Annotated in this window: 44 protein-coding genes (2 of these 44 running past the window's edge); 25 read left to right on the top strand and 19 right to left on the bottom strand. The window is 63.7% G+C overall.

Translation table 11 applies throughout. The features are described 5' to 3' along the window. Both EL191_RS03905 and EL191_RS03900 read left to right on the top strand, forming a co-directional pair. Nucleotides 1-874: the 3' portion of an Hsp70 family protein gene (locus tag EL191_RS03905; RefSeq protein WP_041976634.1), read on the top strand. Its footprint begins 392 nt before the window's first position; the window shows 874 of its 1,266 coding nt (coding positions 393-1,266); its start codon lies off the left edge, out of view; its stop codon occupies nucleotides 872-874. 176 nt (nucleotides 875-1,050) lie between these two features. Further along, nucleotides 1,051-1,584, top strand: a complete 534-nt coding sequence (locus EL191_RS03900; protein ID WP_013713908.1) for a hypothetical protein — start codon at nucleotides 1,051-1,053, stop codon at nucleotides 1,582-1,584. 135 nt (nucleotides 1,585-1,719) lie between these two features. Here EL191_RS03900 and EL191_RS03895 read toward each other — a convergent pair whose 3' ends face one another. From EL191_RS03895 to EL191_RS03860, 8 genes are all read right to left on the bottom strand, one after another. Further along, nucleotides 1,720-2,889 carry an iron-containing alcohol dehydrogenase gene (locus tag EL191_RS03895; RefSeq protein ID WP_041976631.1) on the bottom strand — a complete coding sequence of 390 codons (1,170 nt, stop codon included), beginning with the start codon at nucleotides 2,887-2,889 and terminating at the stop codon, nucleotides 1,720-1,722. 10 nt (nucleotides 2,890-2,899) lie between these two features. After that, nucleotides 2,900-4,288 carry an aldehyde dehydrogenase family protein gene (locus EL191_RS03890; protein WP_041976629.1) on the bottom strand — a complete coding sequence of 463 codons (1,389 nt, stop codon included), beginning with the start codon at nucleotides 4,286-4,288 and terminating at the stop codon, nucleotides 2,900-2,902. Nucleotides 4,289-4,383: 95 nt separating this feature from the next. After that, on the bottom strand, nucleotides 4,384-5,757 hold the full coding sequence (locus EL191_RS03885; RefSeq protein WP_041976627.1) for a glutamine synthetase family protein: 1,374 nt from the start codon (nucleotides 5,755-5,757) through the stop codon (nucleotides 4,384-4,386). 257 nt (nucleotides 5,758-6,014) lie between these two features. Then, nucleotides 6,015-7,052, bottom strand: coding sequence for a TRAP transporter substrate-binding protein (locus tag EL191_RS03880; RefSeq protein WP_013713904.1), 1,038 nt, complete (start codon nucleotides 7,050-7,052; stop codon nucleotides 6,015-6,017). A 134-nt stretch (nucleotides 7,053-7,186) separates the two neighbouring features. Continuing rightward, nucleotides 7,187-8,512, bottom strand: coding sequence for a TRAP transporter large permease (locus tag EL191_RS03875; RefSeq protein WP_041976625.1), 1,326 nt, complete (start codon nucleotides 8,510-8,512; stop codon nucleotides 7,187-7,189). Beyond that, complete coding sequence (locus tag EL191_RS03870) at nucleotides 8,512-9,018, bottom strand: TRAP transporter small permease subunit (RefSeq protein WP_013713902.1); 507 nt, start codon at nucleotides 9,016-9,018, stop codon at nucleotides 8,512-8,514. Before EL191_RS03870 ends, EL191_RS03875 begins: the two co-directional genes overlap by 1 nt. Nucleotides 9,019-9,176: 158 nt before the next feature. Continuing rightward, on the bottom strand, nucleotides 9,177-10,124 hold the full coding sequence (locus EL191_RS03865) for an alpha/beta fold hydrolase (RefSeq protein ID WP_041976623.1): 948 nt from the start codon (nucleotides 10,122-10,124) through the stop codon (nucleotides 9,177-9,179). A 92-nt stretch (nucleotides 10,125-10,216) separates the two neighbouring features. Further along, nucleotides 10,217-11,116 (bottom strand): AEC family transporter, encoded by a 900-nt coding sequence (locus EL191_RS03860; protein WP_041976621.1) that lies wholly within the window; start codon nucleotides 11,114-11,116, stop codon nucleotides 10,217-10,219. 273 nt (nucleotides 11,117-11,389) lie between these two features. Between EL191_RS03860 and EL191_RS03855 the strand changes: the two genes are divergently transcribed. Next, the gene (locus tag EL191_RS03855) at nucleotides 11,390-11,821 is read left to right on the top strand and encodes a hypothetical protein (RefSeq protein ID WP_041976619.1); all 432 of its coding nucleotides are present in this window, start codon (nucleotides 11,390-11,392) and stop codon (nucleotides 11,819-11,821) included. Nucleotides 11,822-11,894: 73 nt separating this feature from the next. On the opposite strand, the gene EL191_RS03850 is transcribed toward EL191_RS03855, so the two are convergent. After that, a complete protein-coding gene (locus EL191_RS03850; protein WP_041976617.1) occupies nucleotides 11,895-12,977 on the bottom strand; it encodes a fatty acid desaturase family protein in 1,083 nt (360 codons plus the stop codon). After that, complete coding sequence (locus EL191_RS03845) at nucleotides 12,974-14,059, bottom strand: ferredoxin reductase (protein ID WP_041976615.1); 1,086 nt, start codon at nucleotides 14,057-14,059, stop codon at nucleotides 12,974-12,976. The genes EL191_RS03850 and EL191_RS03845 overlap by 4 nt, the downstream gene beginning before the upstream one ends. A gap of 148 nt (nucleotides 14,060-14,207) precedes the next feature. Between EL191_RS03845 and EL191_RS03840 the strand changes: the two genes are divergently transcribed. The 7 genes from EL191_RS03840 (at nucleotide 14,208) to EL191_RS03810 (ending at nucleotide 19,689) form a co-directional block, all read left to right on the top strand. Beyond that, entirely contained in the window at nucleotides 14,208-14,843 is a 636-nt protein-coding gene (locus EL191_RS03840) for a TetR family transcriptional regulator (protein WP_013713896.1), read from the top strand. Nucleotides 14,844-15,006: 163 nt separating this feature from the next. Continuing rightward, nucleotides 15,007-15,507: an urease accessory protein UreE gene (gene ureE / locus EL191_RS03835; protein ID WP_017360653.1), complete on the top strand. Its 501-nt coding sequence runs from the start codon at nucleotides 15,007-15,009 to the stop codon at nucleotides 15,505-15,507. Nucleotides 15,508-15,541: 34 nt separating this feature from the next. Beyond that, the gene (locus EL191_RS03830; RefSeq protein WP_013713894.1) at nucleotides 15,542-16,216 is read left to right on the top strand and encodes an urease accessory protein UreF; all 675 of its coding nucleotides are present in this window, start codon (nucleotides 15,542-15,544) and stop codon (nucleotides 16,214-16,216) included. 16 nt (nucleotides 16,217-16,232) lie between these two features. Next, nucleotides 16,233-16,847: an urease accessory protein UreG gene (gene ureG / locus EL191_RS03825; RefSeq protein WP_013713893.1), complete on the top strand. Its 615-nt coding sequence runs from the start codon at nucleotides 16,233-16,235 to the stop codon at nucleotides 16,845-16,847. 20 nt (nucleotides 16,848-16,867) lie between these two features. Next, complete coding sequence (locus tag EL191_RS03820; RefSeq protein WP_017360652.1) at nucleotides 16,868-17,440, top strand: HupE/UreJ family protein; 573 nt, start codon at nucleotides 16,868-16,870, stop codon at nucleotides 17,438-17,440. 194 nt (nucleotides 17,441-17,634) lie between these two features. Then, nucleotides 17,635-18,549, top strand: coding sequence for a glycerophosphodiester phosphodiesterase (locus tag EL191_RS03815; RefSeq protein WP_041977158.1), 915 nt, complete (start codon nucleotides 17,635-17,637; stop codon nucleotides 18,547-18,549). A 525-nt stretch (nucleotides 18,550-19,074) separates the two neighbouring features. Beyond that, a complete protein-coding gene (locus EL191_RS03810; RefSeq protein ID WP_017360650.1) occupies nucleotides 19,075-19,689 on the top strand; it encodes a LysE family transporter in 615 nt (204 codons plus the stop codon). 85 nt (nucleotides 19,690-19,774) lie between these two features. Here the strand turns inward: EL191_RS03810 and EL191_RS24365 are convergent, their stop codons facing one another. Beyond that, complete coding sequence (locus tag EL191_RS24365; protein ID WP_155294765.1) at nucleotides 19,775-19,915, bottom strand: hypothetical protein; 141 nt, start codon at nucleotides 19,913-19,915, stop codon at nucleotides 19,775-19,777. Nucleotides 19,916-19,926: 11 nt separating this feature from the next. Between EL191_RS24365 and EL191_RS03805 the strand changes: the two genes are divergently transcribed. The 3 genes from EL191_RS03805 (at nucleotide 19,927) to azu (ending at nucleotide 22,354) form a co-directional block, all read left to right on the top strand. Further along, nucleotides 19,927-20,514 (top strand): LOG family protein, encoded by a 588-nt coding sequence (locus EL191_RS03805; RefSeq protein ID WP_041976613.1) that lies wholly within the window; start codon nucleotides 19,927-19,929, stop codon nucleotides 20,512-20,514. Nucleotides 20,515-20,580: 66 nt separating this feature from the next. After that, on the top strand, nucleotides 20,581-21,516 hold the full coding sequence (locus EL191_RS03800) for a DUF808 domain-containing protein (protein ID WP_041976610.1): 936 nt from the start codon (nucleotides 20,581-20,583) through the stop codon (nucleotides 21,514-21,516). A 388-nt stretch (nucleotides 21,517-21,904) separates the two neighbouring features. Then, complete coding sequence (azu, locus tag EL191_RS03795; protein ID WP_036994833.1) at nucleotides 21,905-22,354, top strand: azurin; 450 nt, start codon at nucleotides 21,905-21,907, stop codon at nucleotides 22,352-22,354. Nucleotides 22,355-22,392: 38 nt separating this feature from the next. On the opposite strand, the gene EL191_RS03790 is transcribed toward azu, so the two are convergent. From EL191_RS03790 to EL191_RS03780, 3 genes are all read right to left on the bottom strand, one after another. Next, nucleotides 22,393-23,286 (bottom strand): transglutaminase family protein, encoded by an 894-nt coding sequence (locus EL191_RS03790; RefSeq protein ID WP_041976608.1) that lies wholly within the window; start codon nucleotides 23,284-23,286, stop codon nucleotides 22,393-22,395. Then, the gene (locus tag EL191_RS03785; protein WP_041976606.1) at nucleotides 23,283-25,769 is read right to left on the bottom strand and encodes a circularly permuted type 2 ATP-grasp protein; all 2,487 of its coding nucleotides are present in this window, start codon (nucleotides 25,767-25,769) and stop codon (nucleotides 23,283-23,285) included. The genes EL191_RS03790 and EL191_RS03785 overlap by 4 nt, the downstream gene beginning before the upstream one ends. A 182-nt stretch (nucleotides 25,770-25,951) precedes the next feature. Beyond that, nucleotides 25,952-29,245, bottom strand: coding sequence for a transglutaminase family protein (locus tag EL191_RS03780; protein WP_041976604.1), 3,294 nt, complete (start codon nucleotides 29,243-29,245; stop codon nucleotides 25,952-25,954). A gap of 222 nt (nucleotides 29,246-29,467) precedes the next feature. On the opposite strand from EL191_RS03780, the gene EL191_RS03775 reads away from it, so the two are divergent. From EL191_RS03775 to EL191_RS03730, 10 genes are all read left to right on the top strand, one after another. After that, on the top strand, nucleotides 29,468-30,250 hold the full coding sequence (locus tag EL191_RS03775; protein ID WP_126403454.1) for an efflux RND transporter periplasmic adaptor subunit: 783 nt from the start codon (nucleotides 29,468-29,470) through the stop codon (nucleotides 30,248-30,250). After that, nucleotides 30,247-31,566, top strand: a complete 1,320-nt coding sequence (locus EL191_RS03770; RefSeq protein ID WP_041976600.1) for an efflux RND transporter periplasmic adaptor subunit — start codon at nucleotides 30,247-30,249, stop codon at nucleotides 31,564-31,566. Before EL191_RS03775 ends, EL191_RS03770 begins: the two co-directional genes overlap by 4 nt. Further along, the gene (locus EL191_RS03765) at nucleotides 31,563-33,659 is read left to right on the top strand and encodes an HlyD family efflux transporter periplasmic adaptor subunit (RefSeq protein ID WP_174447344.1); all 2,097 of its coding nucleotides are present in this window, start codon (nucleotides 31,563-31,565) and stop codon (nucleotides 33,657-33,659) included. The genes EL191_RS03770 and EL191_RS03765 overlap by 4 nt, the downstream gene beginning before the upstream one ends. Before the next feature lie 14 nt (nucleotides 33,660-33,673). Then, entirely contained in the window at nucleotides 33,674-34,474 is an 801-nt protein-coding gene (locus EL191_RS03760) for an aspartyl/asparaginyl beta-hydroxylase domain-containing protein (protein ID WP_041976596.1), read from the top strand. Beyond that, a complete protein-coding gene (locus EL191_RS03755) occupies nucleotides 34,462-35,469 on the top strand; it encodes a sulfotransferase family protein (RefSeq protein ID WP_041976594.1) in 1,008 nt (335 codons plus the stop codon). Before EL191_RS03760 ends, EL191_RS03755 begins: the two co-directional genes overlap by 13 nt. A gap of 145 nt (nucleotides 35,470-35,614) precedes the next feature. Continuing rightward, the gene (locus tag EL191_RS03750; protein ID WP_041976592.1) at nucleotides 35,615-36,112 is read left to right on the top strand and encodes a GNAT family N-acetyltransferase; all 498 of its coding nucleotides are present in this window, start codon (nucleotides 35,615-35,617) and stop codon (nucleotides 36,110-36,112) included. Next, a complete protein-coding gene (locus tag EL191_RS03745) occupies nucleotides 36,109-36,438 on the top strand; it encodes a DUF6916 family protein (protein WP_041976590.1) in 330 nt (109 codons plus the stop codon). Before EL191_RS03750 ends, EL191_RS03745 begins: the two co-directional genes overlap by 4 nt. Nucleotides 36,439-36,490: 52 nt before the next feature. Further along, nucleotides 36,491-37,141 carry a phage tail protein gene (locus EL191_RS03740; RefSeq protein ID WP_017360639.1) on the top strand — a complete coding sequence of 217 codons (651 nt, stop codon included), beginning with the start codon at nucleotides 36,491-36,493 and terminating at the stop codon, nucleotides 37,139-37,141. A gap of 176 nt (nucleotides 37,142-37,317) precedes the next feature. Next, complete coding sequence (locus EL191_RS03735) at nucleotides 37,318-46,101, top strand: Ig-like domain-containing protein (protein WP_041976588.1); 8,784 nt, start codon at nucleotides 37,318-37,320, stop codon at nucleotides 46,099-46,101. 58 nt (nucleotides 46,102-46,159) lie between these two features. Continuing rightward, nucleotides 46,160-47,644 (top strand): TolC family protein, encoded by a 1,485-nt coding sequence (locus tag EL191_RS03730; RefSeq protein ID WP_013713874.1) that lies wholly within the window; start codon nucleotides 46,160-46,162, stop codon nucleotides 47,642-47,644. 4 nt (nucleotides 47,645-47,648) lie between these two features. On the opposite strand, the gene EL191_RS03725 is transcribed toward EL191_RS03730, so the two are convergent. Next, nucleotides 47,649-48,758: an SO2930 family diheme c-type cytochrome gene (locus tag EL191_RS03725; RefSeq protein WP_013713873.1), complete on the bottom strand. Its 1,110-nt coding sequence runs from the start codon at nucleotides 48,756-48,758 to the stop codon at nucleotides 47,649-47,651. Then, nucleotides 48,755-50,002 (bottom strand): parallel beta-helix domain-containing protein, encoded by a 1,248-nt coding sequence (locus EL191_RS03720; RefSeq protein ID WP_041976586.1) that lies wholly within the window; start codon nucleotides 50,000-50,002, stop codon nucleotides 48,755-48,757. The genes EL191_RS03725 and EL191_RS03720 overlap by 4 nt, the downstream gene beginning before the upstream one ends. 177 nt (nucleotides 50,003-50,179) lie before the next feature. Here EL191_RS03720 and EL191_RS03715 point away from each other — a divergent pair, with 177 nt between their 5' ends. Then, nucleotides 50,180-50,908, top strand: a complete 729-nt coding sequence (locus tag EL191_RS03715; RefSeq protein ID WP_013713871.1) for a class I SAM-dependent methyltransferase — start codon at nucleotides 50,180-50,182, stop codon at nucleotides 50,906-50,908. A 120-nt stretch (nucleotides 50,909-51,028) separates the two neighbouring features. On the opposite strand, the gene EL191_RS03710 is transcribed toward EL191_RS03715, so the two are convergent. Then, nucleotides 51,029-53,326: a YgiQ family radical SAM protein gene (locus EL191_RS03710; RefSeq protein WP_041976584.1), complete on the bottom strand. Its 2,298-nt coding sequence runs from the start codon at nucleotides 53,324-53,326 to the stop codon at nucleotides 51,029-51,031. 283 nt (nucleotides 53,327-53,609) lie between these two features. Here EL191_RS03710 and EL191_RS03705 point away from each other — a divergent pair, with 283 nt between their 5' ends. Beyond that, entirely contained in the window at nucleotides 53,610-55,517 is a 1,908-nt protein-coding gene (locus EL191_RS03705) for a diguanylate cyclase (protein ID WP_017360634.1), read from the top strand. Here the strand turns inward: EL191_RS03705 and alr are convergent. Continuing rightward, nucleotides 55,514-56,590: an alanine racemase gene (gene alr, locus EL191_RS03700; RefSeq protein ID WP_041976582.1), complete on the bottom strand. Its 1,077-nt coding sequence runs from the start codon at nucleotides 56,588-56,590 to the stop codon at nucleotides 55,514-55,516. The two genes, EL191_RS03705 and alr, sit on opposite strands and share 4 nt — an antisense overlap. A 111-nt stretch (nucleotides 56,591-56,701) precedes the next feature. Further along, on the bottom strand, nucleotides 56,702-57,671 hold the 3' portion of the coding sequence (gene dnaB, locus EL191_RS03695) for a replicative DNA helicase (RefSeq protein ID WP_004423263.1). It continues 425 nt past the right edge of the window; 970 of the gene's 1,395 nt are visible here — the last part of the coding sequence; its start codon lies beyond the right edge, outside the window — the gene reads right to left on this strand; the stop codon is at nucleotides 56,702-56,704.

Here is a 57,671-nt window from a genome sequence, read left to right as displayed (position 1 = left end):
CTTCGTCGACGACGACCCGGTCGCTGACCAGGAGGCGCAGAACACCCTGGTGGCCGTGGCGCACAAACTCGGTTTCAAGGAGGTGTCCTTCCAGTACGAGCCCATCGCCGCAGCCTTCGACTACGAGTCGAGCCTAGATCGCGAGGAGCTGGTGCTGATCGTCGACATCGGCGGCGGTACCTCGGACTTCTCCCTGGTGCGCCTGGCGCCCGAGCGCCACCACCTGGCCGAACGTCAGCAGGACATTCTCGCCACCGGCGGCGTGCACATCGGCGGTACCGACTTCGACAAGCAGCTGTCGCTGTCCGGGGTGATGCCGCTGTTCGGCTACGGCAGCCGGATGAAGAGCGACGCCTTCATGCCCACCAGCTACCACCTCAACCTGGCCACCTGGCACACCATCAATGCGCTGTACGCGCAGAAGACCCAGCTGGCCCTGCAGAACATGCGCTACGACATCGTCGACGCCACCGGCATCGATCGCCTGTTCGGCCTGATCGAGCAACGCGCCGGGCACTGGCTGGCAATGCAGGTCGAGGAGAGCAAGATCGCCCTGAGCGAACAGGATGCACGTCCCATCGACCTGTCACGCATCGAACCGGGCCTGCTCGCAGAACTGACCCGCCCCTTGTTCGAGAACGCCATCGAGCCGCTGCTCGAACGTATCCGCGCCAGCCTCACGCAGTTGCTAGCCGATGCCGACATCGCCGCTGATCAGGTCGATACGCTGTTTTTCACCGGCGGTTCCAGCGGCGTGCCGGCGCTGCGCCAGAGCGTGGCGGCGATGCTGCCCAAAGCGCGTAGCGTGGAAGGCAACACCTTCGGCAGCATTGGTAGTGGCCTGGCCATCGAAGCCAAGAAGCGCTACGGCTAATTTTTTTGTGGGAGGGGCTTTAGCCGCGACGCTGGACTCCCGCACAGACCACTCGCGGCTAAAGCCCCTCCTACAGGAATTGATACAGGCCAGAAGCCCGACCTGTTCTCCCGTGCATCGCACAACAGGCTCTGAGTTATGCTTGCCGCCCAACTGAATGACCGAGGAATAGCGAGATGAAAGCCCAGCTGGAAGAACTGATCGCCAAGATAAGCTCCGGCTGCCTGCCCGAGGACGAGATCGCCCGTATCGCTGACGAGGCCACGCAGGCCTACGCCGACCCGGCCGCGTTCCTCGCCGCCAACCCGGACGTCAACTACGACGACGAATTCCCCATCCCGCTGGGCGAATGGGTGGTGGTCGGCAGCCTGCCGGATACAGTGCTGTTCCAGGCCGACAGCTACGAGGAGCTGTTCCAGCGCATCACCGAATCCTTCGGCCCGCAGGTGCAGTTCGTACTCAAGGCCAAGCAACTGGCCAAGACCGAGCCGCTCAAGGCGCTCAACCGTATCCAGGTGCAGCTCTCGGCACTGTCACCGGAAACCGGCGGCTACGTGCTGGTGGATTTCAGCGAGCCACTGGATGACGAGCTGCAGGCCGTGCTGGTGTACGCCAGCGACCTGCCGCGGGTAATGGAGCTGGCGGTGGAAGTGGGCATCTACGCCGCGCCGGCGCTGGAGGCTTTGCAGGCGGCTCAGGCCGGGGAATAAACCACAGATTTTCCTCTCTCCCCAAGCCCTCTCCCATAAATGGGAGAGGGAGCCATCCGCCGCCAGTATCAGACGCTTGCTGCACTGCTCCCCTCTCCCGCTTGCGGGAGAGCGGGCTGGGGGGAGAGGGTCGGGCTACAATGTCCCGCGCACGGCTTTCTCGAACAATGCGCTGTATTGCACGGCGCTGAAGCCGATGGGGTTGGTACCGGCAGAGGGGTCGACCTCGGCCATGCGCCCGACCTGTTCGATGCGCGCATCGTCGATGCCGATCTCACCCAGGCTGTGGGGGATGCCCACCTCGCTGCGCAGCGCCAGCACCCACTCCAGCACCGCCTCGAAGCCGCCGCCCGGCAGCGCCAGGTAGCGCGCCATCTTCTCCATCTGCGGCTCGATGGCGCCACGGTTAGCCACCAGCACGTACGGCATCAGCACCGCATTGAGCAAGCCATGATGGGCGTCATACAGGGCACCCAGCGGATGCGCCAGCGCATGCATCGCCCCCAGGCCACGCTGGAAGGCGGTGGCACCCATGCTCGAGGCCACCAGCATCTGCAGCCGCGCCTCGACATCACCACCCTGCGCCACTGCACGCGGCAGGTACTGCTGCACCAGACGCATGCCCTCCAGGGCGATGCCCTCGGCCATGGGGTGAAACAGCGGCGAGCAGAAGGCCTCCAGGCTGTGCGACAGCGCGTCCATGCCGGTGGCGGCGGTGATTTTCGCCGGCAGGCCGACGGTCAGCTCGGGGTCGAGAATCACCAGCGCCGGCAGCATCCGCGCGTGGAAGATGATGCGTTTGATATGCGCCGTGTCGTCGGTGATCACCGAGGCGCGACCGACTTCCGAGCCGGTGCCGGCCGTGGTCGGCACCGCCACCACCGGTGCCATACCGGCTACATTGACCCGACTGGCGTTGTCGCCGATGTCCTCGAAATCCCACAACGGCCGATCCTGGCCGACCATCAGGGCGATGGCCTTGCCGGCATCCAGCGCCGAGCCGCCGCCGAAGGCGATCACCCCGTCATGTCCGCCTGTCTTAAATGCAGCGACACCGTCCATCACGTTGCTGCCGGTGGGGTTGCCCTTGATCGCCGAGAACAGCCCAGCCTTCAATCCGGCATCGCGGCACTGACGCAACGCCGCGTCGATCATCGGTAACGCAGCCAGGCCGGGATCGGTGCACAGCAGCGGCGCGCGCATACCCAGTTGACTGCAGGCCTCGGCCAACTCGGCAATGCGCCCAACGCCAACGCGCATCGAGGTCGGGTAGTTCCAGTTCATGCGGTACTGATCGAGAATCATGGCGCGCGCCTCACAGCTGAGTCTTGAAGTGGAAGGATTTCGGCCGGGTCAGTTGCTCGTAGCCGACCCTTGAGAGGGTGCAGCCGCGCCCCGAGTACTTCACCCCGGTCCAGGCCAGGCCGGGATCGAGGTAATCGCAGCGGTTGAGGAACACCGTGCCGGCCTCGACCCGATCAGCCAAAGCCATGGCGGCGTCGACATCGCGACTGAAGATGGCTGCGGTCAGGCCGAACTCGCTGTCGTTCATCAGCGCCAGCGCTTCCTCGTCGTCGGCAACCTTCTGAATGCCCACCACGGGGCCGAAGGATTCCTCGGTCATCACGCGCATTTCATGGTTGACGTTGGTCAGCACCTGCGGCGCCAGGTAGGGCGTGCCTGGCGCGTCTAATGGAAACTCGGCCGGGTCGATATGCGCTCTGGCGCCCTGCGCGACCGCCTCGGCGATCTGTGCGCGGACGAAGTCGGCGGCGTCGCTGCGCACCAGCGGGCCGAGGGTGGTCTGCGGGTCGTCCGAACGCCCCAGTTTGTATTGGCGCACCAACGCCACCGCGCGCTCGACGAACTCATCGAACAATGACTCGTGCACGTAGATACGCTCGACGCCGCAGCAGGATTGCCCGGAATTGAAAAAGGCGCCGTCGATGGCGGTTTCCACCGCGTGCTGCAGATCGGCATCGGCGCGGACGTAAGCCGGGTCCTTGCCGCCCAGCTCCAGCCCGACGCTGATGAAACGCCCGGCCGCCGCACGCTCGACCATGGCGCCACCGGGCACCGAACCGGTAAAAGCGACATGGTCGATGCTTGGTGAGCGAATCAAGGCTTCGGTCTCGCCATGGCTCAGGTGCAGGTACTGGAATACGCCTTCGGGCAGACCAGCTTCGGCGAAGGCCCCGACCATGCGTTCGGCGCACAGCGGCGTCTGCGCCGAGTGCTTGAGCAACACCACATTGCCCGCCAACAGCGCCGGCATCACCGCATTGACGGCGGTCAGATAGGGGTAGTTCCAGGGTGCGATGATCAACGCCAGGCCCAATGGCTCACGGCGAATGAAACGGGTGAAGCCGGCCTTTTCCGGCAGGCGGATGTCGGCCAGCGAGCCCTCGGCGATATCGGCCATATGGCTGGCACGCTCGACGAAGCCACGGATCTCGCCAGCGGCGTAACGGATTGGCCGGCCCATCATCCAGCACAGCTCTTCGGCCAGTTGCGCCTCACGTGCAGCGAAGGCTTCGATGGCGCGCCGGCCGATGGCGATACGTTCGCGCAGCGGCGTCTGCTTCCAGGCCTGCTGCGCCAGCTCGGCCTTGGCCAGCGCCACCAGTACTTCAGGATTGGAAGCCAGATGACGCTCGACGTAGACCGAGCCGTCGATGGGGGAAATGCATTGCAGTTTGCTCATAAGGTGCTCCAGAAATCTTGCCCGCGTAGCCCGAATGCGATCCGGGGCACTCGACGAAACCGCCCCGGATTGCATCCGGGCTACGGACGGTGGAATCAGATGATTTCGAAGTAGCGATCCAGCTCCCAATCGCTGACATGGCGGCGGTACTCACGCTCTTCCCACTCGCGGCTGGCGGCGAAGTGCTCGACGAAGGCATCGCCGAACAGCTCGCGCGCTGCCAGCGAATCCTTGAGGCGCTGCGCGGCGTCCCACAGCGTACGCGGCAGCGCCAACTCCTCGGGGTGCTTGACCGCATAGGCGTTGCCACTGACCGGCTCGGTCGGCTCCCACTCCTGCATGATCCCGTACAGCCCCGAGCCGATAGCTACCGACAGGGCCAGAAAGGGATTACCGTCGGCAGCGCCAAGGCGGTATTCCTGGCGCTGCGACTTGTCGCTGCCGGGAATCACCCGCAGCGCTGCGGTGCGGTTCTCCACCCCCCAGGTGGCGTCGGTAGGCGCCCAGAAGCCGGGGATCAAGCGCCGGTAGCTATTCAGAGTCGGCGCCACCATGCACAGGAACTGCGGCATCAGACGCTGCTGCCCGGCGAGAAAATGCCGCTGCAGCTTGCTCATGTTGTGCGCCTGGCTGGGGTCGTAGAACGCAGACTTGTCCGTCTTGCGATCACGCAACGACACATGGATGTGGCCGCTCTGTCCTGGGTACTTGCCCGACCACTTGGCCATGAAGGTGGCCATCAGCCCGTTGCGCTGAGCCAGTACCTTCATGAAGGTCTTGAACAACGCGCCCTTGTCCGCCGCCGCCTCGGCATGGTCGTAGGCGATGGCTGCCTCGAGCACGCCCGGGCCGGTCTCGGTGTGCAGGCCTTCGATGGGAAAGTCCATCGCCTCGCCCATTTCGAGAATCTGGTGATAGAGCTCGGCATGCACCGAGTTGCGGATCATCGAATAACCGAACCAGTCCGGGGTGAACGGCTTGAGATCGCGAAAGCCTTTGGCCCGCGCAGAGTCCGGGGTTTCATCGAACATGAAGAACTCGTACTCCAGCGCCGCATAGGGCTCGAAGCCCATGTCCTGGCAGCGCTGGATCACCCGGCGCAGCGTGCCGCGCGGGCACACCGCCTCGGCCTGCTGGTCGAACTCGGCGAGAAACAGCAACATGCCGTTCTCGAAGGGAATCTCGCGGCAGGTGTGCGGCAGGATACGCACCGGCGCGTCCGGGTAGCCGCTATGCCAGCCGGTGTATTGGGTATTGTCGTAGAGCTGATCCTTGACGTCCCAACCGAGCACCACATCGCAGAAGGCGAAGCCGTGCTCGAGAGCGGAGAAGAACTTGCTGCGGCTCATGTACTTGCCGCGCATCACCCCATCGTTATCGAACAGACCGACTTTCACGTGGCTAAGGCCACGCTCCTCGACGATGCGCCGCGCATCGTCCAGGGTCTTTACATCCCGTGGTTTGAACATGCTAACCCCTGTGTCTTGTTGTTATGGCAAGCGGGTCAAGCGCAGGGCTGGGCATCGATGAGCGGCCAGGCAAGGCCGATAACGCACGAGCGCAGCACGACGCTTGGTATAGCGTCCGTTTCAGGCTCATAGAGTGTGGTACAGGATTGCCGGGATGGCAGGCACACGCAGGGAAAAATCTGACTGGAGCGATGCCGCGCTGGATGGAACCGCGCCCGTACCGCTCGGTACGGGCGCTCTGGCTCACTCAAATGACATCAACCGCGATAGGGCGAACCGGCCTTGGCCATCAGCGCGTTGTACTTCTTGAAGATGTCCACCACCTTGGCGCAGCGCGGGCTGGTCTTGGCGATTTCGTCCCAGAATTTCTGCGCCTCGGCTTCAACCGTGGCCCACTCTTCGGCGGGAATGGAGGTCAGCTCCAGCTTGCCGCCCTCGACACGCAGCTGCGCCTCGCCGCCCCAGTACCAGTGCTGGCGGTAGTAGTTGGAGCTGTCCATGCACAGCTTGAACAGGGTCTTGAGATGCTCCGGCACCTCGGCCCATTTTTCCGAGTTGGCGAAGTAGGAGCCGCACCAGGCACCGGAGATGTTGTTGGTCAGGAAATACTTGGTGACGTTGGCCCAGCCGACGGTGTAGTCCTCGGTAATGCCAGACCAGGCGATACCGTCCAGCTCGCCGGTCTGGATCGCCACCTCGACGTCTTCCCAGGGCAGGGTCACCGGAATCACGCCGAAGCGCGAAAGGAACTTGCCGGCGGTAGGGAAAGTGAAGATGCGTTTGCCCTTGAGGTCATCGAGCTTTCTGATTGGCTGCACGGTGGCGAAGTGGCAAGGGTCCCAGGCACCGGCGCCGAGCCAGGTCACACCCTTGACCTCGCCATAGGCCTCGGCCCAGATCTCGTTGAGCCCGTACTGTTCGAACAGGACCGGCACGTCGAGACTGTAACGGGTGGCGAAGGGGAAGTAGCCACCGAACACCGAGACGTCCACCGGTGCGGCAATCGAGTCGTCGTCGCTCTGCACCGCGTCGATGGTGCCACGCTGCATGGCACGAAACAGCTCGCCGGTGGGCACCAGTTGATCGGCGAAGTACAGCTTGATCTCCATCTGGCCGTTGGCCGCCTTGTTGAAGGCGTCGATCGAGGGTTTGATCACGTGCTCGGCCAGCGCCGCGCCGGCGTAGGTCTGCAGGCGCCAGGTAATCTTCTTCGGTTCGGCAGCATAGATATGCGCCGAGCCGAGGGCGGCGGTGCCGACCGCGGCGGTTTTCAGGAAATCGCGTCTAGTACTCATGCTGGTCTCTCCGATAGTGTCGATGCAGATGCAATACAACCGCTTGTTGCCGCCGCGGCATCGCGACAGCCTTGCCAGTGACCGGCAGGCGCCGGCTCGACTGCTGGCGCGCAGGGCGCGCCGATTTCCATTGATCAGCCGCCGTAGTGCAGTTGCGGCAACCACAGCGCCAGCTGCGGGAAGACCATGACCAGGGTCAGCGCCAGGACCATGATGATGACGAAGGGGACGACCGAGACGTAGATATCGCGCAGGGACACCTCATGCGGTGCCATGGCCCGCATGAGGAACAGGTTGTAGCCGAACGGCGGGGTCATGTAGGCGATCTGGCAGGTGATGGTGTAGAGCACGCCGTACCAGACCAGATCGAAGCCCAGGGCGCCGACCAACGGGATGTAGAGCGGCGCGACGATCACCAGCATGGCGGTGTCATCAAGGAACATGCCCATCACGATGAACGAGATCTGCATCAGGATGAGGATCTGCCAGGGGCCCAGATGCAAACTGTCGACGAAGAAGTTCTCGATGGCGCGGACCGCGCCGAGACCGTCGAACACCGCACCGAAGCACAGGGCTGCAAGGATGATCCACATGAACATGCAGCTGATGGCGAGCGTCTTACGCAGTGTCTCCTCCATCACCTTGCCACTCAGGCGCCCCTTGAACAGCGCCGCCAGGGTCGCGGCGGCTGCACCGACCGCCGAGCTTTCCACCAGGCTGGTGTAGCCCATCAGGAACAGCCCGGTCATCGACAGGAAGATGAACACCGGTACCAGCCCGGCGCTGAGCAGGCGCAGCTTCTCCTGCATGCTGATCTGCTCGCGCTCGGCCTTTGAGAGGGCCGGGCCGAGCTGCGGCTGCAGGCGGCAGCGAATGGCGATGTAGAGCATGAACATGCCGGCCATCATCAGGCCCGGAATCGCCCCGGCCAGCCACAGCTGGCCCACCGGCTGGCGCGCGATCATGCCGTAGAGCACCAGTACCACGCTGGGCGGGATCAGAATACCGAGCGAACTCCCGGCCTGGATCACCCCGGTAATCATGATCTTGTCGTAGCCACGCCTGAGCAGTTCGGGCAAGGCGATGCTGGCGCCAATGGCCATGCCCGCCACGCTCAGGCCGTTCATCGCCGAGATCGCCACCATGAGGAAGATGGTGCCGATGGCCAGACCGCCCGGCAGTGGCCCCATCCAGACGTGGAACATCTTGTAGAGGTCTTCGGCAATACCCGACTCGGAGAGCATGTACCCCATAAACACGAACATCGGCAGGGTCAGCAGCGGGTACCACTTCATCAGCTTCATGGCTGCACTGAAGGCCATCTCCGAACCGCCGTCGCCCCATAGCAGCAGGGCGGCAGCCGCCGCGACGAAACCGATGGCACCGAACACCCGCTTGCCGGTGAGCAACAACAACATCATCGAGGAGAACATCAGCAACGCGATCAGCTCATAGCTCATCACAGCGTCTCCCCACGGGCGGCGTAAACATCCTTGAAGAAGGTGGCGATGGCCTGCAACAGCATCAGCGCGATGCCGAAGCACATGATGACCTTGATCGGCGCCATGTAGGGCGACCAGGCCGAGTAGCTGGTTTCCTTGTATTCGATGGCGTAGTCGGTGGAGGAAATGCCGCCGATCAGCAGCATCACCAGGTAGAAGATCAGCATGAACACGGTGATCGCATCGACCAGCGCCCGGGTGCGCGGCGACCAGTTGCTGTAGGCCAGGTCCATGCGCACATGGGCGTCGAGCTGCATCGAGTAGGCACCGCCGAGCAGGAAATAGGCGACCATGAGGAACTGGGCGCTTTCCAGGGTCCAGATCGATGGCGTGAAGAAGGTCTTGCTGATCGAGGAATACAACAGCACCGCCAGCATGGCGAAGATCAGGTACATGGCGAAACGCCCGACCCTCAGGTTGAATGCGTCCACGACCCGGACGAAAGCTCTAATGCCCTTGCGCATGCAGTTTCCTGCTGTTTTTGTTCGTTATCCCGTCAGCCTAGACGAAGATTCGCCAAAGCCAACTGCCCCGCCGAGCCATAGCAGGAAACGCGCCAGCCATTAACGGCAAGCCTTTCATCGAACAAAATCAAGCACTTGGAAAGCGCCGTGCTAGAGCCTCAGCGCAGCAGAAAGGCAACCAGCACTGCAACGGTGCGCTGTGCGTCCTCTTCTTGGGGCACATGGCCAAGGTCATCGAACAGCACCAGTTGGCTGCCCTCGATGTCAGCGGCGAAGCGCTCGGCATTGTCCGGTGGAATCAGCCGGTCACGCGCGCCCCAGATGATCAACGTAGGCAATTGCAGTTCGCCGATACGCTCGTGCAGCTCGCCGCTGAGGGCCTGAGCGAAGCGCTGGCGCAAGGCCTGGCGGTTCCCCTCGCGCAACGTCAGTTGGTAGTAGCGCTCGACCAGTTCATCGTCGACTTTGTCCGGATCGCCATAAACGTTGCGCACGCTCGACTCGATCATGCTCCGCGGCAACAAGCGGCTCATCAGCGGCGCCAAGGCCGGGATGCCTGCCAGGCGAAAGCCTATCGGTACAGACTCGGCGTTGCGCGGATAGCCGGCCGCGTCCACCAGCACCAGACGTGCGCTACGTTCGGGATGGGCCAGAGCAAAGCGCCAGGCCAACTGACCACCGAAACTGTTGCCGACCAGCACGACACGGTTCATCCGTAGATGATCGAGCAGGGCGAGGAGAAACGCCGTGTAGTACTCGACGTGGTAATCGCCATCGGCGAATGGCCCGGTGAGGCCGAAGCCGGGCAGATCCACGCTGATCACCCGGCGCCGTGGGGCCAGTTCCTTCACCCAGCCTTCCCAGGTGTGCAGGCTGGCCGACGTGCCGTGCAGCAGCAGGATCGGCTCGGGGTCATCGCGTCGCCCCTGATCACGAAGGTGCACCGACATTCCACCGACGTCGACGAACTGCGACGGCGGTGGCGCCCAGCGGGCCTTGAGCTCGTCCAGAGGACGGTCCGGCGCCCAGTTGAGGGCGACGAAAGCGGCGAGAGTCAGCCCGGATACCAGCAACAGGCCGAGCATCACATGGGCGAGGCGTTTCATCTGGGCAGTCCTGAACAGAGCGGAAGCGCGATGCTAGCTGGCCACTGCGAACACGCCTATCGCCCGGAAGAGGGAATCGCCGGGCAGGCCAGTCAGAACCCTACGAGCAGCATCCACAACGGCAGGGAAATCGCCGCCAATAGCGTGGACAGGGAAATCGCCGCGCTGACGCTACGGCTGTCTTCGGCCGTGCGGGCAAACGCCATCACGTTGACCCCGCTGGGGCAGGCAGCGAGCAACACCAGCACGCTACGCGCGGTCTCGTTGAGACCGGGAAGCTGGCCGCTGAGCCACCAGACCAGTGCCGGGAACAGCAGCAGTTTGGCCAACGCCACACCCCAGGCTTCACCGGTAGGACGCAAACGATAGCGCGACAGGCTGGCGCCGAGCACGATCAGCGCGCAGGGCAACGCAGCCTGGCCCAGCCAGGTGACTGCCCGCCACAGGCTTTCCGGCACCTGCAGTCCGGACAGGTTGAGCAGCGCCCCCAATCCCAGACCGATGATCATCGGGTTGGCCAGGTTCTTCAGAAGTGCACGGCCGTCGACGCGCTCCTGGCTGCCAAAGGCGGCGTAAAAGCTGTGCAGGGAAAATAGCGTGAGGCTGTGAAACACCAGAATGGCGAAGACATAGAGCAGGCCGTCATTACCCATCAGGCTGGCGATCAGCGGGATGCCGACCAGTACGTTGTTGGAGAACGCCGCCACCAGCCCCAGCGGCGTCGCCGTACCACGGCGCCAGTGCGCAAGCGCATTGACCAGCGCGAACACCAGCAGTACGGGCAGGTAGTACGCCAGCAGCAACACAGGCGACAGGCCATCGGCAAGCGATGCCTTGGCGATACCGGCGAACAGCAGCGTCGGCATGAACAGCTTGAAGGTGATGTTGGCCAGACCGGCCGCCGACTCGGTGGTGAGCCACTGGCGCCAGCCGAGCAGATAGCCGAGAACGATCAGAGCGAAGATCGGCAAAATGGCCTGTGCGGCGAGCATGGCTGAAGCGGCCTCCTGGGACTGCTGAAGAGGACGGATCGAGCTCGACCCGCGAGGGCCGCCAAGCATACGCGTGCCGAACGCTCAGCGCGACGCCTTGCGAAACATCCGCCGCCAGGCTTGACACTCAGCCAGAAGTACCGAGATAGAGCGCCCCGATCAAGTATTGAGGGGATCGATGTTCACTATCAGGTCAGTCAAGTTCTTATCTTCGCTCATGTCCTCAAGAATTGGCTCCGAAGCCACTTATTACTCCCCAACGGAGAGAACGACATGAAAACTCAACTTAGCCTTGCAGCCCTGGCCCTGAGCCTGATGACCACCAGTGTATTCGCCGCCCCTAGCAGCGCCCCCTTCCCTCTGGTGGGTGAAACCAAGGACAGCCAGGTCCAACAGCAACCCGTCGCCCCGCTGGCCGAAGACGGCCACGACCGCACCCCCGGTGCCCAGCGCATTCAGCTGGTAGAAGGTGGTTATGAGCGTACGCCGGGTGCACAGCGCGTTCAGCTGGCTGAAGGCGGCTATGAGCGCACTCCGGGTGCCCAGCGTGTTCAACTGGCCGAAGGCGGCTACGAACGTACCCCCGGTGCTCAGCGCGTGCAGTTGGCCGAAGGTGGCTATGAGCGCACCCCGGGTGCCCAACGTGTTCAGTTGGTCGAAGGCGGCTCCGATCGTCTGATCGAGCAGCGCGGCCGTACGGTTTGAGTGCTGTTGCAACACCCACAAGCCCGGCCCAAGCCGGGCTTTTTCATGCCCGTGGCTGGCTCAACCGACTCACTCACGCCACCCCGGCAGTGGGCAAACGGTAGATCCAGATGCGCCGCAGAACGGTCGCGAACTGCCCCCACAGGGTCCCGCTGTTGTAGTGCTGGCCGTAACGTTCGGCGATCAGGCACACCTCCCGCGCCAGCTCGGCATAGCGCCGCGCAGGCAGATCCGGGAACAGGTGATGCTCGATCTGATGGCTGAGGTTGCCGGTGAGGATATGTAGCAACGGCCCGCCGGACAGGTTGCTCGAGCCACGCAACTGGCGCAGGTACCAGTGCCCGCGTGTCTCCCCTTCCAGTACTTCCGGCACGAACACCGCTGCCTTCTCGGTGAAGTGGCCGCAGAAGATCACTAGGAACGTCCACAGGTTGCGCAGCAGATTGGCCACCAGGTTGCCGGAAAGTACAGCCAACGCATTGGCACCGAGCAGCAAGGCCAGCAGCGGAAACGCCAGATAATCCTTGGCCCACTGCCGCGCCAGCTTGGCGCTGAACTGACGGGCCAGCGGCTTCACTTCGTCCTTGCTGATACGCCCCTTGACCAGCTTGTCCAGGCGCAGGTGCTGGATGGCCACGGCGTACTGGAACAAAAGCGCCTGGATCGTCACCCACAGCGGCTGCCAGCGATAGAACGGCTTCCAGCGCTGCTCGGGGAACAGGCGCACCACACCGTAGCCGACGTCATCATCCATGCCCAGCACGTTGGTGTAGGTGTGATGCACGTGGTTATGCGTATGCCGCCAGAAATCGGCCGGCCCGACGATGTCCCACTCGTACTGACGCCCGGCAAACTCCGGGTCGTTCATCCAGTCGTACTGGCCGTGCATGACGTTGTGGCCCAGTTCCATGTTCTCGAGGATCTTGCCCAGGCCCAGCAAGAATGTGCCGAGCAGCCAGGTCGGCGGGAACCAACCGAACATCAGCAGCGCGCGGCCGCTCCAACAACAGAAACGTACGGCACTGCGTACCCGACGGATATAGCGGGCATCGCTTTCGCCTAGGTCGGCCAGCGTGCGCTGGCGCAAGGCATCCAGCTCTTGGCCGAACGCCTCGAGTTCGGCGGGACTCAGTTCTCGATCAAGGCGGGCAGTCACAGGTCGATCTCCACATCCCCATGCGGGGCACTGACACACAAGCGAATGGGTTGATTGGGTTCGGCGAACAGCTCACCGCTGCGCAGATCGCGCACCGAGCCGGCCAGCAGCAAACAGGTACAACTGGTGCAGATGCCCTGGCGACAGCCATGAGCCGGACGCAGCCCGGCAGCTTCGGCCTGCTCCAGCAGACTTGCATTGCTGCTGCCGGAAACCCGCTGCCGACTCCGGGCGAAGCTCAAGCGGACTTCGCCAGCCGCCGTTTCGGCCAGCATCGGAAGCGGACTGAAGCTTTCCGATTGCAGGCTGCTCCCGCGTCCGGCGTCATGCCACCAGCCACATGCCTGCTCGACGAAACCACGCGGACCACAGACCCGCAGATGATCGCCCGGCAACGCAGCCAGCCGTTCGGCGGACAGGCGATCACCCTCGCCACTGAAAAGCCAGTGCACCTGGAAGTTGGCATGACGTGCCGCCAATGCCTGCAGCTCTTCGGCAAAGGCCTGTTGCCCCTGACGGCGCACCTGATGCAGCAGTGTCACCGGTGCAGTGAAGCCACGCGCCAGAGCGTCACGCAGCAGGCCGAACAATGGCGTGATGCCGCTGCCTGCTGCCATGAGCAGCACAGCCCCTTGCTCCTGCGGCCAGGTGAATTCGCCGAATGCCTGGCCCAGTTCGATCACCTGACCGACCGCGAGGTGGTCGAGCAGCAGATTGGACAGGCGCCCATCCGGCTGGCGTTTGATCGCGATCTCGATGCGCCCGTCGGCTGCCACCGACGTCAGGCTGTAACTGCGTCCGTGGCGAACCCCGTTCTGCTCCAGATACAGCTGGACATGCTGCCCGGCCCGCCAGTTCTGCGCATTGCCATTGCAACGCAACTCCAGCGCCAGCATGTCTTCAGCCACCCAACGACGCGCCTCGACCTGCGCGAACACACGATTGAGGCGCAGCGTCGGGTGCAACTGGCGCAGGCATAGATCGACATCCGCCTCACGCAGCCAACCACCGTCACAAAGCCTACGTAGCGGCCGCAGACAACCTGCAACCCAGCGCGCCCCAGAAAGGGAAAGTAAAGCCATTCAATAAATCCAGTGAACACTTGTGCACAAGACTGACAGAAAGCACGATTTTCAGTCAACAGTTGTTCACCGAACGATGTCGGCTCGGTTCGACGCTGGCGCCGCGCATTTGTTAGAGTGCGGCATCGCTCAACGACCACGATCTCGCATGACGCCACGTGCCGAACAAAAGCAGCAGACCCGCCAAGCCCTGATGGCTGCCGCCCTCACGCTGATGGAAAGCGGCCGCGGTTTTGGCAGCCTGAGTTTGCGTGAGGTGACGCGTGTCGCCGGCATCGTGCCCACCGGTTTCTATCGCCATTTCGCCGACATGGACGAACTCGGCCTGGCGCTGGTGGCGGAAGTCGGCGAGACCTTCCGCGCGGCGATCCGCCAGGTGCGCCGCCACGAGTTCGAAATGCGCGGCATGATTGACGCATCGGTGCGCATCTTTCTTGCCGAAGTGGCCGCCAACCACGGTCAGTTCCTCTTCCTCGCACGCGAGCAATACGGCGGCTCGCGCCCCGTGCGCCAGGCCATTGCGGCCCTGCGCGAGCGCATCACCAGCGACCTGGCCGCCGACCTCAAGCTGATGAACCGCATGCCGCACCTCGACGATGCAGCGCTCGACGTGGTCTCGGACCTGGTGGTCAAGACCGTGTTCGCTACCCTGCCCGAGCTGATCGACCCACCCGCAGAGACCCTCCCCGCCCATCTGACCGCAGAAGCCAAGGTCATCCAGCAACTACGCTTCATCATGGTCGGCGGCAAGCACTGGTTGGGCCTGGGCAAGCCTTCAGACTAGCGCGCACCAAAAACGCACACCTTAAACGAAAACGCACCAAATCAATCCTGACCGCCTCGCCAAGTTATCCACAACAGGCTTGAACGCCCCGCCTTGCGCCACTCTTCAGCCTTGGCAAGCCACTTGCACTATTTCCGGGCACATTGCCCCGGAATAGATACGCATGCTGGTGATCCACTCCCGAATCGCGCCGCAGAGCGCCTGCCACGCCGAACTGGAACTAACCTTCGAAGCTCGCAGCAAGAGCCGTCTGCGCTGCTTTACCACTAACGGTGAAGAAGTAGGCCTGTTCCTCGAACGCGGCCAACCGGCACTGGCCGATGGTGAGTGCCTGCTGGCCAAGGACGGGCGCATCGTCAAGATACGGGCCAAGGCCGAACCGCTGCTGCACGTGACCTGCGCCAGCCCCTTCGAGCTGATGCGCGCCGCCTACCACCTGGGCAACCGTCATGTCGCCCTGCAACTGGGTAACGGCTGGCTGCGCCTGCCTGACGACTACGTGCTCAAGGCCATGCTCGAACAGCTCGGTGCCACGGTCGAAGCCGTCGAAGCCCCCTATCAGCCCGAGCAGGGCGCCTACGGCGGCGGCCATCACCATTCCCATCACGGCGACGAGGAGTTCAACTACGGCCCGCGCCTGCACCAGTTCGGGGTACGCAAGTGACGCTGCCCCCATCGAACCTGGCAAAGGCAACGCCATGAAACCGGCCTGGGCATTGTTGCGCCTGGCCAGTCCGCAGTTGCCGATTGGCGGCTACAGCTACTCGCAAGGCCTGGAATGGGCCATCGACAGCGGCCTGATCACGGATGCCGCAAGCGCCGAGCGCTGGCTGGCCGATCAACTGACGCTCAACCTCGCCCGCTTCGAAGCGCCGCTGCTGCTGGCTCACTGCCGCGCCGCAGACGAGGGCGACTGGCCGCGCCTGCAGCAACTGGCCGAACAACACCGCGCCAGCCGCGAAACCCGCGAGCTGGCCCTGGAGAGCCGGCAGATGGGTTATTCGCTGCGGCAACTGCTCGAAGGCCTGCCCGAACTGGACGAGGCAGCGCGTGAAGCACTTGCAGCCCAGGACGAGCCCGGCCTGGCACTGGCCTGGGCACTGGCCGCACGCGCCTGGCAGATCACCCCGGATGACGCTCTGGCTGCCTGGCTCTGGGGCTGGCTGGAAAACCAGCTCGCCGTGCTGATGAAGGTGTTGCCGCTGGGCCAGCAGGCTGCCCAGCGCCTGACCAGCCGCCTGCTGCCGCAGCTCGATGACGCGCAGCGCCAGGCCGCCTGTCTTTCCCCCGAACACTGGGGCAGCGCCGCTTTTGGCCTGGCCCTGACGAGCATGGCGCACGAGCGCCAGTACTCGCGTCTCTTCCGCTCCTGACGAGGAACAACAACCCATGAACAGCCAACCCCTGCGTGTCGGCATCGGCGGCCCGGTCGGTTCCGGCAAGACTGCCCTCACCCTGGCCCTGTGCCGCGCCCTGCGCGAGCGCTACAACATCGCCGTGGTCACCAACGACATCTACACCCAGGAAGACGCCCAGTTCCTGGTGCGCAACGAGGCCCTGGAGCCCGAGCGCATCATCGGCGTGGAAACCGGCGGCTGCCCGCATACCGCGATTCGCGAGGACGCCTCGATCAACCTGGAGGCCGTGGAGCAGCTCAACCGGCGCTTTCCGGGACTGGATCTGATCATCGTCGAATCCGGTGGCGACAACCTGTCCGCGACCTTCAGCCCGGAGCTGTCCGACCTGACCCTGTACGTGATCGACGTTTCGGCCGGCGACAAGCTGCCACGCAAGGGCGGCCCGGGCATCTGCAAATCCGACCTGCTGGTGATCAACAAGGTCGACCTCGCGCCCATGGTCGGCGCCTCGCTGGAGGTGATGGAGCGCGACACTCTGAAGATGCGCGGCGACAAACCCTTCGTCTTCAGCAACCAGAAAGTCGGCCAGGGTCTCGACGAGATCATCGCCTTCATCGAACGCCAGGGCATGCTTACGGCGGCCTGATTCCACTCAAGGAGAACCTCATGAATCTGCGCAAAACTTTCTACGCCATCGCCCTGTTCTGCACCCCGGCACTGGCCTTCGCTCACCCAGGCCATGGCGACTCCGGACTGGTGGCCGGCCTGGCCCACCCGGTATTCGGCCTGGATCATCTGCTGGCGATGTTCGCCGTCGGCCTGTGGGCCGCGCAACAGAGCGGCGCGGCGCGCTGGGCGCTGCCAGTGACCTTCGTCGGCACCATGTTGATTGGCGGCCTTCTCGGCTTCGCCGGCGTGGAAATCCCGCTGATGGAAACCGGTATCGCCGGCTCGGTTCTGGCCTTCGGCCTGCTGGTGGCCGTGGCAGCACGCCTGCCGGTAGCGGTGTCCATGGCGCTGACCGCCCTCTTCGCCCTGACCCACGGTGTCGCACACGGCCTGGAGTTGCCTGATCTGGCCAGCCCCTTCGGTTATGCCATCGGCTTCGTCGTCGCCACCGCGGCGCTGCACGCCATCGGCTTTGCCCTGGTGCGCTTCCTGCCGCAAGCGGCGGCACCGCTGGTGCGTATCGCCGGTGCAGCCTCGGCAGCGACCGGTGTCTGGTTGCTGGCTAGCTGAAGAGCCGCAGCCGATAGCGGCTGCCGTGGTGCGCGTAGCGCCCTCCCCCCGTAGGGTGCGCCATGCGCACCGACGCCGAAGCGCCCCCGCCAATACTGCGCTGGGCGCGTCGTGCCCTCCCCCTTCAGCCGCAACGCTTGCCAATGCCGCTGGGCTGGGGCACAAAGTCCCGAATCGGTTTCGAGACCCTGCCCATGCTGCGCCTCACCCGATTTCTGCTCGTCCCGCTGCTGCTGACCGGTGTCGTCGCTCTAATACTGGCGCTGACCAGTAAGCCGGCGACTACGCCAGCAGTACTCGAAGACCTGGGCCAGCGCCCGCTGGTCATTGCCCATCGCGGCGGTGCGGGTCTGTGGCCTGAGAACACCCTTTTCGCCTTCGAACGGGCCACCGCCCTCGGCGTCGACATGCTGGAGATGGACCTGCACCTGAGCCGCGACGCCCGGCTGGTGGTCATCCACGATGACACCCTGGAACGGACCACCAATGGCCAGGGCCCGGTCGCGCACTTCAATCTCGCAGAGCTGCAAGCGCTGGATGCCGGTTACAAATGGACCGCCGATGGCGGCCAGAGCTATCCATACCGTGGCCAGGGCACCCGTATTGCCGCACTGGAAGAAGTGCTCGAGCGCTTTCCGCTAATCCCCAAGGCTGTGGAAATCAAGGTTCCGGATGTTGGCATAGAGGCTGTGCTGTGTGAAATGCTTGCGGCCTATGACCAGCTCGATCGCGTCATCGTCGGCAGTTTCCATGAGCGAAGCCTGCAGCGTTTTCGCCAGCTCTGCCCGGAGGTAGCGACGGCCGGCGGCCCGGTGTCGGTACGCCTGCTGCTGGGGCTGAACTGGCTGGGCCTGAGCGACCTACTGTCGCCCTCCTACCCGGTGCTGCAACTGCCGCCGCAGCACAGCGGCCTGACCCTGGCCACGCCACGGCTGATCCGCAATGCTCAGAGCCGTGGCTTGCAGGTGCACCTGTGGACCATCAACGAGCAGCCCGAGATGCGCAGGCTGCTGGAAATGGGCACCAACGGTCTGATCACTGATTACCCGGACCGTGCCTTGCAGCTACTCGGGCGCTCCACCCAGCTAGGCGCGCTGCCCGCTGACTAGACTGACGAAAACTTCGACGCTCGCCTGGCGCCAAGCAGATACGGGCCATCGGACGACTCATCACCAGCTTATCCACAGACCGATCAACAGATTCCGGGGATAACCAATACACGACCCTCTATGGTACGGAGAGGCCCTGGACAAAATGGCGCTCTTCATATCCGGATCGGCCCCCGTCGGCCAGTGATCAGAAAACATACTAAGCGCTGAAATACGCGTAATGCCTGGGTTTAAGCAAGAGGTACAGAAGTTATCAACAACGTCACCCACAACTATCGTGGACAAGCCCAACACCCGCCGATGACACCAGCAGAATATGTCAAGTCCCTGTGCACAAAGGAAAATACCGGCTGCTCAAATCTTCACCAGCACAGTGAAAACAGCATGTTTCAAGTGCTGCAGGCATGAACCACCAGCTTATCCACAACTCTTTCAACAGCCTGCGTGGAAAACTTTATTTTCATCTCCTGGCATGCTGTCTGCTTGTGGGAGTAGCCTTCGTTTCCTGCCTAGTAAGGATGCTTCATGTTCAGTTTCTTCCTCGCCGCCATGCTGCTCGGCTTCGTCTTCAACGCCGCACCGGGAGCGGTGTTCAGTGAAACCCTGCGTCGCGGCCTGCGCGACGGCTACAAGCCGGCACTGCTGGTGCAGATCGGCTCTCTGGTGGGCGATGCCACCTGGGCGGCCCTTGGTCTGACCGGCCTGGCGCTATTGCTCGACAGCGCGCAGATCCGTTACCCACTGACCTTGGCCAGCGCCCTCTATCTGGCCTGGCTCGGCTACCAGTCCTTGCGCGACGCCCACCGCCCGCCGCAACCAAACGACGACGGCCAGGTCGCTGCTGGCAGCGCCTTCGCTGCGGGTGCCGCGTTGTCACTGACCAACCCGCAGAACATCGTCTACTGGGCGGCCATGGGTGGCGCGATGGCGGCCATCGGCGTCGCTCAGCCGACACCGACCCACCTGGCGGTTTTCTTCGCCGGTTTCATGGTCTCATCGCTGCTCTGGTGTTTTATCTGCGCCGGCCTGGTGGACTGGTTCCGCCGCGCCGCATCGTTGATCTGGCACCGCCTGACCTACGCGGCCTGCGGCGTGGTACTGCTCGGTCTGGCCGGCATGAGTGCACTGGAGCTGGTCTGATCGACTCGCAGCTATCGCCACCATCGAAACAATCTAAGGGCATGGCGCCAAAACCGGGACTAGCCTGAACGACATGTCCCCCGCGTCAGGAAGCCGCGCCATGCACCTCAACGACCTGCTCAAGCAACTGCTCGCCAGCTACGCCTGCGCTACCTGCGGCATTGATACGCGGCACTGACACTTGGTAGCTGTGTAGCGACTGGTTACCCTTGGCGTATTCAGCCAAGGAGTTCGTCCATGTCCCTGCGTAGCGTCTGCGTCTTCTGTGGAGCCAGCCCCGGCGCCAGCCCTATCTACCGCGAAGCAGCCGAAGCGCTGGGTCAGCACCTGGCCGAGCGTGGCATTCGCCTGATCTACGGCGGCGGCGCCGTCGGCCTGATGGGTGTGGTCGCCGATGCGGCGCTCAATGCCGGTGGCGAAGTGATCGGCATCATCCCGCAAAGCCTGGAACGCGCCGAAATCGGCCACCGCGGTCTGACCTGCCTGGAAGTGGTGGATGGCATGCACGCACGCAAGGCGCGCATGGCTGAGCTGGCTGACGCCTTCATCGCCCTGCCCGGCGGCCTCGGCACCCTGGAAGAACTGTTCGAGGTGTGGACCTGGGGCCAGCTGGGCTATCACGCCAAACCGCTGGGCCTGCTGGAAGTGAATGGCTTCTACAGCAAGCTCGGCGACTTCCTCGATCACCTGGTTGCCGAGCGTTTCGTCCGTGCGCAGCACCGCGAGATGCTGCAAATTGCCGATAGCCCGCAAAACCTGCTCGACGCCCTGAGCGAATGGCGCCCCAGCGCAGCACCGAAGTGGGTGGATCGCGCGCCCGTCTGAGCCTATACGCAGACATGTAACACAATGCTACGCTCTGCGGCTTCTCTCCCCCACGGAAGCCGCAACATGGCCGGAAGCAGCCTGCTCGCCCTGATCGACGACATCAGCACCGTACTCGACGACGTCGCCACCATGACCAAGATCGCCGCGCGCAAGACCGCTGGCGTACTGGGTGACGACCTCGCGCTCAATGCCCAGCAGGTCACCGGCGTCAAGGCGGATCGCGAACTGCCGGTGGTCTGGGCCGTAGCCAAGGGCTCGCTGGTCAACAAGGCGATCCTGGTGCCGGCCGCGCTGCTGATCAGCGCTATCGCGCCATGGCTGGTAGTGCCGCTACTGATGCTCGGAGGCTTGTTCCTCTGCTATGAGGGCGCCGAAAAACTCGTGCACAAGTTGCTGCACCGCCACGAGGAGGACGACAAACAGGCTCGTCTGGATGCCGTCGCCGACCCCGAGGTCGACCTGGTGGCGTTCGAGCGCGACAAAATTCGCGGCGCCGTGCGCACCGACTTCATCCTCTCGGCGGAAATCATCGCCATTACCCTCGGCACCGTCGCCACCGCCAGTTTCCTCAATCAGGTGCTGGTGCTCAGCGGCATCGCCCTGGTGATGACCGCCGGCGTCTACGGGCTAGTCGCCGGCATCGTCAAACTGGACGATGCCGGGCTCTATCTTAGCCAGCGCGCCAGCGCCTTCGCCCAGGCTTGCGGACGCGGCATCCTGCGTCTGGCGCCCTGGCTGATGAAGGCGCTTTCGGTAATCGGCACCGCAGCCATGTTCATGGTCGGCGGCGGTATCCTCAGCCACGGCCTGCCGCCCGTCGAAGCGGCCGTGCATCATGCGGCGCAGTGGGTGGCGCAGGATGCGGGGCAGCTACTTTCTGCGCTGGTGCCGACGCTGCTCAATGCGCTGCTGGGCGTGGCCGCCGGTTTGCTCAGCCTGCCGCTGGTGAGCCTCGGTACTCGTCTGTGGCAGTTGCTGCGCCCATCCAGGACTCGTTGAGCCGGTCATGTCCTGATCAGCCGGCGGTACGCTTCGACAAATGCGGCCGGCAAGCACTTTCCCCAAGCTTATCCACAGCTTGCTCCACGCTTTCCGGGGATAAGCCATGACAGCCCGATGGAAGCCCGCGGATTTTCTCCACCCGCCGCCAATCAATTCATTACAAAGGATTTTTTGCTCGACAGGTGCGCCCTGAACAAAACCTGACCAGCCACCCAGAAAGGCCGTAGGATCAGGCTCTGGGGCGCCGCTGCAGAGCTTCTCAACAGAGTTACCCACAGATTGTCGGGATAACCTCACGTGGCGTTCGGTCGCACCCACGAGTACTGAAAGCTGTGCGAATCTGTCCATACCTGACCGGAAACTCAGAATCTGGAGGATTCACATGATGTTGCGTAACGCTGCTCTAATCGCTCTGCTCGGCCTGGCCAGCACCCCGCTGCTCGCTGCCGAATGCTCGGTGGATGTCGAATCGACCGACCAGATGACCTTCAATACCCAAGCCATCTCTGTCAGCAAGAGCTGCAAGACCTTTACCGTCAACCTCAAGCACACCGGCTCGCTGCCCAAGACCGCCATGGGCCACAACTGGGTGCTGAGCAAGACCGCCGACATGCCCGGTATCGCCACCGACGGCATTCCCGCCGGCCCGGACGCCAGTTACCTCAAGGCCGGCGACGAGCGCGTGATCGCTCATACCGACCTGATCGGCGGCGGCGAGAGCACCTCGGTGACCTTCGACGTGAGCAAACTGGCCGCTGGTGAGGACTACAGCTTCTTCTGCTCCTTCCCCGGTCACTACTCGATGATGAAAGGCAGCGTGAAGCTGGTCGACTGAGTCATTTCCAGGGCTTCAAGCGAAGCCCTTCATCCCATCTATCCGAGCGGCAGCACCGTGACCTGCACTTCCGGGTCATGGCTGCCGCCCCCCAGGATCACCCCACGCAGCGGCGACACATCGGAGAAATCCCGGCCCCAGGCCAGGGTGATGTGCTCCAGGGCCGGGCGCACATTGTTGGTCGGATCGAAGTCCACCCAGCCCTGACGCGGGCAGTACAACGATATCCAGGCATGCGACGCATCGGCACCGATCAGCCGCGGCTGACCGGGCGGCGGCTGGGTCAGCAGGTAGCCGCTGACATAGCGTGCCGCCAGGCCGCGCGAGCGCAGGCAGGCGAGCATCAGGTGGGCGAAGTCCTGGCACACACCGCGCTTCTCTTCCAGGACTTGCAATAGCGGCGTCGCCACCTGGGTAGCGCCGGCATCGAAGCTGAACTCCTCGAAGATTTTCTGCATCAGCGCCTGACCGGCCTGCAGCAGCGGCCTGCCGGGGATGAAGCAATCATCGGCGTAGTCGGCGAAGACCTGCTTGAGACGCACGTAGGGCGACTCGAAACGGTAGCGCGCCGCCTCCAGCAGCGCTGGTGCCACTGATTTGCCGCTGTAGCTGAGGGCAGCGCAGGCTGCTTCCCAGCTCGGCGAATCATCGAGATCCAGTGGCGCACGTGCCAGCACCTCGATGCGCAAGCGCGCACTAACGCTGAGCTGCTCGTGCGGGCGATCGAACACCAGGCGCGTCAGCGGGTTGCCGAACACATCCAGTCCGTCACGGCGCTGGCAGGGCTGTGGGTCGATGCGCAGTGCCTGTTCATGACAGCGCTGCCACGGGCATTCGCGCGGCCACAGGTGCGCCAGTTGCTGGGCCAGGGAAACCGGCGCCGAGTAACGGTAATGGGTGTCGTGGAGAACCTGATACAGCGCGCTGCTCATGAGGATTGCGTCCGCTGGCTGACATCGACATGGGCGAAGAAACGCAGCCCGAGGTGATCAGAAACAGCACCGGCGGCTTCGCTGATGGCCACCAGCAGGTCGGCCAGGCTTTCGAGCACCGCACGGGTGCTGCCAGGGCCGAACAGCGGGTTTTCCAGACTGGCCAGGCTGAAGGCTGAGAGTTGCTGCTCCAGGTAGACCAGGTAGCGCTCGGCCGGCAACTCGAAGCGCTCGTGAAGCCCCTCAAGCGAGCGCAGCAAAGTGCGCATCTGGAAGATCACGGCATGCGGGTTCTGCTCGTCCAGCAGCAGCAGGTCGAGCACCGGGATCAACTGCGCCGAAGCCAGGTAGCGGGTGCGGTAGGTGATGCTGCTGTTGCCCAGTTCCAGTAGCCACTCCAGCGCCGACTGATCGGTAGCCGAGCCGCTGCGCAGGAAGCCGGCGAAGCTGTCGCAGAGAAACTGCAGGCGTTCGATGTAACGGCCGAGCATGAGAAAACGCCAGCCGTCGTCGCGGGTCATGTCGTCGAGGGCGAAGCCCGACAGCGCCGCCAGCGACATCAGCAGGCGGTTGAGAAAATCCAGCAACTCGCCGAAGTCGGCTGGCTGGCCTTCGAGCAGCTGCGCCTCGCGCTGCAGCTCGACCAGCGCCTGCCAGTTGGCCTGGGACAGCTTGCCGCGCACGCTGCCTGCCGCCCACTGCAGACGCTGCAGGTTGGCCCGCAGGCTGGCCGGCCAGTCGCCGCCAAGCAATGCCTGCAGCAGGCGCGCCTCCAGTTCGCCCTCATCCGGTTCGGCCAGCAGGCCCAAGCTCTGTGCCAGTGCCAGGGCGCTCTGCAGGGCCTGTGGGTCATCGTCATCGTCAACGTAGCGCGCCAGCATGATGCGCAGCAGGCGCGCATTGCCCTCGCAGCGCTCGGCGTAACGGCCGAACCAGTACAGGTTTTCCACCACGCGCGAAGGCAGGAAGGGGTCGCTGCGTACCAGGTCGGCGGTGCCCAGGGTGCGTTGCGTCTGCCAGGGCTCGGCGCCGGTCTGCCGCATGCCGAGCACCCAGGTGTCCTTGCTGGCACCGCCGCGCTGCATCGAGACCACTTCGGCATCGGCCTCGGCGGCGACACGGGTCAGGCCGCCGGGCATTACCCGGTAGCCATCGACACTGGCCACGGCAAACACGCGCATGCCGATGGCGCGCGGCTGCAGACCGCTGCCGTCCCACACCGGCGCCTGCGACAGCTTGGCCCGCGCCTGGGCCACGTAGGCGTAAGGGCGCAGCTTGAGGCGTGCGGCCAGCTTGGCGCGCTGCGCCTCGTCCAGATCACGACCGAACACCGGCGTGAAACTCTGCGAAGGGAATGCCGGGCGCACCAGCAACTGGTCGAGTTTCTCCAGCGCCTCATCCAGTACCGGCGGCTCGCCGCACCACCAACTGGCGATAGACGGCAATAGCAGCTCCTCGCCGAGCAGATGCTCGCTGATCGCCGGCAGGAAACCCGGCAGGCCAGGTGACTCCAGCACGCCGCTGCCCAGGGCATTGGCCACCAGTACACGGCCGCGGCGCACCGCCTCGAGCAGGCCAGGCACGCCAAGGGCCGAATCGGTGCGCAGCTCCAGCGGGTCGCAGTAGTCGTCGTCGAGACGGCGCAACACCGCATGCACGCGGCGCAGGCCGGCCAGGGTCTTGAGGTAGAGCGTGGCGTCGCGCACGGTCAGGTCGCTGCCTTCGACCAGCGGATAGCCGAGCTGGCGCGCCAGGTACAGGTGCTCGAAGTAGCTTTCGTTGAAACGCCCCGGCGTCAGCAGCACCACCAGCGGCGTCTCGCCACCACTGGGCGCCTGGCGCGCCAGGGTGTCCTGCAGGGTGCGGAAGAAACCGGCCAGGTACTGCACGCGCAGGTCGCGGTACAGCTCGGGGAAGGCACGCGAGACGATCTGCCGGTTCTCCAGCGCATAACCGGCGCCGGACGGCGCCTGGGTACGGTCGGCGGTGACCCACCAACGCCCGTCCGGCGCTCGAGCCAGATCCACCGCATACAGGTGCAGCCAGGTGCCGCCCGGCGCCTGCATGCCCTGGCAGGGCCAGAGGAAGTTGTTGTGGCCGAACACCAGCTCGGTCGGCAGCAGACCTTCGGCGATCAGTTTCTGCGGGCCGTAGAGATCGGCCAGCACGCGGTTGAGCAGCGTCGCGCGCTGGGCCACGCCAGCGGCGATCTGCTGCCACTCTTCTGCGGGGATCAGATTGGGCAGCAGATCCAGCTCCCAGGGGCGATCGGCGCCTTCCGGGTCGGCGTAGACGTTGTAGGTAACGCCGTTTTCCTGGATCTGCCGGGCCAGCATAGCCTCGCGCTGCGCCAGATGCTCCGGGCGGCTGCGCGCCAGTTGCTCGAACAGGCGGCGCCAGTGCGGGCGCACGTTGCCCTTGGCGTCGAGCAGTTCGTGGTAGGCCCCGGCAGGGGGCGGGTAATCAGCTAACAGGTCGTGCATGGCAGGCTCGGCAGTGGCAAGGCGGTACGGCTTTACGCTCCCCTCTCCCATTTATGGGAGAGGGGCCGGGGGAGAGGGCTGAAAATACCGCGAAGACACCATTTCCCCCTCTCCCTAACCCTCTCCCCAAAGGGACGAAGGGGCTGGTCGCGGCAGCCGACACTCAAGTGAGCAACATGTCGTCAGACGCGACGCAGATCCAGGGTCATCGGCAGTTCATTATTGTCTATCGGCTGCTGGGCCGGCCGCTTGCCTGGGCTGTGGCCCAAGCGGAAGAAGCGCGCCAGGCGCCGGCTCTCGGCCTCGTAGGCGTTGACCGGCAGGCTGTCGTAGTTGCGACCGCCTGGATGGGCGACATGGTACTGGCAACCGCCCAGCGAGCGCTGCATCCAGGTGTCGATGAGGTCGAACACCAGTGGCGCATGCACACCGATGGTCGGTTGCAGGCAGCTGGCCGGCTGCCAGGCCCGGAAGCGCACGCCGCCGACGAACTCGCCGACCTTGCCGGTCGGCCGCAGCGGTACCGGCACGCCGTTGCAGGTCAGCACGTAGCGATCCGGCGCCATGCCGTTCACCTTCACCTGCATGCGCTCCAGCGACGAGTCGACGTAACGCACCGTGCCGCCGACGGCGCCCTCCTCGCCCAGCACGTGCCAGGGCTCCAGGGCCTGGCGCAGTTCCAGATCGATGCCCTTGACGGCGAAGTCGCCGGCCTTGGGGAAGCGGAACTCCAGGTGCGGGGCGAACCACTCGCTGCGCAGGCGATAGCCGAAGCTGCACAGCTCCTGCAGCACGTCGGCGAAATCCTGCTCGACGAAATGCGGCAGCAAGAAGCGGTCATGCAGCTCAGTGCCCCAGCGCACCAGCTTGGCCGGGCGGTAGGGCTCCTGCCAGAAACGCGCGATCAATGCGCGCAGCAGCAGTTGCTGGGCCAGGCTCATCTGCGCGTGCGGTGGCATCTCGAAGGCACGCAGTTCGAGCAGGCCGAGGCGACCGCTGGCCGAGTCCGGCGAGTACAGCTTGTCGATGCAGAACTCCGCGCGGTGGGTGTTGCCGGTGACATCCACTAGCAGGTTGCGCAGCAGGCGGTCGACCAACCATGGCGGGCAGTCGCGGCCCGGCTCGGGCATCTGCGCGAAGGCGATCTCCAGCTCGTACAGCGCGTCGTTACGCGCCTCGTCCACCCTCGGAGCTTGAGACGTCGGACCGATAAACAAGCCACTGAACAGGTAGGACAGCGACGGGTGGTTGTGCCAGTAGCTGATCAGACTGCGCAGCAGGTCGGGGCGACGCAGGAAAGGCGAGTCGCCCGGTGTCGCACCGCCGAGGACGAAATGGTTGCCGCCGCCGGTGCCGGTGTGACGCCCGTCGATCATGAACTTCTCGCTGGATAGACGCGACTGGCGCGCCGCCTCGTAGAGGAACTCGCAGCGCTCGACCAGCTCGTCCCAGCTGGCAGCCGGGTGAATGTTCACCTCGATCACGCCGGGGTCGGGGGTGACGCGGAAGTACTGCAGGCGCGGGTCTAGCGGAGGTTCATAGCCCTCCATCAGCACCGGGCAACCCAGCTCGGCGGCGACGGACTCGATGGCCGCGACCAGCTCCAGATAGTCCTCCAAGTGCGCCAGCGGCGGCATGAACAGGTACAGCCGGCCCTCGCGCGGCTCGGCGCACAGTGCAGTACGCACGATACCGGCCGCCGACTGCCCGCTGGCCGGGCGCGCACTCTGCACGTTGGCACTGGCGCCGCGCCAGACCCCACGCAACTGCCGCTGGATCTGCGCCGGGCTGGGCAAAGGCGGCAGCGTCTGGCTGGGATCGACCGGGTTGATATAGGGGTAGTCGGCCTGGCTGACCCAGGGCAGCGAATCCAGCGGCAGGCGGTAGCCCAATGGCGAGTCGCCCGGCAGCAGCCGGCAATGCTCGTCGCGCAGGAACCAGCGCCCACTCTGCCAGCCTTCACCGACCACCTGGCGCGCCAGCGGCAGCACGTGACCGACGACGTTATCCAGCCCCTGATCGAACACCTTGCGCAGGCGCTCGCGCTCCAGCGGGTCGCTCAGGCGCGGATCATCGGGGGTGACGTTGTCCGGCAGCTTACGCTCGCGCCACAGGTAATAGAACCAGTCCTCATAAGCGGGGAAGACATTGCCGGCATCGACATCCAAACGCGCCGCAAGAGCCGCGAGGAAGCGCTCGGCGGTCTCGGCGGTGGCGCCGTAACCGCGCGTCTCGTCGGCCAGCAGTTTCGGGTCATGCCACAACGGCTCACCGTCACGGCGCCAGAAGCAATTGAGCGACCAGCGCGGCAACTGCTCGCCCGGGTACCACTTGCCCTGGCCGAAGTGCACCAGCGCGTTGGGCGCATAGTGATCGCGCAAGCGGTAGAACAGATCAGCGGCCAGACGGCGCTTGTTCGGGCCGAGGGCAGCAGTGTTCCATTCGTCGTCATCGGGGTAATCGAGGGCGACGAAGGTCGGCTCGCCGCCCATGGTCAGGCGTACATCATGTTTCTGCAGATCCTCGTCGATCTGCCGGCCCAGCGTCTGGATCGCCCGCCACTGCGCCTCGCTGTACGGCTTGGTGACGCGTGGCGCCTCCCATACGCGCTCGACGCTCATCAGGTGCTCGAACGCCACCTCGCACTCGTCCAGCCCGCCAGTGATCGGCGCCGCCGAGGACGGCTCCGGGCTGCAGGCCAGAGGGATATGACCTTCACCGGCGAACAGGCCCGAGGTGGGATCGAGGCCGATCCAGCCGGCGCCGGGCAGGTACACCTCGCACCAGGCATGCAGGTCGGTGAAGTCCTGCTCGGTGCCGCTCGGGCCGTCGAGGGATTTGACGTCGGCGGTGAGCTGGATCAGGTAGCCGGACACGAAACGCGCCGCCAGCCCCAGGTGGCGCAGCAACTGCACCAGCAGCCAGGCCGAATCACGGCAGGAGCCGGACGCCAACTCCAGCGACTGCTCGGGCGTCTGCACGCCGGGCTCCATGCGGATCAGGTAGCGAATGTCGGTAGACAGGCGCTGGTTCAGCTCCACCAGGAAATCGATGCTGGGTACCGGTTCGCGAGAAATGCTGGCCAGGTACTTGGCGAACAACGGCGTGGCCGGCAGCTTGATCAGATAGGGCGCCAGCTCACGCTGCTCGCCCTCGGTGTAGGCGAAGGGAATGCGCTCGGCGTAGGGCTCGAGGAAGAAGTCGAAGGGGTTGAACACCGCCATCTCGGCGACCAGATCCACCTCAACCTTGAACTCGCGGGTCTTCTCCGGGAACACCAGGCGTGCCAGGTAATTGCCCTGCGGATCCTGCTGCCAGTTGATGAAATGCTGGCCCGGCTCGACCTTCAAGGCGTAGGAGAGGATGCGCGTGCGACTGTGCGGCGCCGGGCGCAGACGCACGACCTGTGGCCCAAGGTTGACCGCACGGTCGTAACGGTACTGGGTGACATGATGCAGCGCGACATGAATCGACACGGCGGCCTCCTGCTAGCCTGGACGATAAGCTGTGCCGCGCAAGACTTATGCCAGAGCCCGGAACACGCAACCTCTAGGCCGGCTACATGCCTTGCGCACCAGAAGCAGGCCACATGCGCACCAAAGCCGACATCATGCACCATAGCAATGCATCATTACGGCCAATTTGCCATGATCAAGTTCTGCCGTAGACTGCGCTGACCTAATGCAAGGACGTATGCCATGCCGCGAAACACCCCCATCCTCCTGCTCTTCGGCCTGGTGTCCTGCACGTTCAGCTCTTCCCCGCTGGCCGACGACTTGTTGCTCGAACCACCGGCGCCCACCGCCACGCAATCCGCCGCACGCCAGGTTCGCGGCGTCCTGCGCGCTCGCAATCAGGCCGTGTTGTCCAGCGAGTTGCCCGGACGCATCATCGAAATGCCCTTCAGCGATGGCCAGGACTTCAACAAAGGCGACGTTCTGGTGCGCTTCGACTGCAGTGCCTATCAGGCGCAACTCAATGCAGCGCAGGCCGCCACCCGTGCTACCCGCGAAGAGCTGAACCACAAGAAACAGCTGGCTGCTCTCAACTCGGTTGGCCGCTTCGAAGTAGCTTTGGCCGAGGCCCGGCAGGCCCAGGCCCAGGCGGAAACCCAGGTATACCAGGTGCAGGTGAAACGCTGCAGCGTCAGCGCACCCTTCAATGGCCGTGTGGTTCTGCGCCGCGCCCAACCGCACGAAAGCGTGGCCAGCGGCACTCCGCTGCTGGATGTCGTAGATAACGGCACACTGGAGATCTACCTGCTGGTGCCGTCCAACTGGCTTAGCCGCCTGCAGGCGGGCCAGACCTTCGATTTCACTCCCGATGAAACCGGCAAACCACTCAAGGCCACGGTTAAACGCCTGGGCGCGCGTATCGACGAGGGCAGCCAGACCCTGCTGCTGATCGGCAGCCTGCCGGACGAGACCAAGGGGCTGCTCGCCGGCATGAGCGGTACTGCGCAACTTCAGGTGACTGAATGAATGCACCACTGCCCGGAACAGCCGAGCGAGTCTTCGCCCTGTTTCTCGGACTTGAGCAGCAAGCCCGCAAGGTTGGTAATACCGAGCAATTGGCCTTCGCCATGGTCAATGATGGCCAGGCACTGTTCGGCTTCCGCCACGCTGCCCTATTGATCGCCGGCAAAGTGCAGGCTCTGACCGGCATCAGCGTGGTGGAAGCGCATGCGCCATTCGTCGCCTTCGTCGAGCGCGCCACCGCGACCTTGCTCAAGCAAGAACGTTTGGACGAGGGTCATAACGTCGACCCCACGCATCTGGACGAACAGGCTCGCGCCGATATGAACGACCTGTCCGCGGCACATGCCTACTGGCTTCCCCTGAAGAATCGCAACGGTGAAACCTTTGGTGGTCTATGGCTGGCTCGTGACCTGCCGTTCAACGAGGCCGAGCAATCACTGCTCAGACAACTGGCTGACACCTATGCTCACGCCTGGCTGGCACTGCAGCCGCGCAAACCCTGGCGCATGCGCTGGCCGCGGCGCAAGTTACTGGCGATTGCCGGCGCACTCTCGCTGCTACTGCTGATCCCGGTGCGCCAGTCGGTGCTGGCGCCTGCCGAAGTCGTTCCGCTGGGCGGTCGGGTGGTGGCCGCGCCGCTCGATGGGGTGATCGCCGAGTTCTTGGTAAAACCCAACCAGAGCGTCGCTGCTGGCGACCTGCTGGTGCGTTTCGACGCCACCAGTCTCAAGGCGCAATCCGATGTAGCCGAGCGCGCTCTGGGCGTTGCCGAGGCCGAACTCAAGGCCAACAGCCAACGCGCCTTCGCCGATGCCGAATCCAGCGCCCGTCTCGACCTGCTGGCCGCGCGCGTTGAGCAGAAGCGCGCCGAACGCGACTATGCCAGGCAATTGCTGGCGCGCAGCGAAGTGCGCGCCGAGCGTGCCGGTATCGCCGTGTTCGCCGATGCCGAACGCCTGACTGGCAAGCCGGTGCAAACCGGTGAGCGGCTGATGCAGATCGCCGATCCCAGCCAGGCCGAACTGCGCATCGAACTGCCCGTAGGCGACGCCATTGCCCTGGAGCCTGGCGCCGAAGTGGCGCTGTTTCTCGACAGCGATCCACTCAATCGTCATGAGGCCCAGCTGGAACGCTCCGCCTACGAAGCACAGACCACCGCAGCCGGACAATTGGCCTACCGCCTGGATGCGCGCTTCGTCGATACCCCACCACGTGTAGGGCTGCGTGGCACCGCCAAGCTGTTCGGTGATCGTGCGCCGCTGGCCTATTACCTGCTGCGCCGGCCCCTGGCCGCGGCCCGCCAGAGCCTGGGTTTCTGATGCTGCCTGCCCTGCGCCCCGATCTGCAGCTTTCACCGGCGGCGCCTGGCCTCGACGGCGCCCCGCAATGGACGCTGGCCGACCCGCTACGCGGTCGTTACTTCAAACTCGGTACCGCCGCCGTGCGCCTGCTGCGCCACTGGACACTGGGCGAGCCGCAGCGCGTATTGGCGGCCGCCAATGCCGAGCCTGGCCTGCCCTTGGGTCAGGCCGAACTCGAGGACATGCTGCGCTTTCTCAGCAGCCATGACCTGATCGCTGCCCTGGACGAAAACCAGCGTGCCAGCTACGCGATGAAAGCCGCAGCCCAGCGCCAAAGCCCGTGGAAGCGGGTACTGCATCAATACCTGTTCTTCCGCATTCCGCTGTGGCGGCCTGACCCCTTCCTCAATCGCGCCTGGCCCGTGCTCGAACGCCACGGCCCCTGGCTGCTGCGCTGGGGCCTGCCACTGGTCTTTGTACTGGGCTTGTTCCTGGTGATGCGCGATTGGCAGCGCTTCCTCGCCACCTTCCCCCATCTGTTCAGCCTCGGAGGCGCATTGGCCTTCGGTATCGCGCTGACCTTAGCCAAGCTCTGCCACGAATTCGGCCATGCCTTCATGGCCAAGCGCGCCGGCTGCCGGGTACAGAGCATGGGCCTGGCCTTCATGGTGTTGCTGCCGATGTTCTACACCGATGTCAGCGATGCCTGGCGTGTGCGCGACCGGCGTTCGCGACTGCTGATCGGTGCAGGCGGTGTGTTCGCCGAACTGCTGCTGGCGGTGCTGGCGCTGCTGGCCTGGTCACTGCTGCCGGACGGCCCCTTGCGCACCTCGGCCTTCATGCTGGCCAGCGCCACCTGGATCACCACACTGGTGATCAACCTCAACCCCTTCATGCGCTTCGATGGTTATTTTCTGATCAGTGACCTGTGGGGTGTCGATAACCTGCAGAGCCGCGCCTTCGCCCTATGCCGCTGGCGCCTGCGCGAAGCCCTGTTCGGCTATGGCGAACCGGCACCGGAACCCTGGACACCCAGCATGACCCGGCGTCTGCTGATCTGGGGCTACGGTTCCTGGATATGGCGCGCAATCCTGTTCCTCGGCATCGCCTTGGCGGTCTATCACCTGTTCTTCAAGGTGCTCGGCATCTTCCTGATGGTGGTTGAACTGCTGTGGTTCATTGGCCTGCCCATCTGGCGCGAGCTGGGCGAATGGTGGCAACGCCGTGAACAGGCCGACTCACGCAAGGTGCTGATCACCGGCCTGAGCCTTGGCGCGCTGCTGCTGGTGCTGATCGTGCCCTGGCGCAGCTCGGTGGAAATCCCTGCGCTGCTCGAAGCCTCACGCACCAGCGCCCTGCATGCGCCGGTGGCCGCGCGCTTGAAAGCCGTACATGTGCAAGACGGGCAGAACGTGGCGGCCGGTGACCTGCTGCTGGAACTGGATTCGCCCGACCTGGATTCGCGCCAGGCCATCGTCCGGCGCGAGACCGAAATTCTTCAGCTGCAGCTGCGCCGCCAGTCCGCACGCAGCGAAACGGCGGCCGATGCGGGCATCCTCGAGCAACGCCTGGCCGAAGCCGTAGCCGAGTACCGCGGCCTGGCCGCCCAGCGCGAACGCCTGCAGCTACGCGCACCGCAGTCCGGCGTGGTACGCGACCTGCAACGCGATCTGAGCGTGGATCGCTGGCTGCACCCGGCCGAGCCACTCGCGCGCATCGTCGAGCCGGGGCTACGCCTGCGCGGCTATCTGGCCGAAGAAAATCTCTGGCGGATCGAAACGGGCAGCGAAGGACGCTTCATCACTGACGACCCGGCACGCCCGGCGGTGAAAGTGCGCCTGGACGAAGTGGACGCCACCGGCGTCGCCTATCTGGAACTGGAAGCGCTCAGTTCGGATCACGGCGGCCCCATCGCCGTGCGCCGTGACGCACAACGCCGCGCGGAACCGGTGCAGGCGCAATACGGCGTACGCCTGACCCTGATGGATGGCGATATCCACCCCGATCATCCCCTGCGCGGCATGGTGATACTGGACGGAGAGCGACAGTCGCTACTCGGCGCTGCCTGGCGGCGGATCGCAGCGCTTGGTGTGCGCGAAAGTGGTTTTTAACACAAGGATGCAACATGAGCCTGGACGCCTTACCACGATGCTCCCGATTGCCACTGGCGCCTCAATTACCCGCACTGCTAGAGGCTCTCGAGCGGGTTCCTGACGACGCCTGGCAGCATCACTTCAATACGGGTTACTACCAAGGTGAGTGGAGCGGCGTCGCACTGATCACTCCGGAAGATGCCCTCCTGCCACTTGCCCCTGGGCAAGGTGCACCAGTGCCTGCCGACTGGTGGCAGGAGGAACAGGCCTGGCACAAGGTGCTCGCACTGTTCCAGACCACGATCCGCAGCGCGCGACTCCTGCGCCTGGGTGCGGGCGCTCGCATTCACGAACACTGCGACCCCGACCTCGGTCAGCCCGGCGGCGACCTGCGCCTACATATTCCACTGCTCAGCCCTGCAGACGTGCAGTTTCTCGTAGACGGCCTGCAAGTGCCCATGAAGGTGGGCGAATGCTGGTTCATCGACCTGTCCAGGCCGCACAGGGTGGATAACCTGGGGCCCGGCGCGCGCGTGCATCTGGTACTGGATTGCCAGGCCAACGCCTGGTTGCTGCAACAGGTAGCAGCCGGGCTGCCGGATACACCTGCACTGCGACCAGGGAGAGCGGAGCTGGCCTTTGCCGCCTTCCGTGCGCATGTGGCGCAGGACACAGCCCTCGCCGCACGCCTACGCGCCCTGGGCGATGCGCGAGAGTTCCAGGCCGAGGCCGTGCGCCTTGCTGCGGCATTGGGGCTGACCTTTTCCGAAGCCGACGTGAAGGCTGCCATGCGCCTTGGCAGACAAGCGTGGAGCGACCAATGGCGAGCGTGAATACCGAACAAGACTTCAGTGGCTGGCTGCCGATCCGCGCCTGGTTGCAGAACGGTGAATGGCGACTGGACTGGTGCTGGTTCGGCGAACAACGACTGGCCCGGCCCTTCTTTCGTGACGACGTCGACCAGGCGTTGCGCCTGCCATTCAATCAGGCCTTCCGCCGGGAGACCGGCCTCCAGGCGCTGCTGGACTGGCAGGCAGAAAGCCCTGGCCTGCCACCTACAGCGCTGATCTTCCACGCCTCGCGCTGTGGTTCGACACTGATGGCGCAGATGCTAGCGACACTGGATGACAACATCGTGCTCTCCGAACCAGCGCCGCTGGACAATCTGCTGCGCGCGCACCGTCTGACTCCTGAGGCGGCGCCTCAGCAACCCGCCTGGCTCTCGGCGCTGCTTTCCGCCTACGGGCAACGACGGCAAGGCAACGAGCAACGGTTGTTCATCAAGCTCGATGCCTGGAACGTGTTCGAAGCTCCCTTGCTGCTGGCGCTTTATCCCGAAGTACCGCGTGTTTTCCTCTACCGCGCCCCACTGGAGATCGTCGTTTCCCAACTGCGCCAACCGGGGATGCACCGCGTGCCAGGGTTGCTGGGCCCATCTGCACTGGATTTACCTGCAGAAGAAGCGCTGCGCATGACTCCCGCCGAGTACACCAGCCGCACGGTCGGCGCCATCCTCCGGCAAGGGCTGGCGCTTTGCCAACGGCATGGCGCGGTAGCGGTGAACTATCAGGAGCTGCCCGATGCCTGCTGGGGTCGGCTGGCATCGGTGTTCGCCGTGCACGACACACATCTGCCTCGGCTGCGCGAAACTGCCGGCTTCGACGCCAAGCAGCCGTCGCAGTCATTCAGTGCCGACAGCCATAGCAAGCGCGAGGCAGCCGATGAGAGCCTCCGCGAAACCGTGGAATGCTGGACGGGCGATGCCTACAGGGCGCTTGAAGAATGGCGCACGGCAGAGAGTAAAAAAGAAAGTTCCAGCAGAAGTTAAATAATGCGTCTACCGTCTATCCGGATAGTAGCGACTGATCACGAACCTCAGCTAATCTCCAACCTGCAAGTCGCATAGTAGCAAAACAACACGAACCGGTTCCGGCACTCGCCGCGGTAGCACGGAAGCAAAGGACACCCACACCATGCGTTCCCCCGAGTCGCATCTTCGGCCTGCCGAGGAAGCCGATCTGAGCTTCCTGCACAGGCTTTATGCGAGTACCCGCGCTCAGGAAATGGCGCTCAGCGGCTGGGATCAACCGGCCATCGATGCCTTTCTCGCACAGCAGTTCGATGCCCAGCACCATTATTACCAGGAGCATTATCAGGGCTCGGACTTCTCCCTGATCTGCCACGGTGAGCAGGCTATCGGCCGTCTCTATATCTTTCGCGGCCCGACCACGATCAATCTCATCGATATTTCGCTGCTCCCCGAATGGCGTGGCCAGGGAATCGGCACCCGTTATCTGGCCGCACTGGTCGATGAAGCGGATGCTGCAGAAAAATCGATGCGCCTGTTCGTTGAGCCCACTAACCCGGCCAAACGCCTGTACGAGCGCTTTGCCTTCAGGATCAGCGGCTCCAACCATATCTACCTGCAGATGCACCGCGAAGCCGTGCCCGCTCTGGCGGTGCCAGCATGAGCCAGGTGCCCAGCCTCGAAGACTTCGAGCGCCACCTCCAGCAACCCTGGCAACTACGCTGGGACGAAGGTGAAGGGGTAACCATTACCCTGGTAGAGGCTTATGAAGGCGTGGCGATGACCGCACGCTACCATTGCTACAGTGCAATTTTCGCGCAGCCCGAGGGGCTCCAGTTACCCCAGCACTGTTATCGACTGCGCAGCCCGGAAGGCGATGAGTGGGAGGTGATGCTCACTCCCGTAGGGCCGGATGAAGAAGGCGACCGGCATCTGTTGCAGGCGCTGTTCCATGTCAAGCGGCCGAAAGCGGCCGAGGCTCCGCTCTAGAACAACACACAACAAGTGCCGCGTGCGCGGCTGCATCAAGGAGAGATAAGCAATGAGCGATCCATTCATGGGCGAGATCCGTATGGTGGGCTTCAACTTCGCCCCCAGGGGCTGGGCGACCTGCCAGGGACAGATCATGGCCATCGCGCAGAACTCGGCACTGTTCGCGTTACTGGGCACCATTTACGGCGGCAATGGCCAGACCACCTTCGGACTGCCGAACTTCTCCGGGCGTAGCCCGGTGGGACAAGGCACCGGGCCTGGCCTGGCACCGGTCACAATCGGAGAAGTCGCAGGCGTAGAGAACGTCACGCTGAATATCACCCAGATGCCGATCCACCAGCCCGTCGCTCAATTCACCGGTCAGCCCAGCGCCGTGAGCCTGACGGGTTCCAGCGTCGACGTTGCGACCGGTACGCCAGGTGCCATGGTGGTACCCACTGCCGGAGCCACGGTGTACCTGTCGAATACCACTGCCAAGTCCGGCCCAAGTAACGTGGCCATCAGCGGCCTGTTCACCTCAACCGCCCCGGATGCCACCAAAGCCAACCTTGGCGGCGTCCACGGGCAAGGCTCGGTCACCCCCCAGGGAACCGTGACCGTCTCGCCTGTCGGTGGCAGCCAGCCGTTCGGCATCCGCAATCCCTATCTGGGCACCAACTTCATCATTGCGCTGGAAGGTATCTTCCCGTCGCGTAACTGAGTGATCGAGCCGACTCGTGCATTCGGGTCGGTAGGCAACTATGAGGGGAAGGCCGATGGAGCCATCCTCTTCTTGTAAGTGGTAGGAGGTGCTCCATGTTTTGGAAGAAGACTGCTCCCGTAAGAACTGCGGCCAAACCCGCAATGTCCGCTCTGGCGATGGCTCTGGAACCACGGATGATGTTCGACGGTGCGGTCGCCGCCACGGCGGCCGAGGTCGCGGACACACAGGCCGCGGACGCCCAGCCAACGGCGGATGCTTCTTCCAGCCATGACACTCTGGCAGCGACGCCTACTGGCACCGTCGATAACCGTCAGGAAATCGTATTCGTCGACGGCCAAGTCCAGGACTATCAACAGCTGTTGGCGGGCATCAAACCGGGCACCGAAGTGGTGGTGCTCGATCCCAAGGGCGATGGTTTGAAGCAAATCAGCGACTACCTGTCAGGACGCTCTGGCATCGATGCCATCCATATCGTCAGTCACGGGCTGCCAGGGCAAGTGACGCTTGGCAGCCTTGCCCTGGATAAAGCTGGCCTGGACGCACGTGCAGCCGACCTGGCACAAATCGGGCAGAGCCTCGATGTCGATGGCGACATTCTCTTCTACGGCTGCGATGTCGGCAGCGGTGCAGCCGGCCAGGCGTTCGTCAACCAGATAGCCCAACTTACCGGTGCAGATGTAGCTGCCTCCAACGATCCGACCGGCTCTGTTTCCCAAGGCGGCGACTGGACACTGGAAGTCACCAGTGGCTCGATCGAGGCAGTCACGCCATTCTCGGCATCGGCCCAACAAGCCTTCAGTGGGCGCTTGTTCGCGGGGACACTCAATTTCAGCGGCCCGGATGCAGTCATCGGCACGACGGTAACGGATGGGGATGCCAATTCCACTGACATTCCCGGTGTAGTAATCGAGATCTACTCAGCGAATTCAGGTAATACGAACAGTAATTCCCCTTGGGAGTACTACAGCGATTTATTCAACAACGGAACACCGGACGCTGAGGGTATAGTCGACGCCTCAGGTGACGGAACGCCGATCGTCATAATTCGCAGCCAGGACGGAACTGATTTCTCCTTCACCGGTATCAAGATCCTCGACTACTTGGGAGCTCATCCGCAGATCACCTTCGAAGCCTTCCGCGATGGCATCTCGCTGGGCAGCGTGACACTGACGACCGATACAAGTGACTACATATCCGACTTCACCCAGTCCAATGGACTAACCGCGTCGATCTTCCAGAACGTGGACGAGATCCGAATCTCGGACCCCGCTTCCGGCGATGGCAACCTGTACGTTGGGATCGACAACATTGGCTTCGCCGATGTGCCCCGCCCAGCCCTGGTGTCGGCAACGTTCTCCGACAACAACCTGAAGATCGGCGAGACCTCCACTGTCACCTTCACTTTCAACATGGCGGTGACTGGCTTCACCACTACCGACCTGACCGTGCCCAACGGCAACATCAGCGGCTTGAGCAGCTCCGATGGCGGCCTGACCTGGACAGGCCTGTTCACGCCCAACGCAAGTGTCACCGATCCCGCCAACGTGATTACCGTCAACCTGGCCGGCGTCAATGCCGTCAGTGGTGGACTGGCGGGTACCGGTACTGCCGACTCCAGCAACTACGCAATCGACACCCTGGCTCCCAGCGTAACGTCGGTGACGTCCAGTACCGCCAACGGCACCTACAAGACAGGGGATGTGATCTCCGTACAGGTGAACTTCGGCGAGACCGTCACCGTTGCCGGCACGCCACAGTTGACGCTGGAGACGGGTAGCACTGACCGGGTGGTGAACTACGCAAGCGGCTCCGGCACCAACAGCCTGACCTTCACCTACACGGTGCAGGCAGGCGACAGCGCCGCCGACCTCGACTACATCAGCACCAATGCTCTGGGGCTCAACGGCGGCACTATTCGTGATGCCGCCGGCAACGACGCGATACTGTCCCTGGCCACCCCGGGCACTGCGGGTTCCCTGGGGGCCAACAAGGACATCGTGATCAACTCGGCGCCGGGTATTTCCAACCTCAATGGCGACAGCATGGCCTGGGCTGGGGCCGGAAACACAGTGGTACTGGATGTGGGCGGGAACGCACTGCTCAGCGACACAGAGTTCGGTGCGCTAAACGGTGGCAACGGCAACTGGGTGGGGGCCAGTCTGACGATCCAGCGCAACGGCACAGCGTTGAGCAGCGACATACTGGGGTTCAACACCGTCGGCGCGCTGTTCACCATCAGCGGCAGCAACCTGCAGTCGAACGGGCAGACCTTCGCCGCCTTCACCAATGTGGGCGGCGTACTGACCATCACGTTCACCAGCAGCGTTACAGCAGCGACCACAGCGCTGGTCAACGATGTGGCACAACGGGTTACCTACCGCAATGACACGCCAGCCGGCGACACCACCATCCGCTACAGCCTGAATGACGGCACCAGCACCGTCACCGCCGATGTCGTGGTCACCAGCGACATCATCTACGTCACCAATACCAACGACACGGCAACCATCGACCTCAGCAACGGAGTGAGCTTCAGCGAAGCCGTCGCCATCGCCGCGTTAGATGCCACCGGTAGCCAGACCATAGTCTTCGCCAGCAGCCTGGCCGGCCAGACACTGAACCTCAACACCGTATCGATCAATGAAAGCCTGACCTTCGACATGGATCAGGCCAGCGGCCTGGTGCTCACCGGCGGCACCATCACCCTGGGCGGTGGCACCACGCAGACCTTCACCCATGGCGCCGGCGATACGGCAGCCATCAACAGCATCGTTGCCGGCAGCGGTGCGCTGACCAAGGCCGGGGCCGGTGAACTGAGCCTGTCCGGTGCTGGCAACACCTTCTCCGGCGGCACCAGCATTTCCGCAGGCACCCTGACGGTCAGCGGCGGCAATGCCCTTTCCGATAGCGGCAGTGTGAGCGTGGCGTCCGGCGCCACGCTGGCGTTGTCCGGCAACGAGGCCGTCGGCAACCTGTCCGGCGCCGGCTCGATCAACCTCGGCAACAGCACCTTGAGCACCAACCAGAGCGCCGACACCTCCTTCTCCGGTACGATCAGCGGCAACGGCGGGCTGACCGTCAGCCAGTCCGTCAGTGCCACCTATGCACTGACGCTGTCGGGCAGCAACAGCTACAGCGGCGCCACCACACTGCTCAACTACGGCTGGCTGAAGCTCAACGGCGAGGCCTCGATATCCAACAGCAGTGCCGTGCAGGTCAATGGCAACAGCGTGCTGACCCTGCTTTCGGATCAGACCATCGGCAGCCTGGCCAGCAGTGCCGCCACCGCCAGCATCCAGCTCGGCAGCTATACCCTGAGTGCCGGAGGCGACAACAGCTCCACCACGGTAGCCGGGGTCATCTCCGGCAACGGCGCGCTGATCAAGCAGGGCACTGGCACCCTGACCCTGGCCGGCAACAATACCTATGCAGGCAGCACCACGGTGTCTGCCGGCACCCTGTCGATCGCCAGCGATGCCAACCTGGGTGCCGGCAGCCTGATTCTGGCTGGCAGCACGCTCGATATTTCCGGCGCCACCACCATCGACAATGCCATTACCCTCACCGGCAACAGCAGCATCGGCAACGCCAGCGCCGTCACCCTCAGCAGCGCAATCAGCGGTGCCTACGACCTGAGCAAAACCGGCAGCGGCACCCTGACCCTGTCCGCCAGCAACAGCTACGGCGCCACCTATGTGAATGCCGGCACCCTGAGTGTGAGCAGCGACGCCAACCTGGGCTCGGGTGCGGTCAATCTGGCCGCAGGCACGACGCTGGCGCTCACCGGTGCCACCACCATCGACAACGCCATCATCCTTGGCGGCAATGCCACCCTTGCGGCCTCGGCCAACGCCACGGTGTCCGGCGTGGTCAGCGGGGCGTTCACCCTGACCAAAACCGGCGCCTCGACCCTCACGCTGTCCGGCGCCAACACCTACGGCGCCACCACCGTCAGTGCCGGCACCCTCAGCGTGGCCAGCGACGGCAACCTCGGCAGCGGCGCGCTGACCTTGGGCGCCGGCACGACCCTGGCGGTGACCAGCGCCGCCACCATCGACAACAACATCGCCCTGAGCGGCAGCGCCACGGTGAACACCGGAGCCAATACCACCCTGTCCGGGGTGATCAGTGGCGGCAACAACCTGACCAAGACCGGCGCCAGTACCCTGACCCTGACCGGCAACAACACCTACAGCGGCAGCACCAGCGTCAACACCGGGACCCTGAGCATCGCCAACGACGCCAACCTGGGCGCTGGCAGCCTCAACCTGGCCAACGGCACCACGCTGCAGATCACCGGCAGCACCACCATCGACAATGCTCTGGCCTTGACCGGCGTGGCCACCATCAATGCAGGTGCTGCCGCGACGCTCTCGGGCGTGATTAGCGGCAGCGGCAGCCTGACCAAGAGCGGTAGCGGCAGCCTGACCCTCTCGGCCAGCAATACCAACCTGGGCAACACCACCGTAGCGGCCGGCACCCTGGTGGTGGACGGCAGCACCAACAACGCCACCACGGTGGCCAGCGGTGCGACCCTGGCCGGTAGCGGCACCCTGGGCGGCGATGTCATCGTACAGAGCGGCGGCACCCTGTCTCCGGGTGGCGCGGGCGTCGCCACGCTGACCGTCAACGGCAACCTGACCCTGAACGCGGGCAGCACCCTGGCGCTGGACATCAACGGCGCCAGCGCCGGCACCGGCTACGACCGGGTCGTGGTGAACGGTACCGTCGACGTCTCCGGCGCCACCCTGGCGGTGAGCCACGGCTACGCGGCCGGTAGCGGCGAGAGCTACACGGTGATCGTCAACGACGCGGCCGATGCCGTGACCGGCACCTTCAGCGGCGTCAGCGAGGGCGGCAAGTTCAACGCCGCCGGCAACGGTACCGAGCTGACCACCAGCTACATCGGCGGCAGCGGCAACGACCTGACCCTGACCGCGCCCATCGCCCCGACCGTCACCAGCGTCTCCTCCAGCACGCCCAACGGCACCTACAAGATCGGCGATGTCATCACCGTCACCGTGCGCTTCGATTCGGCGGTAAACGTGACCGGCACCCCGACCCTAACCCTGGAGACCGGCGCCACCGACCGGGTGCTCAACTACGTGTCCGGCTCGGGTACCGACACCCTGAGCTTCAGCTACACTGTGCAGGCCGGGGACAGCTCCGCCGACCTCGACTACACGTCCAGCTCGGCGCTGAGCCTCAATGGCGGCACCATCAAGGACGGCGCCAACCAGAACGCCATCCTCACCCTGGCGGCCCCCGGTGCGGCAGGCTCTTTGGGCGCCAACAAGGCCCTGGTGGTGGACGGCGTGCGCCCGGCGGCCACCAGCATCACCCTCAGCGACTCCAACCTGCGGATCGGCGAGACCGCCACCGTCACCGTGACCTTCAACGAGCGGGTCTCCGGCCTGGATACTGCCGACTTCAGCGTGGCCAACGGCACCCTCAGCGGCCTCAGCAGCAGCGATGGCGGCCTGACATGGACGGCGACCTTCACCCCCAGCGCCAACATCAGCGATGCCACCAACCTGATCATCCTCGACAACACCGGCGTGATGGACCAGGCGGGCAACATCGGCAGCGGCACTACCGATTCGGTCAACTACGCCATCGACACCCAGCGTCCGACGGCCACCATCGTGGTCACCGACAGCGTGCTCAAGGCCGGGCAGACCACCACCGTCACCATCACCTTCAGCGAAGCGGTGACCGGGCTGGGCATCGGCGACTTCCTGGTCGAAAACGGCACCCTCAGTGGGCTCAGCAGCAACGACGGCGGCATCACCTGGACGGCGACCCTGACGCCGAGCGCCAACGTCACCGACACCACCAACCTGATCACCCTGGACAACACCGGCTACACCGATGTCGCCGGAAACGCCGGGACCGGCAGCACCGACTCCAACAACTACGCCATCGACACCCAGCGCCCGACGGCCACCATCGTGGTCACCGACACCGCGCTGAAGGCCGGGCAGGGCACCACCGTCACCATCACCTTCAGCGAGGCGGTGAGCGGGCTGACCACGGCGGACTTCAGCGTGGCCAACGGCAGCCTGAGCGGGCTCAGCTCCGCTGACGGCGGCATCACCTGGACGGCGACCCTGACGCCCAGCGCCAACGTTACCGACCCGACCAACCTAGTCACCCTGGACAACACCGGCTACACCGATGCCGCCGGCAACACCGGCACCGGCACCACCGATTCCAACAACTACGCCATCGACAGCCAGCGCCCAACAGCGAGCATAGCGGTGGGCAACACATCTCTATCCATTGGCGATAGCACGACAGTGACTATCACCTTCAGTGAGGCCGTGACTGGACTGACCATCGCCGACTTCACTGTTGCGAACGGTGCCCTAAGCAACCTGAGCTCGAATGATGGTGGCGTAACCTGGACCGCTACACTGACTCCAAGTGCCGATGTTGCCTCCCCTACCAACCAGATCACTCTGGCTAACACTGGCTACACAGACACGGCAGGCAATACTGGCAGCACCCCCACTGACTCCAATAACTACTCAGTCGATACTCAACGCCCAACCGCGACTATCGTAGTGAACGACACGATACTGGCAGCCGGCAAGACGACGACGGTTACCATTACCTTCAATGAAGCCGTATCCGGCCTGGCTCTCGCTAATTTCGCAGTAGCCAACGGCGTCCTGAGCAACCTAAGCACCTCGGACAACATCACCTGGACAGCGACTCTAACGCCGAACGCCGATACCTCTGACGCCACCAACCTGATCACTCTGAACAACAGCGGTGTGCAAGATCAGGCAGGCAACACTGGCGTCGGCACCACCGACTCCAATAACTACGCCATCGATACTCAGCGCCCAACGGCCACATCCGTGCTTGTTACCGATACGGAGCTGAAAGCTGGCCAAAGCACCACCGTCACCATCACCTTCAGTGAAGCTGTGAGCGGGCTGACCACCACGGACTTCAGCGTGGCCAACGGCATGCTGAGCAACCTCAGCAGCAGCGATGGTGGCTTGACCTGGACGGCGACCCTGACACCTGATGCCAACGTCACCGATGCCACCAACCTCATCACCCTGGACAATACCGGCTACGCCGATGCCGCCGGCAATACCGGCACCGGCATCACCACCTCGAACAACTACACTATCGACACCCAACGGCCGACCGCGACCATCGTGGTGAACGACACCGCGCTGGCAGTTGGTGAAACTACCGCCGTGACCATCACCTTCAACGAAGCCGTGACGGGCCTGAACCTGGCCGACTTCAGCGTGGCCAACGGCACTCTGAGCAATCTGAGCACAACGGACAACATCACCTACACAGCAATCCTGACGCCTAGCGGCAACATTGCCGACAGCAGCAACGTGATCACGCTGAACAATGCCGGCGTGCAGGATGCCGCAGGCAACATCGGTAGCGGCAGCACCAATTCGAACAACTACACCATCGACACCCAGCGCCCGACCGCAACCATCCAGTTGAGCGACGCCGCTCTGGCTGCCGGTGAGACGGCGACTGTAACCATCACCTTCAACGAAGCCGTGACAGGTCTGAGCCTGGCTGACCTCAGCGCAAGCAATGGCACCCTCAGCGGGCTCAGCAGCAACGATGGCGGCATCACCTGGACCGCTATACTGACTCCAGCAGCCAACGTCACTGCGAGCAGCAACCTGATCACCCTGAACAACGCTGGGGTGCAGGACGCAGCAGGCAATACCGGTATTGGCGGCACCCTGTCAGGCAATTACGCCGTAGATACGGTGGTTCCGGTCATTGGCAGTGTCAGCGTACCCGTTAGTGTGCAGTACAACGCTGGCGATACCCTGACCTTCGTGGTCAACGCCAGCGAAGCCGTTCTGGTCAACGGCACGCCAAGGCTGGCACTGGATATCGGCGGTACTACGGTCTTCGCCAACTACATAGCAGGCTCTGGTACCACGACCCTGGTCTTCCAATACAGCGTGCAACCTGGTCTGAACGATGCAGATGGCATCACCGTGACGGGCCTGCAGAGCAATGGCGGCAACCTGCGCGATGCAACTGGCAATGCCATGAACCTGACCCTGAACAACGTCGGCGATACCTCAGGCGTACGCATCGACACCACCGCGCCCACTGCGGCCCTGGCCCTGGATCAAGCAGCCAGCAGCGCAGGCAACGTACGCTACACCCTGACCTTCAGCGAGGACGTAAGCGGTGTCGACTTGTCGGACTTCAGTTTGGTCAGTACAGGCAACGCCCAAGGAACTCTCAGCAGCCTCGTGCAGATCGATGCACGAACCTACCAAATCACCATTAGCAATGTTGTCGGAAGCGGCAGCCTGGCCCTGGCGCTCAACAGCAGCGGAACCGGTATCAGCGATTCGGCGGGTAACGTTCTGATCGGTGGCCTGGTTGGTCAACCTTATACTCAGAACCAGACCGCAGGTGACCCCGAGTTCCTCGCCAACCCAACGCCCAACGCCCCCACCACACCGAGTGCAGCGTCCCAACCCAATGTGCCTAGCGCACCACCCTCCAGCACCACCTCACCCCTGTTCCCGCCACCACTGTTCGAGCAACCGACTCTCGGCGGCGGCATACCCCCGGTGGGCAACATATTCATGAACAACGGCGCGCTGGCGCCCAGCTACATCGCCCAAGTCTTCGCCAGCAGCGACAGCGGTGCTGGCAATGGCAGCGGCATTGGCTTCCTCGGCTTTGGCGGCGGTGATGGCGGGGTGTTCGGCACCAGCAGTTTCTCCAGCATGTTCAGCAAGGAGGTCCCACTGGAATCGGGTGAAATCCAGTTGCGCTGGGGAGGCTCGCCCAGCAATGGCGTGGGCGGGGGAGAAATTCTCGGAGCCCCGACGCTGGGTCAGCAACTGCACGAGATAGGGGAAAGCGAACAGCGCCAGATCAGAGATCTGGCTTGGGCATTCGGACAGATTTCCTTGCAGGCTCCAAATGCGTAATCGACACACACAACAGACAAAAAATAGAAAAAGTGCCGTACCAGGGGGCGGCCCAAGGATGAGCAGAGCAACGAAGTTTTTCAGCATCAGCTTGTTGGCGCTGGCAGTTACCGGTTGTGCCGTGACCAGCCAACCCATCGACCGCAGCGTCAGCGAGCAACGCGCGCAGCAGGATCTGGCGACCATGTTCAAGGATCAGGAACCGCTCAGCGGCCCACTGACCTTGCACGAAGCCATGGCTCGCGCAGTGAAGTACAACCTCGAGGCGCGCCTGAAGGTCATGGAAGAAGCCATGGCTCAGCGTCAGGTCGACCTGGCCACCTTCGACATGCTGCCGCGTATGGCGCTGTCCGCCGGCTATGCCGGGCGCAACAACGTCAGCGCTTCCAGCAGCCAGAGCGTCAATACCGGCACACAGTCGCTGGAACCTTCCACCTCGCAGGATCGCGACCGTGGCGTGGCCGACCTGACCATGGTGTGGAACGTACTGGACTTCGGTGTCAGCTACGTCAGCGCCAAGCAGCAGGGCGACCAACGCCTCATCGTGCAGGAACGCCGCCGCAAGGTCGTCCATACCATCATCCAGGATGTACGCTCGGCCTACTGGCGTGCGGTGGCGGCCGACCGCCTGCTGACCCAGATCGACAACCTGATGGCCCGCGTCGGGCAGGCCCGTGACAATAGCCAGCGCCTCAGCGAACAGCGCATCGGCGATCCCATTCAGGCCTTGGGATACCAGCGCGCCCTGATCGAGGCGACCCGCCAGCTCGAAGAGCAGCGCCGCGCCCTGTCGCTGGCCAAGACCGAGCTGGCCACCCTGATCAACCTGCCGCTAGGCACCCAGGTTGAGTTGGCACCCGACGACGGCTATCAAATTCCGGAACTGAAGGTAGCCCTCGATACGCTGGAACAGGAAGCCCTGGCCAGCCGCCCGGAGTTACGCGAACAGGACTATCAGGCGCGTATCAGCGCAGCCGAAACCCGCAAGGCCATGCTGCGCCTGCTACCGGGCCTGGAGTTTTCTGCCGGCGGTCACTACGACAGCAACTCCTTCCTGGTGAACCAGAGCTGGGCCGACTATGGCGTGAAGGTGACCTGGAACCTGTTCAACGTACTCTCCGCTCCCGCCGCCATAGACGTCGCCAAGGCTGGCCAGGAGGTCGTCGATGCGCGGCGCCAGGCCATGTCGATGGCCATCCTCGCCCAACTGCACGTCGCCAACGCCAACTTCCGCGAGGCCCAGCGCCAGTTCCAGACCAGTCAACAACTGGCCGGACTGGATGGGCAGATCGTCGAGCAATTGCGTAATCGCTACCAGGCACAGGGCATTGGCGAACTGGAGTTGATCCAGGGCGAGCTGAATACGCTGCAGGCGGATCTGCGCCGCGACCTGGCCTACGCCGAGTTGCGTAACAGCTATGGCCAGCTATTCGCCAGCGTCGGCCTCGACCCGCTGCCGGAGAGCGTCGCGTCCGACAGCGTTGCGGATATCGCCGCCGCGCTCTCCAGCCGTGAGGCGCAGTGGCAGGCAGGTCAACTCTAGCCTGTCAGCACCCGCCATCGAGGCTGGCAATCCAACGGTCGATCACCTCCAGCCCTTCGCGGTGGGAGGTGGAGCGACCCAGCTCGGGCATCATGACGCTGGGGTCGGTGCTGTGCAGACGAAAGCTCAGCACCGATTTCTCCGGTGCACCGGGATGAATGTCCACCAGGCGATCGCCCGAGCCCTTGCCAGCCGCCACCGGTTGCTTGCACAGCCCAAAGGCGATGCTCAGCGGTGTGGCTGGGTCGAGATACAGGCCCGAGGTACGCCCCGGGCCTTCAGGGTTATGGCAGTGCGAGCAATTGGCATCCAGATAGCTGCGCGCCTGCGCTTGCAGCCCCTCTGTCTCACGCGGCGCCCCCCATCGCGCGTTGCGTGAAAGAGCCTCCACTGCGGTCGGGACGCCCTGCAGAAAACCTACCGACTGCCAGCGCCGCAACTGATTGGCCAAGCCATCGGCATAGCTGAAATCCTTGTTCAGATGCCGCACCTTAGGCCCCAGCGGCTGCACACCCTTGCCCGCCTGCTCCTCATGACAACCCGCGCACTGGTTGGCGTCCGGCACCTGATAGTCGACCGCCAGTACCTCGCCGCGCTCATCGTGCAACGCCAGGTCGAAGCTGGCACCGGCCCATTCCAGGGTCGCCTCACGCTGGGCATCGTCCCAAACATAGGGCAAGGCCACCCAGCCCTGCTCCTGACGCAGCAGGATACGCGTCTCGATCAGCCTCACCCGTTCAAGCTCTACCACTTCCGTGTCGCGCTGCTCGTTGCGCAGCAAGCGTCCTTGAGCGTCGCGCGGGTAATAGAAGGTCTTGCTCAGTACCGTGCCCACCGGATAATCGAAGCGCGCCTCGCCGTACTGCGCACTGCTTCCCTGCGGCATCCAGATGGTACGAAGCTTGTGCGCATAGTCGGTGAACAGCGGCGTATTGAGGTCATAGGGCAACACACCGTTGGCTGGCTGCAGTTGGCCATCGCGCTGTTGCAGCACGGCCCAGCTACTGAGTTTTTCCGGGTAGTGGTCACCGCTGGGCATGTACAAAGGCGAATGCGGCGGCGGCTTACAAGCAGCGAGCAGCACGGCAATCAGCAATATCCAGCCGTTGTTCATGCGCCCTCGCCTTTCTCTGCCAACGCGGCGCGCAGTTCGACGGCGGGCAGACGGGGCAGCTCGCAGCGATGTGGCTCGATCTCGGTGCTGATGTTCTTGTAACCGCCCGGGCCATCGACGTTGACAATACCGGCGTCACCATTGTCGATGCAGATCGCCAGCTCGGACGGCAGCTTGCCGTCCACCAGCTTGTCAGGATTGACGTAGCCATCCCAGAGAATATCGGGCAGGCGTCCATTGAGGCCGAATTGGGTCAGCTTGAGAGCCTTGAGCTCAAGGTTGTCAGGGCTGTCGCCCGCCGGCCCGAAACGGTTGCCATGGATATGGATGGCTTCTGGATAGGGGTCAAAGTCCTCGGCAGTGGAGAGGTCGGTATAACCGGTGCTGAAGTAGCTGCTGACGATGACATTGGCGGTGCGGTGGTCGCCGATATCGTTGTCGAAGATTTCCACCTTGTCGTTGGAGTTGACCAGCACTCCGGAACCGGCCGGCACACTGGCCACTGGCGTGCCTTTATGACCGAAGTTCTTGTGGTTGTTGCCTTCGACCTTATTGCGATAGACCCGCGTGGTGTGCCCCGGCTGCGGCAGGTTGGGCATGTTGAAGACCAGGATGCCTCCCGTGTTGCCGGTAGCGACGTTGTCGTGAACATCGGCACCAATGGTGTTCTCGATTTCGATACCCGCGACGTTGCGCTCGGCACGGCTGTTGCGCACCACCACGTTGCGCGACTGACCCACATAGATGCCCGCGTCAGAAGCGCCGATGGCCACTACGCCGTCGATCAGCACGTTCTCGGTCTGCACCGGGTAGATGCCATAAGCACCATTCTCAGTAGCCGGGCCATTGGTCCACTCGGTGCGCACGCGGCGGATGATGATGTTCTGACCGCCTACCACCTTGAGCGCATCGCCCTTGGTGTCTTCCAGCGCCAGATCCTCGATGGTGAAGTCTGAAGCATTCACCAGCAGTCCCTCGGCGCCGGACTTCTGCCCCTTGAAGCTGAGAGTGGTCTGGTCCATACCAGCGCCCTTGAGAGTCACACCACTCACCTTGAGGCTGAGGCTGCGGTCGAGCTGCCAGGTACCAGCAGGTATCTCGATCACCTCGCCAGGCTTGGCTTTGATCAGTTGCATCTGCAACTGCTTCTGGAAATCCAGATTGGCGACCGGCGGAGCCTCGCTCTCGCCACACGCCACCAGCAACAGGGACACCGCTAGAAGAGAAAGAGCAGCAACACGCATGGCGGACTCCGGTTGGATTTTATTTTTGGCACTATAGTACCAATTAAAGATCAACCCAAGAGCTTTCGCTCATCGCAAGCTGCACGATGAAACCGGTGGAATACTTGCGGCGCCAACCGCGAAGCAACAGACTAGCGCCGTTGTACATCCCCCTTCGCCGCCCAAGGACAGGCCGCCATGCATACCCTCGAACGCATCTATCCGCTGAAGATGGATGAACGCCTGGCTGCCGATCAGGCCACCCTCGATCTGCACATGCAGCGCTACGAATTCGCCAGCCGCTCGCTGGCTGGCTCACGTGTACTCGACATGGCGTGCGGTTGTGGCTACGGCAGTGCGCTACTGGCCGAACGACATCCGGACAAGCAGATCACCGGCATCGATATCGACCCCGAAGCCATTGCCTATGCCCAGGCGCATTACCGACGGCCGAACCTGCGCTACCTGTGCGCGAATGCCGAAACCTTCGCCGACAGCGCAGGCTTCGACAGTATCGTCAGCCTGGAGACCATCGAGCACCTACCGGACCCGGTGCGTCTGGTGGAAAACCTCGCAAGGCTGCTGGCCCAGAACGGACGCATCATTGCCTCGGTGCCGACCACTCCCACGCTCGACGGTAACCCGCATCACCTCCATGACTTCAGCCCAGCGAGCTTCGCGCGCCTGTTCCGCCGTCATGGCTTGCGCGCGCACGAGCGCTTCGAGCAGATCCAGCGCTGGGAATTTTCCGGGCTGTTCAAGAAACCAAAGAAAAAAGAGGCCCGCCAGCACCGCTCGGAAGGCGTCGGCAATGCCGTGCTGGCGTATTACCGCAGCCACCCGTTTTATCTGTTCAGGCGCCTGGGCTCGATACTGCGCTACGGCCCTAGCAACCGTTACCTGACCTGCCGTTTCAGCGCTGACTGAGCCAGCCGCAGGTCTCGACGACGATGGTGGGCTGAAGCCCACCCTACAAGGCGCTGACGAGGGTTTCTGAAACGAAAACGCCAGCACAGTGCTGGCGTTTTCGTGAGTGCTGCTGATGATTCAGCGCGGTACTGCGGGTTTCTTCCCAGGCTTCTTGCCTTTGCCAGCGCCAGCGCGCTCACGCGCAGCCTGCTGATTACGTGCCTCGGCCGCCGCCTTGGCCTGCTCGCGCTTATCCCAGGGTTTGCTACCATCGCTGGCGCGAGGCGGCAAGCCGGTGTGCTGGGTGAGGATCTTGCCGCCGGCGGCCCCGCCCACCTTCTTGCTGCCCGCCGGCGTGGAGTTCTTGCGCCGCGCACTCTGGTACTCGTCGGTCTTGGGCTGGTAGGTCGGGATCAGATGGTGCTTGCCGTTACCGATCAGGTCGGCACGGCCCATGCGCTCCAGTGCTTCACGCAGCAGCGGCCAGCCTTTCGGGTCGTGGTAACGCAGGAAGGCCTTATGCAGGCGACGCTGCTGCTCGCTCTTGACGATCTCCACGCCGTCGCTCTTGTAGGTGACCTTGCGCAGCGGGTTCTTGCCCGAGTGATACATGGCGGTCGCCGTGGCCATCGGCGACGGGTAGAAAGCCTGCACCTGGTCGGCACGGAAACCGTTGCGCTTGAGCCACAGCGCGAGGTTCATCATGTCCTCGTCGGTGGTGCCGGGGTGCGCGGCGATGAAGTACGGGATCAGGTACTGCTCCTTGCCCGCCTCTTTCGAGAACTTCTCGAACATCTGCTTGAAGCGGTCGTAGCTGCCGATACCCGGCTTCATCATCTTGTCCAGCGGGCCACGCTCGGTGTGCTCCGGAGCGATCTTCAGGTAGCCGCCGACATGGTGGGTGACCAGCTCCTTGACGTACTCCGGTGACTCGACGGCCAGGTCGTAGCGCAGGCCAGAAGCGATCAGAATCTTCTTCACCCCCGGCAGTGCACGCGCCTTGCGGTACAGCTCGATCAACGACGAGTGGTCGGTGTTGAGGTTCTCGCAGATGCCCGGGAATACGCAGGACGGCTTGCGGCAGTGACGCTCGATCTCCGGGTCCTTGCAGGCGATGCGGTACATGTTGGCGGTCGGCCCGCCAAGGTCGGAGACCACGCCAGTGAAGCCCGGCACCTTGTCGCGCATCTCCTCGATCTCACGGATGATCGACTCGTGAGAGCGGTTCTGGATGATCCGCCCCTCGTGTTCGGTGATCGAGCAGAAGGTGCAGCCGCCGAAGCAGCCGCGCATGATGTTCACCGAGAAACGGATCATCTCGTAGGCCGGAATCTTCTCCTTGCCATAGGCCGGGTGCGGCACGCGTGCGTAGGGCATGCCGAACACGTAGTCCATTTCCTCGGTGGTCATGGGGATGGGGGGCGGGTTGAACCACACGTCCACTTCGCCATGCTTCTGCACCAGCGCGCGGGCGTTGCCCGGGTTGGTTTCCAGGTGCAGCACGCGGTTGGCGTGGGCGTAGAGCACCGGGTCGTTGCGCACCTTCTCGAAAGACGGCAGGCGGATCACCGTCTTGTCGCGGGTCATGCGCGGGCTTTCGAGAATCTGCACCACCTTGGCTTCGTTCGGGTCTTCGACCTCGCCCTTGGCCTGTTCGATGGCACAGGCTTCGGTGTCCTGCGTATTGACGTAAGGGTTGATGATCTTGTCGACGCGACCAGGGCGGTCGATACGGGTGGAGTCCACCTCGAACCAGCCAGTCGGCGTATCGCGGCGAATGAAGGCCGTGCCGCGCACATCGGTGATGGCCTCGATCTGCTCACCCCGCGACAGGCGCTGGGCGATCTCCACCACCGCACGCTCAGCGTTGCCATAGAGCAGGATATCGGCGGTGGCGTCCATCAGGATCGAGCGACGTACCTTGTCCTGCCAGTAGTCGTAATGTGCGATGCGGCGCAGCGAGGCCTCGATGCCGCCAAGCACCACCGGCACATGGCTGTAAGCCTCCTTGCAGCGCTGGCTGTAGACCAGGCTGGCGCGATCCGGACGCTTGCCCGCCAGGCCGCCCGGCGTGTAGGCGTCGTCGGAGCGGATCTTCTTGTCCGCGGTGTAGCGGTTGATCATCGAGTCCATGTTGCCCGCCGCCACGCCGAAGAACAGATTCGGCTCGCCGAGCTTCATGAAGTCGTCCTTAGAGCGCCAGTCCGGCTGGGCGATGATGCCCACTCGGAAGCCCTGGGCCTCGAGCAGGCGGCCGATGATGGCCATGCCGAACGAAGGATGATCGACGTAGGCATCGCCCGTGACGATGATGATGTCGCAGCTGTCCCAGCCGAGCAGATCCATCTCTTCCCGGCTCATGGGCAGGAAGGGCGCAGGCCCGAAACACTCGGCCCAGTACTTGGGATAGTCGAACAGCGGCTTGGCGGCTTGCATATTTTTTGATCAATGGGCTATCACGAGGGGCGCGGATGATAGCACAAAATTTAACCAAACCAGACTATTCCACTGGGTTTAATGCCCTCGGGGAAGCCGATGCTACCAAGCTCACGAACGGGGTCGACGCTTCTCGCCCAGCACTTCGTCCGCCCATCAGCGCGTACGAAAGGATAGAAAAATCAGACATTTTTCGGCGGTAGCCATACGCCATATTTGTTTTCGTCCGATAACAATCCTGTGCATATACTCAAATACTCGGCCAGTCGACTCCAGGACACCTATGCTGCAGCGTTTCGCCTTCCTGCTCGCTCTTCTGCTCGGACTGTCGACCACGGGCCTGGCCATGGCATCCGTGACGCTCACCGACGCCAGCAGCGGCATGCCGCTCAACGCCTATATCGAGTTACTGGAAGACACTGACGGCAGCCTGACCATCGACGACCTCGCAACGCCTGAACAGCAGTCTCGCTTTCACCCAGCCAATGGCCGCGCCAGCGTTGGCCAGAGCCTGAACCCGTGGTGGATAAAATTGACCCTGCAGCGCGACATGCGCGCACCGGCTCGCTGGGTGCTGGAAGTCGGCTCGGTGACTCAGCTGGACCTGCAGCTCTACCAACCCAATGGCCAGGGCGGCTGGCAGCTACGCCAGTCCGGCGAGCGCGTACCGTTCAGCGAGAGTCGCGACCATCCTTACCGACGCATGGTGTTCGATCTGCCGATACTCGGTGAACAGCCGACGACCTTCTACCTGCGTGCCTTCGATCCCGCCGGCAACTCGTTCCCGCTGCGCATCTGGCAGCTTGACGAACTCACGCAACTGGCAGCCCGCGAGAACCTTGCGCTCGGCGCCATCTACGGCGTGGTCTTCGCATTGCTGCTGTACAACCTGTTCATCCTCATCTCGCTGCGCGACAAGGCCTACTTCTGGTACGTGCTGACCACCGCGTTTGCGCTGGTGTTCATCATCAGCATGACCGGCCATGGTGCCCAGTATCTTTGGCCCAACAGCCCGGTACCATCTTGGCTCGATCGCATCACCCTGCCCTCGCTATGGGGGCTGTTTGCCTGCCGCTTCACCCAAACCCTGCTGCAGACTAAGCTGTACGTGCGCTGGGCCCATCACCTGCTGAGCATGGCCTGCGTCATCTACATCGTCGCCATCGTGCTCAACCTCTCCGGCCAGCGTTACCTGGCAGCCTGGGCCATTGCCCTGCTGTCGCTGACCAGCATCCCTGCAGCTCTCGGCAGCGCCGTGGTGCGCTGGCGCCAGGGTTTCTTCCCGGCGCAGCTTTATCTCTACGGCTATGGCCTGGTACTTGGCAGCGTGGGCATCCTGCTGCTACGCACCACCGGCGTACTGCAACCGGCCGAATGGAATGCCTATGTGTTCCCACTGGCGGTGGCTGCGGAATCCATCCTGTTCTCTTTCGCCCTGGCTTATCGCATCCAGATCCTCAAGCAGGAGCGCGCCGTGGCGCTGCAGCAAGCGGATCGCGAGAAGACCGCACGCCTGGCCCAGCTGCAGGCCAGCGCCGACGAGTTGCAGGCGGCGGTGACCGCACGCACCGCCGAACTCGCCGCGACCAACGAACAACTGCGCGAACGCGAGCGCGAACTGCAGCATGCGGCCTTCCACGACCCACTGACCGAGCTGCCCAACCGTCGCTACCTGGTGGAGCGCTGCGAGTCGGCCCTGGGCCATGCCGAACGGCACAAGGAAAGCGTGGCCCTGCTGCTGATCGACCTGGATCACTTCAAGCCGATCAATGATCGCTTCGGCCACGCGGCCGGTGACCTGATGCTGCAGGTGATCGCCAAGCGCCTGCGCGAACACGTGCGCCTAGGCGATGCAGTGGCGCGTCTCGGCGGTGACGAGTTCGCGGTGCTGATCTGTGGCAGCGATGCTGAAAGCCAGGCCCGCGAAATCGCCGAGCGCCTGCTGGCAGAGCTGTCCGAGCCCGTGCATTACGGGGCCGAGCGCCTGCGCGTGACCATCAGCATCGGCGTGGCACTCTATCCACGCCATGCGCAGAACTTTACCGGGCTGTACAAGATCGCCGACCACGCACTCTATCGCGTCAAGGAGCTGGGGCGTTCCGGCGCGCGCGTGCACGGTGATGATGGTGAGCTGAGCGAGCAGGCCTGCCTGCAGTTGGACGTACTCAAAGTACCCAGCGGCCTGGCCTAGCCGATATAGCGACGCGGCACCCGCGCGGTGACTTTGCTCAGCAGCTCGTAGCCGATGGTGCTGCACGCTGCCGCCACCTCATCCAGCGGCAGATTGGCACCCCATAACTCAACAGGCGAATCGACGTCGGCCTCGGGCAGGTCGGTGATATCCACCGCCAGCATGTCCATCGACACCCGCCCCGCCAGCGCGGCACGCTGCCCCTCGACGAGCACCGGAGTGCCACTCGGCGCATGGCGCGGATAACCATCGGCATAGCCACAGCTGACCGTGGCAATACGCGAGGGCCGCTGTGCTACCCAGCTCGCGCCATAACCGACGCTCTCACCGATGGCCACTTCACGCACGGCGATAACCCGAGCAGCCAGGGTCATGGCAGGCCTAAGTCCAAGCTCGCGAGCGCTCAGTTCGGCAAACGGCGTGGCGCCATAGAGCATGATGCCGGGGCGCAGCCAATCCATGTGTGCAGCGGGAATGGTCAGCACGGCTGCCGAGTTGGCCAGGGAGCGATGACTGAAATCCAGGTCCAGCAGATCGAGAAAACGCTCAACCTGCTGCTCGGTGAGCGGATGTCCCCGCTCGTCGGCACAGGCGAAATGGCTCAGCAGATTGAGCTCGTTGACCTGTTCGGCATTCTCAAGCCGTGCATACCAATGGCGCAGGCTGGCGGCATCGAAGCCCAGTCGATGCATCCCGGAGTCCAGCTTCAGCCAGACATTCAGTGGTCGCACCAGATCACTGGCAAGCAGCGCCTCGGCTTGCGCCGCGCCCTGTATCACCAGATCCAGCCCCAACTGCGCAGCGATGGCATATTCGCTGGCCTCGAAACAGCCTTCGAGCAGCAGGACACGCGCCTCGCCATGCATGGCGCGCACTTCTGCCGCCTCTTCCAGACAGGCCACCGCGAAGCCGTCGGCAAGGTCGTGCAGCGCCGTTACCACCTCACGTACACCGTGGCCATAGGCATTGGCCTTGACCACAGCAAAGGCCTGCCGCCCCGGCGCGCAGCGCTTGGCGACGGCGTAGTTGTGGGCAATGGCGGAGAGGTCGACGATGGCGGCAAGCGGACGCATGACAGAAAGCCTGAAGAAAAAACGGGCCCCCATCTTAACCGCTGGGCGCCCGTTTTCATTGATCTGTGCCGCGGCAGCGCTGTGCTGGAAAACACCGCGCGTGGAAACGACCTATTCGTCTTCGAACTGGTAGCTGCCCGGTGCCAGGTTCTCGAAGCGTGAATACTTGCCGAGGAAGGCGAGGCGCGCGGTGCCGAGCGGGCCGTTACGCTGCTTGCCGATGATGATCTCGGCCACGCCCTTGTACTCGGTCTCCGGGTGGTACACCTCGTCGCGGTATACGAACAGGATGATGTCGGCGTCCTGCTCGATCGCACCGGATTCACGCAAGTCGGAGTTGATCGGGCGCTTGTTGGGGCGCTGCTCCAGGCCACGGTTGAGCTGCGACAGGGCGATGACCGGGCAGTTGAACTCCTTGGCCAGGCCCTTGAGCGAGCGCGAGATCTCGGAAATCTCGTTGACCCGGCTGTCGCCGCTGGAACCGGGAATCTGCATCAGCTGCAGGTAGTCGACCATGATCAGGCCGATCTCGCCGTGCTCGCGAGCCAGGCGCCGCGTACGCGCACGCATCTCGCTCGGCGAGATGCCAGCGGTATCGTCGATGAACAGCTTGCGATCATTGAGCAGGTTCACCGCACTGGTCAGGCGCGGCCAATCATCGTCGTCGAGCTGACCGGCACGCACCTTGGTCTGGTCGATGCGCCCCAAGGAGGCGAGCATACGAATGACGATGGATTCCGAAGGCATCTCCAGCGAGTAGACGAGGATCGCCTTGTCGCTGCGCATCAGCGCGTTCTCCACCAGGTTCATGGCGAAGGTGGTCTTACCCATCGATGGACGACCGGCGACGATGATCATGTCGGCCGGCTGCAAGCCGCTGGTCAGGTTATCCAGATCGTCGAAGCCGGTGGACAGACCGGTAATCGCATCGCCGTTGTTGAACAGCGTATCGATACGGTCGATGGCCTTGACCAGAATGTCGTTGATGCCCACCGGCCCACCGGTTTTCGGCCGGTCTTCGGCGATCTGGAAAATCAGCCGCTCCGCCTCGTCGAGAATTTCCTCGCCGGTACGGCCTTCC

Source organism: Pseudomonas mendocina (assembly GCF_900636545.1).
GTDB classification, from domain to species: Bacteria; Pseudomonadota; Gammaproteobacteria; order Pseudomonadales; family Pseudomonadaceae; genus Aquipseudomonas; species Aquipseudomonas mendocina.
Note: the sequence above shows the minus strand (reverse complement) of the source record. Positions and strands in the feature narration are given on the sequence as shown.

Bases quoted from the DNA above. Each gene is read 5' to 3' on its own strand.
- EL191_RS03900 (WP_013713908.1), top strand. From the start codon at position 1,051: ATGAAAGCCCAGCTGGAAGAACTGATCGCCAAGATAAGCTCCGGCTGC.
- EL191_RS03895 (WP_041976631.1), bottom strand. From the start codon at position 2,889: ATGATTCTCGATCAGTACCGCATGAACTGGAACTACCCGACCTCGATG.
- EL191_RS03890 (WP_041976629.1), bottom strand. From the start codon at position 4,288: ATGAGCAAACTGCAATGCATTTCCCCCATCGACGGCTCGGTCTACGTC.
- EL191_RS03885 (WP_041976627.1), bottom strand. From the start codon at position 5,757: ATGTTCAAACCACGGGATGTAAAGACCCTGGACGATGCGCGGCGCATC.
- EL191_RS03880 (WP_013713904.1), bottom strand. From the start codon at position 7,052: ATGAGTACTAGACGCGATTTCCTGAAAACCGCCGCGGTCGGCACCGCC.
- EL191_RS03875 (WP_041976625.1), bottom strand. From the start codon at position 8,512: ATGAGCTATGAGCTGATCGCGTTGCTGATGTTCTCCTCGATGATGTTG.
- EL191_RS03870 (WP_013713902.1), bottom strand. From the start codon at position 9,018: ATGCGCAAGGGCATTAGAGCTTTCGTCCGGGTCGTGGACGCATTCAAC.
- EL191_RS03865 (WP_041976623.1), bottom strand. From the start codon at position 10,124: ATGAAACGCCTCGCCCATGTGATGCTCGGCCTGTTGCTGGTATCCGGG.
- EL191_RS03860 (WP_041976621.1), bottom strand. From the start codon at position 11,116: ATGCTCGCCGCACAGGCCATTTTGCCGATCTTCGCTCTGATCGTTCTC.
- EL191_RS03855 (WP_041976619.1), top strand. From the start codon at position 11,390: ATGAAAACTCAACTTAGCCTTGCAGCCCTGGCCCTGAGCCTGATGACC.
- EL191_RS03845 (WP_041976615.1), bottom strand. From the start codon at position 14,059: ATGGCTTTACTTTCCCTTTCTGGGGCGCGCTGGGTTGCAGGTTGTCTG.
- EL191_RS03840 (WP_013713896.1), top strand. From the start codon at position 14,208: ATGACGCCACGTGCCGAACAAAAGCAGCAGACCCGCCAAGCCCTGATG.
- ureE (WP_017360653.1), top strand. From the start codon at position 15,007: ATGCTGGTGATCCACTCCCGAATCGCGCCGCAGAGCGCCTGCCACGCC.
- EL191_RS03830 (WP_013713894.1), top strand. From the start codon at position 15,542: ATGAAACCGGCCTGGGCATTGTTGCGCCTGGCCAGTCCGCAGTTGCCG.
- ureG (WP_013713893.1), top strand. From the start codon at position 16,233: ATGAACAGCCAACCCCTGCGTGTCGGCATCGGCGGCCCGGTCGGTTCC.
- EL191_RS03820 (WP_017360652.1), top strand. From the start codon at position 16,868: ATGAATCTGCGCAAAACTTTCTACGCCATCGCCCTGTTCTGCACCCCG.
- EL191_RS03815 (WP_041977158.1), top strand. From the start codon at position 17,635: ATGCTGCGCCTCACCCGATTTCTGCTCGTCCCGCTGCTGCTGACCGGT.
- EL191_RS03810 (WP_017360650.1), top strand. From the start codon at position 19,075: ATGTTCAGTTTCTTCCTCGCCGCCATGCTGCTCGGCTTCGTCTTCAAC.
- EL191_RS03805 (WP_041976613.1), top strand. From the start codon at position 19,927: ATGTCCCTGCGTAGCGTCTGCGTCTTCTGTGGAGCCAGCCCCGGCGCC.
- EL191_RS03800 (WP_041976610.1), top strand. From the start codon at position 20,581: ATGGCCGGAAGCAGCCTGCTCGCCCTGATCGACGACATCAGCACCGTA.
- azu (WP_036994833.1), top strand. From the start codon at position 21,905: ATGTTGCGTAACGCTGCTCTAATCGCTCTGCTCGGCCTGGCCAGCACC.
- EL191_RS03790 (WP_041976608.1), bottom strand. From the start codon at position 23,286: ATGAGCAGCGCGCTGTATCAGGTTCTCCACGACACCCATTACCGTTAC.
- EL191_RS03785 (WP_041976606.1), bottom strand. From the start codon at position 25,769: ATGCACGACCTGTTAGCTGATTACCCGCCCCCTGCCGGGGCCTACCAC.
- EL191_RS03775 (WP_126403454.1), top strand. From the start codon at position 29,468: ATGCCGCGAAACACCCCCATCCTCCTGCTCTTCGGCCTGGTGTCCTGC.
- EL191_RS03770 (WP_041976600.1), top strand. From the start codon at position 30,247: ATGAATGCACCACTGCCCGGAACAGCCGAGCGAGTCTTCGCCCTGTTT.
- EL191_RS03760 (WP_041976596.1), top strand. From the start codon at position 33,674: ATGAGCCTGGACGCCTTACCACGATGCTCCCGATTGCCACTGGCGCCT.
- EL191_RS03755 (WP_041976594.1), top strand. From the start codon at position 34,462: ATGGCGAGCGTGAATACCGAACAAGACTTCAGTGGCTGGCTGCCGATC.
- EL191_RS03750 (WP_041976592.1), top strand. From the start codon at position 35,615: ATGCGTTCCCCCGAGTCGCATCTTCGGCCTGCCGAGGAAGCCGATCTG.
- EL191_RS03745 (WP_041976590.1), top strand. From the start codon at position 36,109: ATGAGCCAGGTGCCCAGCCTCGAAGACTTCGAGCGCCACCTCCAGCAA.
- EL191_RS03740 (WP_017360639.1), top strand. From the start codon at position 36,491: ATGAGCGATCCATTCATGGGCGAGATCCGTATGGTGGGCTTCAACTTC.
- EL191_RS03735 (WP_041976588.1), top strand. From the start codon at position 37,318: ATGATGTTCGACGGTGCGGTCGCCGCCACGGCGGCCGAGGTCGCGGAC.
- EL191_RS03730 (WP_013713874.1), top strand. From the start codon at position 46,160: ATGAGCAGAGCAACGAAGTTTTTCAGCATCAGCTTGTTGGCGCTGGCA.
- EL191_RS03725 (WP_013713873.1), bottom strand. From the start codon at position 48,758: ATGAACAACGGCTGGATATTGCTGATTGCCGTGCTGCTCGCTGCTTGT.
- EL191_RS03720 (WP_041976586.1), bottom strand. From the start codon at position 50,002: ATGCGTGTTGCTGCTCTTTCTCTTCTAGCGGTGTCCCTGTTGCTGGTG.
- EL191_RS03715 (WP_013713871.1), top strand. From the start codon at position 50,180: ATGCATACCCTCGAACGCATCTATCCGCTGAAGATGGATGAACGCCTG.
- EL191_RS03710 (WP_041976584.1), bottom strand. From the start codon at position 53,326: ATGCAAGCCGCCAAGCCGCTGTTCGACTATCCCAAGTACTGGGCCGAG.
- EL191_RS03705 (WP_017360634.1), top strand. From the start codon at position 53,610: ATGCTGCAGCGTTTCGCCTTCCTGCTCGCTCTTCTGCTCGGACTGTCG.
- alr (WP_041976582.1), bottom strand. From the start codon at position 56,590: ATGCGTCCGCTTGCCGCCATCGTCGACCTCTCCGCCATTGCCCACAAC.